At 43.8% G+C, this 57,671-nt stretch carries 57 protein-coding genes (2 of these 57 running past the window's edge); 40 read left to right on the plus strand and 17 right to left on the minus strand.

Going from position 1 to position 57,671, the window contains the following annotated elements:
- Positions 1–530: the 3' portion of a type IX secretion system protein PorG gene (gene porG / locus IRJ18_RS04195; protein ID WP_228072545.1), read on the plus strand. 256 nt of this gene lie to the left of the window's left edge; the window shows 530 of its 786 coding nt (coding positions 257–786); its start codon lies beyond the left edge, outside the window; its stop codon occupies positions 528–530.
- A 197-nt stretch (positions 531–727) separates the two neighbouring features.
- Here the strand turns inward: porG and IRJ18_RS04200 are convergent, their stop codons facing one another.
- A complete protein-coding gene (locus IRJ18_RS04200) occupies positions 728–1,597 on the minus strand; it encodes a DUF6528 family protein (RefSeq protein ID WP_194104950.1) in 870 nt (289 codons plus the stop codon).
- Positions 1,598–1,781: 184 nt separating this feature from the next.
- Here IRJ18_RS04200 and IRJ18_RS04205 point away from each other — a divergent pair, with 184 nt between their 5' ends.
- From IRJ18_RS04205 to IRJ18_RS04290, 18 genes are all read left to right on the plus strand, one after another.
- Positions 1,782–2,309, plus strand: coding sequence for a biopolymer transporter ExbD (locus IRJ18_RS04205; protein WP_194104951.1), 528 nt, complete (start codon positions 1,782–1,784; stop codon positions 2,307–2,309).
- Positions 2,310–2,488: 179 nt separating this feature from the next.
- Complete coding sequence (locus IRJ18_RS04210) at positions 2,489–3,742, plus strand: SH3 domain-containing C40 family peptidase (protein WP_194104952.1); 1,254 nt, start codon at positions 2,489–2,491, stop codon at positions 3,740–3,742.
- Between the two features lie 344 nt (positions 3,743–4,086).
- Positions 4,087–4,827: an isoprenyl transferase gene (locus tag IRJ18_RS04215; RefSeq protein ID WP_194104953.1), complete on the plus strand. Its 741-nt coding sequence runs from the start codon at positions 4,087–4,089 to the stop codon at positions 4,825–4,827.
- Between the two features lie 62 nt (positions 4,828–4,889).
- Positions 4,890–7,442 (plus strand): outer membrane protein assembly factor BamA, encoded by a 2,553-nt coding sequence (bamA, locus tag IRJ18_RS04220; RefSeq protein WP_194104954.1) that lies wholly within the window; start codon positions 4,890–4,892, stop codon positions 7,440–7,442.
- 16 nt (positions 7,443–7,458) lie between these two features.
- The gene (locus tag IRJ18_RS04225) at positions 7,459–7,989 is read left to right on the plus strand and encodes an OmpH family outer membrane protein (RefSeq protein ID WP_194104955.1); all 531 of its coding nucleotides are present in this window, start codon (positions 7,459–7,461) and stop codon (positions 7,987–7,989) included.
- A 54-nt stretch (positions 7,990–8,043) separates the two neighbouring features.
- The gene (locus IRJ18_RS04230; RefSeq protein ID WP_194104956.1) at positions 8,044–8,592 is read left to right on the plus strand and encodes an OmpH family outer membrane protein; all 549 of its coding nucleotides are present in this window, start codon (positions 8,044–8,046) and stop codon (positions 8,590–8,592) included.
- A gap of 66 nt (positions 8,593–8,658) precedes the next feature.
- Entirely contained in the window at positions 8,659–9,489 is an 831-nt protein-coding gene (gene murI / locus IRJ18_RS04235; RefSeq protein ID WP_194104957.1) for a glutamate racemase, read from the plus strand.
- 200 nt (positions 9,490–9,689) lie between these two features.
- Positions 9,690–10,760 (plus strand): NADH-quinone oxidoreductase subunit NuoH, encoded by a 1,071-nt coding sequence (gene nuoH, locus IRJ18_RS04240; protein WP_194104958.1) that lies wholly within the window; start codon positions 9,690–9,692, stop codon positions 10,758–10,760.
- Positions 10,761–10,842: 82 nt separating this feature from the next.
- Positions 10,843–11,460 carry a NuoI/complex I 23 kDa subunit family protein gene (locus tag IRJ18_RS04245; RefSeq protein WP_317174051.1) on the plus strand — a complete coding sequence of 206 codons (618 nt, stop codon included), beginning with the start codon at positions 10,843–10,845 and terminating at the stop codon, positions 11,458–11,460.
- Positions 11,457–12,005, plus strand: a complete 549-nt coding sequence (locus IRJ18_RS04250; protein WP_194104959.1) for an NADH-quinone oxidoreductase subunit J family protein — start codon at positions 11,457–11,459, stop codon at positions 12,003–12,005. The genes IRJ18_RS04245 and IRJ18_RS04250 overlap by 4 nt, the downstream gene beginning before the upstream one ends.
- Positions 12,002–12,307: an NADH-quinone oxidoreductase subunit NuoK gene (gene nuoK, locus IRJ18_RS04255; protein ID WP_228072547.1), complete on the plus strand. Its 306-nt coding sequence runs from the start codon at positions 12,002–12,004 to the stop codon at positions 12,305–12,307. The genes IRJ18_RS04250 and nuoK overlap by 4 nt, the downstream gene beginning before the upstream one ends.
- Positions 12,307–12,807, plus strand: a complete 501-nt coding sequence (locus IRJ18_RS04260) for a hypothetical protein (protein ID WP_194104960.1) — start codon at positions 12,307–12,309, stop codon at positions 12,805–12,807. The genes nuoK and IRJ18_RS04260 overlap by 1 nt, the downstream gene beginning before the upstream one ends.
- A gap of 8 nt (positions 12,808–12,815) precedes the next feature.
- Complete coding sequence (locus IRJ18_RS04265) at positions 12,816–14,882, plus strand: NADH-quinone oxidoreductase subunit 5 family protein (protein WP_194104961.1); 2,067 nt, start codon at positions 12,816–12,818, stop codon at positions 14,880–14,882.
- Between the two features lie 5 nt (positions 14,883–14,887).
- Entirely contained in the window at positions 14,888–16,486 is a 1,599-nt protein-coding gene (locus IRJ18_RS04270; protein ID WP_194104962.1) for a complex I subunit 4 family protein, read from the plus strand.
- A 112-nt stretch (positions 16,487–16,598) separates the two neighbouring features.
- Positions 16,599–18,200, plus strand: coding sequence for a DUF4139 domain-containing protein (locus IRJ18_RS04275; RefSeq protein ID WP_194104963.1), 1,602 nt, complete (start codon positions 16,599–16,601; stop codon positions 18,198–18,200).
- A 7-nt stretch (positions 18,201–18,207) separates the two neighbouring features.
- Positions 18,208–19,707, plus strand: coding sequence for an NADH-quinone oxidoreductase subunit N (locus IRJ18_RS04280; protein WP_194104964.1), 1,500 nt, complete (start codon positions 18,208–18,210; stop codon positions 19,705–19,707).
- 306 nt (positions 19,708–20,013) lie between these two features.
- The gene (locus tag IRJ18_RS04285; RefSeq protein WP_194104965.1) at positions 20,014–21,321 is read left to right on the plus strand and encodes an ammonium transporter; all 1,308 of its coding nucleotides are present in this window, start codon (positions 20,014–20,016) and stop codon (positions 21,319–21,321) included.
- A 232-nt stretch (positions 21,322–21,553) separates the two neighbouring features.
- Positions 21,554–23,461 carry an amidophosphoribosyltransferase gene (locus tag IRJ18_RS04290; RefSeq protein WP_194104966.1) on the plus strand — a complete coding sequence of 636 codons (1,908 nt, stop codon included), beginning with the start codon at positions 21,554–21,556 and terminating at the stop codon, positions 23,459–23,461.
- 172 nt (positions 23,462–23,633) lie between these two features.
- Here IRJ18_RS04290 and IRJ18_RS04295 read toward each other — a convergent pair whose 3' ends face one another.
- The 4 genes from IRJ18_RS04295 to IRJ18_RS04310 all read right to left on the minus strand — a co-directional run bounded on the left by IRJ18_RS04295 (position 23,634) and on the right by IRJ18_RS04310 (position 25,951).
- Positions 23,634–24,332 carry an ATP-dependent Clp protease proteolytic subunit gene (locus tag IRJ18_RS04295; RefSeq protein ID WP_194104967.1) on the minus strand — a complete coding sequence of 233 codons (699 nt, stop codon included), beginning with the start codon at positions 24,330–24,332 and terminating at the stop codon, positions 23,634–23,636.
- Positions 24,333–24,343: 11 nt separating this feature from the next.
- Positions 24,344–24,610, minus strand: a complete 267-nt coding sequence (locus IRJ18_RS04300; protein ID WP_194104968.1) for a hypothetical protein — start codon at positions 24,608–24,610, stop codon at positions 24,344–24,346.
- Positions 24,591–25,127, minus strand: coding sequence for an RNA polymerase sigma factor (locus tag IRJ18_RS04305; RefSeq protein WP_194104969.1), 537 nt, complete (start codon positions 25,125–25,127; stop codon positions 24,591–24,593). The genes IRJ18_RS04300 and IRJ18_RS04305 overlap by 20 nt, the downstream gene beginning before the upstream one ends.
- 173 nt (positions 25,128–25,300) lie before the next feature.
- The gene (locus IRJ18_RS04310; RefSeq protein WP_194104970.1) at positions 25,301–25,951 is read right to left on the minus strand and encodes a LysE family translocator; all 651 of its coding nucleotides are present in this window, start codon (positions 25,949–25,951) and stop codon (positions 25,301–25,303) included.
- Between the two features lie 160 nt (positions 25,952–26,111).
- On the opposite strand from IRJ18_RS04310, the gene IRJ18_RS04315 reads away from it, so the two are divergent.
- Entirely contained in the window at positions 26,112–27,581 is a 1,470-nt protein-coding gene (locus IRJ18_RS04315; RefSeq protein WP_194104971.1) for an MFS transporter, read from the plus strand.
- Positions 27,582–27,710: 129 nt separating this feature from the next.
- Positions 27,711–28,166 carry a deoxycytidylate deaminase gene (locus IRJ18_RS04320; RefSeq protein WP_194104972.1) on the plus strand — a complete coding sequence of 152 codons (456 nt, stop codon included), beginning with the start codon at positions 27,711–27,713 and terminating at the stop codon, positions 28,164–28,166.
- Positions 28,167–28,307: 141 nt separating this feature from the next.
- On the opposite strand, the gene cmk is transcribed toward IRJ18_RS04320, so the two are convergent.
- A complete protein-coding gene (gene cmk / locus IRJ18_RS04325; protein WP_194104973.1) occupies positions 28,308–28,982 on the minus strand; it encodes a (d)CMP kinase in 675 nt (224 codons plus the stop codon).
- Positions 28,983–29,105: 123 nt separating this feature from the next.
- Here cmk and arfB point away from each other — a divergent pair, with 123 nt between their 5' ends.
- Positions 29,106–29,516 (plus strand): alternative ribosome rescue aminoacyl-tRNA hydrolase ArfB, encoded by a 411-nt coding sequence (arfB, locus tag IRJ18_RS04330; RefSeq protein ID WP_194104974.1) that lies wholly within the window; start codon positions 29,106–29,108, stop codon positions 29,514–29,516.
- A 105-nt stretch (positions 29,517–29,621) separates the two neighbouring features.
- On the opposite strand, the gene IRJ18_RS04335 is transcribed toward arfB, so the two are convergent.
- The 3 genes from IRJ18_RS04335 to lon form a co-directional block, all read right to left on the minus strand.
- Positions 29,622–30,569 carry a lipid A deacylase LpxR family protein gene (locus IRJ18_RS04335; RefSeq protein ID WP_194104975.1) on the minus strand — a complete coding sequence of 316 codons (948 nt, stop codon included), beginning with the start codon at positions 30,567–30,569 and terminating at the stop codon, positions 29,622–29,624.
- A 72-nt stretch (positions 30,570–30,641) separates the two neighbouring features.
- Positions 30,642–31,172 (minus strand): hypothetical protein, encoded by a 531-nt coding sequence (locus IRJ18_RS04340; protein ID WP_194104976.1) that lies wholly within the window; start codon positions 31,170–31,172, stop codon positions 30,642–30,644.
- Between the two features lie 55 nt (positions 31,173–31,227).
- Entirely contained in the window at positions 31,228–33,699 is a 2,472-nt protein-coding gene (lon, locus tag IRJ18_RS04345; RefSeq protein WP_194104977.1) for an endopeptidase La, read from the minus strand.
- A 364-nt stretch (positions 33,700–34,063) separates the two neighbouring features.
- Here lon and IRJ18_RS04350 point away from each other — a divergent pair, with 364 nt between their 5' ends.
- The 3 genes from IRJ18_RS04350 (at position 34,064) to IRJ18_RS04360 (ending at position 37,657) form a co-directional block, all read left to right on the plus strand.
- Complete coding sequence (locus tag IRJ18_RS04350) at positions 34,064–34,681, plus strand: tetratricopeptide repeat protein (protein WP_194104978.1); 618 nt, start codon at positions 34,064–34,066, stop codon at positions 34,679–34,681.
- 88 nt (positions 34,682–34,769) lie between these two features.
- Positions 34,770–35,354: a TMEM175 family protein gene (locus IRJ18_RS04355; protein WP_194104979.1), complete on the plus strand. Its 585-nt coding sequence runs from the start codon at positions 34,770–34,772 to the stop codon at positions 35,352–35,354.
- A gap of 89 nt (positions 35,355–35,443) precedes the next feature.
- Positions 35,444–37,657, plus strand: a complete 2,214-nt coding sequence (locus tag IRJ18_RS04360; protein ID WP_194104980.1) for a gliding motility-associated C-terminal domain-containing protein — start codon at positions 35,444–35,446, stop codon at positions 37,655–37,657.
- 33 nt (positions 37,658–37,690) lie between these two features.
- Here IRJ18_RS04360 and IRJ18_RS04365 read toward each other — a convergent pair whose 3' ends face one another.
- Together IRJ18_RS04365 and holA are read right to left on the minus strand one after the other, a co-directional pair.
- Entirely contained in the window at positions 37,691–38,458 is a 768-nt protein-coding gene (locus IRJ18_RS04365) for a hypothetical protein (protein ID WP_194104981.1), read from the minus strand.
- A 154-nt stretch (positions 38,459–38,612) separates the two neighbouring features.
- The gene (holA, locus tag IRJ18_RS04370) at positions 38,613–39,629 is read right to left on the minus strand and encodes a DNA polymerase III subunit delta (RefSeq protein WP_194104982.1); all 1,017 of its coding nucleotides are present in this window, start codon (positions 39,627–39,629) and stop codon (positions 38,613–38,615) included.
- Between the two features lie 128 nt (positions 39,630–39,757).
- On the opposite strand from holA, the gene IRJ18_RS04375 reads away from it, so the two are divergent.
- A complete protein-coding gene (locus IRJ18_RS04375; protein WP_194104983.1) occupies positions 39,758–40,216 on the plus strand; it encodes a type I restriction enzyme HsdR N-terminal domain-containing protein in 459 nt (152 codons plus the stop codon).
- 89 nt (positions 40,217–40,305) lie between these two features.
- Positions 40,306–41,178, plus strand: a complete 873-nt coding sequence (locus IRJ18_RS04380) for a GLPGLI family protein (RefSeq protein WP_194104984.1) — start codon at positions 40,306–40,308, stop codon at positions 41,176–41,178.
- A gap of 178 nt (positions 41,179–41,356) precedes the next feature.
- Here IRJ18_RS04380 and IRJ18_RS04385 read toward each other — a convergent pair whose 3' ends face one another.
- The 3 genes from IRJ18_RS04385 to IRJ18_RS04395 form a co-directional block, all read right to left on the minus strand.
- Entirely contained in the window at positions 41,357–42,016 is a 660-nt protein-coding gene (locus IRJ18_RS04385) for a PH domain-containing protein (protein WP_194104985.1), read from the minus strand.
- Positions 42,017–42,054: 38 nt separating this feature from the next.
- Positions 42,055–43,173 (minus strand): tetratricopeptide repeat protein, encoded by a 1,119-nt coding sequence (locus tag IRJ18_RS21195; RefSeq protein WP_194104986.1) that lies wholly within the window; start codon positions 43,171–43,173, stop codon positions 42,055–42,057.
- 87 nt (positions 43,174–43,260) lie between these two features.
- Positions 43,261–44,241: a LuxE/PaaK family acyltransferase gene (locus tag IRJ18_RS04395; RefSeq protein WP_194104987.1), complete on the minus strand. Its 981-nt coding sequence runs from the start codon at positions 44,239–44,241 to the stop codon at positions 43,261–43,263.
- Positions 44,242–44,402: 161 nt separating this feature from the next.
- Between IRJ18_RS04395 and IRJ18_RS04400 the strand changes: the two genes are divergently transcribed.
- From IRJ18_RS04400 to IRJ18_RS04435, 8 genes are all read left to right on the plus strand, one after another.
- Complete coding sequence (locus IRJ18_RS04400; protein ID WP_194104988.1) at positions 44,403–45,074, plus strand: lipid-binding SYLF domain-containing protein; 672 nt, start codon at positions 44,403–44,405, stop codon at positions 45,072–45,074.
- Positions 45,075–45,224: 150 nt separating this feature from the next.
- Positions 45,225–45,689, plus strand: coding sequence for a DUF2147 domain-containing protein (locus tag IRJ18_RS04405; protein WP_194104989.1), 465 nt, complete (start codon positions 45,225–45,227; stop codon positions 45,687–45,689).
- Between the two features lie 374 nt (positions 45,690–46,063).
- The gene (locus IRJ18_RS04410; RefSeq protein WP_194104990.1) at positions 46,064–46,723 is read left to right on the plus strand and encodes a GNAT family N-acetyltransferase; all 660 of its coding nucleotides are present in this window, start codon (positions 46,064–46,066) and stop codon (positions 46,721–46,723) included.
- Positions 46,724–46,746: 23 nt separating this feature from the next.
- Complete coding sequence (gene argG, locus IRJ18_RS04415) at positions 46,747–47,937, plus strand: argininosuccinate synthase (protein ID WP_194104991.1); 1,191 nt, start codon at positions 46,747–46,749, stop codon at positions 47,935–47,937.
- A 4-nt stretch (positions 47,938–47,941) separates the two neighbouring features.
- Positions 47,942–48,301, plus strand: a complete 360-nt coding sequence (locus IRJ18_RS04420) for a cupin domain-containing protein (protein ID WP_194104992.1) — start codon at positions 47,942–47,944, stop codon at positions 48,299–48,301.
- The gene (argC, locus tag IRJ18_RS04425; RefSeq protein ID WP_194104993.1) at positions 48,273–49,307 is read left to right on the plus strand and encodes an N-acetyl-gamma-glutamyl-phosphate reductase; all 1,035 of its coding nucleotides are present in this window, start codon (positions 48,273–48,275) and stop codon (positions 49,305–49,307) included. The genes IRJ18_RS04420 and argC overlap by 29 nt, the downstream gene beginning before the upstream one ends.
- Positions 49,308–49,426: 119 nt before the next feature.
- A complete protein-coding gene (locus tag IRJ18_RS04430; protein ID WP_194104994.1) occupies positions 49,427–50,557 on the plus strand; it encodes an aspartate aminotransferase family protein in 1,131 nt (376 codons plus the stop codon).
- 131 nt (positions 50,558–50,688) lie between these two features.
- On the plus strand, positions 50,689–51,636 hold the full coding sequence (locus tag IRJ18_RS04435) for a Rossmann-fold NAD(P)-binding domain-containing protein (RefSeq protein WP_194104995.1): 948 nt from the start codon (positions 50,689–50,691) through the stop codon (positions 51,634–51,636).
- 227 nt (positions 51,637–51,863) lie between these two features.
- On the opposite strand, the gene IRJ18_RS04440 is transcribed toward IRJ18_RS04435, so the two are convergent.
- The gene (locus tag IRJ18_RS04440) at positions 51,864–53,567 is read right to left on the minus strand and encodes a chloride channel protein (RefSeq protein ID WP_194104996.1); all 1,704 of its coding nucleotides are present in this window, start codon (positions 53,565–53,567) and stop codon (positions 51,864–51,866) included.
- Between the two features lie 187 nt (positions 53,568–53,754).
- On the opposite strand from IRJ18_RS04440, the gene IRJ18_RS04445 reads away from it, so the two are divergent.
- The 3 genes from IRJ18_RS04445 to IRJ18_RS04455 all read left to right on the plus strand — a co-directional run bounded on the left by IRJ18_RS04445 (position 53,755) and on the right by IRJ18_RS04455 (position 55,747).
- Positions 53,755–54,447, plus strand: coding sequence for a Crp/Fnr family transcriptional regulator (locus tag IRJ18_RS04445; RefSeq protein WP_194104997.1), 693 nt, complete (start codon positions 53,755–53,757; stop codon positions 54,445–54,447).
- Between the two features lie 82 nt (positions 54,448–54,529).
- Complete coding sequence (locus IRJ18_RS04450; RefSeq protein WP_194104998.1) at positions 54,530–55,447, plus strand: DnaJ C-terminal domain-containing protein; 918 nt, start codon at positions 54,530–54,532, stop codon at positions 55,445–55,447.
- A 3-nt stretch (positions 55,448–55,450) separates the two neighbouring features.
- Positions 55,451–55,747 (plus strand): chaperone modulator CbpM, encoded by a 297-nt coding sequence (locus IRJ18_RS04455; RefSeq protein WP_194104999.1) that lies wholly within the window; start codon positions 55,451–55,453, stop codon positions 55,745–55,747.
- 39 nt (positions 55,748–55,786) lie between these two features.
- On the opposite strand, the gene IRJ18_RS04460 is transcribed toward IRJ18_RS04455, so the two are convergent.
- A complete protein-coding gene (locus IRJ18_RS04460) occupies positions 55,787–56,563 on the minus strand; it encodes an enoyl-CoA hydratase/isomerase family protein (protein WP_194105000.1) in 777 nt (258 codons plus the stop codon).
- A gap of 189 nt (positions 56,564–56,752) precedes the next feature.
- On the opposite strand from IRJ18_RS04460, the gene IRJ18_RS04465 reads away from it, so the two are divergent.
- Positions 56,753–57,109, plus strand: a complete 357-nt coding sequence (locus tag IRJ18_RS04465; RefSeq protein WP_194105001.1) for a response regulator — start codon at positions 56,753–56,755, stop codon at positions 57,107–57,109.
- A 4-nt stretch (positions 57,110–57,113) separates the two neighbouring features.
- Here the strand turns inward: IRJ18_RS04465 and IRJ18_RS04470 are convergent, their stop codons facing one another.
- Positions 57,114–57,359, minus strand: a complete 246-nt coding sequence (locus IRJ18_RS04470; protein WP_194105002.1) for a helix-turn-helix domain-containing protein — start codon at positions 57,357–57,359, stop codon at positions 57,114–57,116.
- Positions 57,360–57,660: 301 nt separating this feature from the next.
- Here IRJ18_RS04470 and IRJ18_RS04475 point away from each other — a divergent pair, with 301 nt between their 5' ends.
- Positions 57,661–57,671, plus strand: partial view of a response regulator transcription factor gene (locus IRJ18_RS04475; protein WP_194105003.1) — the 5' end (the start) only. 361 nt of this gene lie beyond the right edge of the window; 11 of the gene's 372 nt are visible here — the first part of the coding sequence; the start codon lies at positions 57,661–57,663; the stop codon falls past the right edge of the window.

Raw genomic sequence — 57,671 nt, forward strand, 5'->3', positions numbered from 1 at the left:
GCGACCGCAACCTCAGTTTCCATACCACGCTGAATGAACTGACCTTTATGGCCGAACTTAACTTTATGCGCTATACACCCGGTGCCGATAAAGACCATTTTACCCCTTTTATATTTTTAGGCGCAGGTGCGGTAAACTATATACCTCAGGCAACTTACCTGGGTGTTGATTATAACCTGCGCGAACTGCAAACCGAGCAGCAGGCGAAGGCTTATCCCTACAACGCCCTCACTATTCCTTATGGCGCGGGTGTTAAGTATAACTTTTCGGGTAACTGGAATATTATGGTAAGCGCGGGCTACCGTTATGTACGGTCTGATTACCTTGACGATGTAAGCGGCAGTTATCCCGACCGCACCAAATTTACCAATCCTTTAGCCGCGGCCTTGTCCGACCGCTCGGGCGAGCGCACCGGCGTATACATTGGCAACCCCGGTACCCAGCGCGGCGATTACCGCGGCCACGATACCTATCTTTTTGTAGGTTTCACCCTCTCATTCACCTTTGTTACCGCCAATTGCTACTATTAAAATCATGGTTTACATGGTTTACAAAATTCGGGTAGTTTTTGATATTAAATAATTGATATTCAAATATTTAATTAATTTTTATTCAAAAAAGTGTAAACCATAAAAATGGGCTTTTTGCAATCTATGCCCTAAACAATCAATACCACCTTCCTACGCTGGCGCACGCGTACCGCGTGTGCTCACTCATGTTTACAGTATCAATACCACCTGGCCTTATAAACATGCATTTTCCCAAAGGTAAACACGCGTGCGGGGTTGCTAAATTTTACGTGGTAGGTCCACCAGCTTTCTTCGGGCAGGGTGTAAATGAACTGGCCTTCCTGGTTTTGGCCTACGCTTTTAATGTTGGGGATATTGCCCCAGCCGCGTATATCTGTAAACTGATGGGTAACCAGGTTAAATTCGTGACTGCTGGTTTCGGTAGTTAAAAATAAGCGCTTGCCATCGGGCGCCATCTGCAGGTCATGGCCGCCTTTACCGGGTATCTTCCATTCGTTTATAAGGGCCATAATTCCATTTGCGCTATTTAGTTTGTATTCGCGCAGTGCATTGTAGTTTAAGGTATATAAGCTTTTACGCACCGCATCCCAAACCACCCCATGGCCCGAATACAGCGAATCGGTATAAACGGGTGTATTGCCTTTTTTAGGATCAAACACCATTAACTTGTTGCCTTTTACGTGTGTGCTGGCCGCCGCCGCTAACAGTCCGCCGGGTAAGCTTTCAACCGAATGCGCCATGGCTACATCTGCATAAAAAATAATCTTGTCGGTTTTTTTATTGATAACCGCTATGGCCCCGCCCGATGAGGATACCAGGATCAGGTCGCCGTAGTGCTTGCAATCGTCCAATGTCTTAAACTTTTTGCGCATGTCGTCGGGCAGGTCGTGGGCGGTTGCCGCATCCCAGCTCCAAATAATATTGGGTATACTATCTTTAGATGTGGTATAATTAACCAGCAGCACTTTAGTATCACCGCAAACTAAAAATAATTTTTCGGGGGCAGGTTGGCTATACAATTTGCTGGTTAAACCAACCAGTAAAAATAACAGGCAGATGTATTTCATAAGCATAAATAAACTATATCAAATAAAAACATCTTTTAATAAATACCGGCACGCAAGTCAAAAATAAAAGGTAAAATATCAAATTGCCCTATCAGGAGTAAATCTACTAAATATTTAGTTTGAAAGATAATAAGCTGACAGCCTGTAACGTTTTATGTTAAATTAACCTTTAAACTTTACGATCATGGCCGAGCTAACCCAATCTCCCGCAAACAGTGGCGGAGGCGCCCGCACCTCCAAAAAATTGTCAACCCGTGTCGATCTTACTGCAATGGTCGACCTGGCTTTTCTATTGGTTACCTTTTTTATGTTAACTACCACCTTAACCAAACCACGCGCTATGAACTTAACCATGCCCGATAAAACAGATAATGGTGGTTTGCCCGTCGCGGCATCGCGTACCATTACGTTATGCCTGGGTAAAAATGATCAACTGGTTTACTACCGTGGTACTATTGAAAAACCAATGGGCGAGCCACAGGTAATAGGTTACCAGCGAAGCTTGCGCGAGGCGTTGCTAACCTCGGCCAAAAAAATTAAAGATGAAACCGGCAAAAGTATGATCGTAGTAGTAAAGCCGAGTAGCCATTCGGTATATGCCAATGTGGTAAACGCTATCGACGAACTGAACATCACCCAATCGCAAACCTATGCGGTAACAGATATTTCCGCTAAGGATATTAATCTGCTAAAACAGAAAAGTATTTTTTAAAAATAGAGCAGCAGGCATTAAAGCACATGGCGATGGGTTTTTGAGCACCCGGGGTTTTAAACCCATCGTTATTTTGTTTTATAGAGAGTTTACTAATCCCTGAATACTGTTGCCCCTTACGCCGACGAACAATTGAGTTAATGCCTGTTAGTTTTAAAAAAAAGGGGTAACTTTATTTAATGGTTACCCGGTTCAAAAACATTATATCACTTATCCTCTTCTTCATTGTTCTGTCTGGTCCCTATACCCGGGCGCTTGCTTTTACGGATAGCCTTGTTGTAAAAAAAGCCTTGCAGGTTATTAATGCTGTTAAATTAAAGTCGGCACCGGATAAACGTACAGAAATTGCCGATGTGCAAATATTAAGTTCCGAGCCGTTAACATTGGGTATCGAAACTACAAAACCAGCCATAGCAGAAGAGATAAAGGCTGCATTGGACGCTTCGGCAATACCTGCTGCTATAACAGTAAATACGTTGCCGGCTAAAGATCTGGGCGATAAAATATACGCTGTTGCAGATATTTCCGTATGTAACAACCGCCTGGCCCCGGCCAATGGGGCTGAAATGGTTTCCCAGGCCATTTTAGGTACGCCGCTTTGTGTGCTGAAAAAGCAAAAGGGCTACTACCTGGTGAGCACCCCCGATAAATATATTTCATGGATAGACAGCAGTGTAATAACACTGATGGATAAAGCAGCGTTTATTGCCTGGCAAAGGGCGCCCAAAGTCATCTACACAGCACAATATGGCCATGCTTTAGTGCATCCGTCTGTTAATTCTTTACCTGTTTCCGATCTTGTAGCGGGGAACATATTACAGGTTATGCAGGAAAATAAGGGTTTTTATAAAATTAGGTTTCCTGACGGGCGTGTTGGTTATATTTCAAAAAAAGAAGCGGTGCCATTTCATAAATGGCTTCAAAACCCGGTACCTGATGCAATTAAGCTACTGGCAACAGCAAGGGCACTGCTGGGCGTTCCTTACCTGTGGGGCGGAACTTCCATTAAAGGGGTGGATTGCAGCGGCTTCATCAAAACCTCGTTTTTTCTTAATGGCATAATTATCCCGCGCGATGCTTCGCAGCAGGCCCTGGTAGGCAAGGGTATTGATATTTATGAAGGGGACAGCATTAATATTGCTAAATGCCTAAAAAACCTGCAACCGGGCGATCTGCTTTTCTTTTCGTTTGCAGCGCGGCAGGATAAGCAGGCCAAAATTACCCATACGGCTATTTATATGGGCGATGGCCAGTTTATTCAGGCAGCGGGCATGGTTAAAATAAATAGCTTAAAACCTGCTGATACCAATTATGACGGTTACAGGCGGCAAAGGTTGGTGAAAGCACAACGGTTACTGGGTTTTATCGGTAAGCCCGGAATAACCAAAGTAAGTGACGATCCATTTTATATTGAAAAACCGGAAGCGAGATAACACTATGGTTCATAGATCATAGGCCTTCATCATTCGCATGGAGTATCAATAGGCCCATGGACCATAGACTACCAGCCATAAGCCGCGCCAGCGCTGTAACCATTTTATACTCAATATCAACGGTTAAATAATGTTAATTTTCTTTTTCGGGATATAATAAAAAAATTGAAACTTAGTTTTACCTTTGTACCCTGAAATTTTAGGCCAATTTGGCTGAAAATGGAGGAAATACCCCCGGTTAATAAGGTTTGATTGATCCGGAATGATGTTAGTAAGCGTATTATTTAAGTAAATAGCCAGTCCAAAATTAAGGATCCCGGGTTTAAGGGGTTTGTTATCACAGCATGGGATATAAAGATCGGATAGATTTATCAAAGTTACCTCAGCATATTGCTATTATTATGGATGGCAACGGCCGATGGGCAAAAGGTAAAGGCAAACTGCGTGTTTTTGGTCACCACAATGGGGTGATATCTGTAAGTGATGTGGTAGAAGGCGCTGGCGAAATAGGTATTAAATATCTTACCTTGTATACCTTCAGCGCCGAAAACTGGAACCGCCCTAAACTGGAGGTTGCCGCCATTATGGAACTGCTGGTAAGCACCATCAACAAAGAAATAAAAAAGCTGATGGAAAACAATGTGCGCCTGAACGCCATTGGCGACCTGGAGATGCTGCCCAAAAAATGCTATAAAGAGCTGATGGGGGCTATTGAAAAAACATCAAAAAACACAGGCTTAACGCTTACCCTTGCTTTAAGTTATGGTTCGCGCCGCGAAATTATGCAGGCTGCCCAAAAAGTAGCCGCCAAAGTATTGGCCGGCGAAATTAAAGTAGAGGATATAAATGAAGAAGTATTTGAGGATAACCTGTATACGGCCAACATGCCCGATCCTGAGTTGTTGATACGCACCAGCGGCGAATACCGTATAAGCAATTATCTGCTTTGGCAAATAGCGTATGCCGAACTTTATTTTACAACAAAACTATGGCCCGATTTCCGCAGGGACGATCTGTATGAAGCCATATTAGATTACCAGCAGCGCGAACGCCGGTTTGGCAAAACAAGCGAGCAGGTAAACTAAATTTTTAACTTTAACACTTTTTAACAACTGTATAAACTATTTTTAGCCACCAAAATATTCGGATGAATAAATATATTTTCGCTATTCTTTTTTCAGTGCTAAGTGCCGCGGCAATGGCCCAGGTTCCCGGTCAGCAAAGGCAGACGCTTAGCAGACCTATTTCGGCAGATAGTTTAAGTTACCTTAACCCTAAAGAGTATATTATAGGTGGTGTTACTGTTGCAGGCACTAAATACCTTGATAAAGACATCTTACTGCAAATATCAAAATTAACTAAAGGCGAGCATATCACCCTTCCGGGCGATGCATCGGCCAAGGTGATAAAGGACCTTTGGGACCAGGGCCTGTTTGATGATGTGAAACTGAACATCACCAAAATAGACCTCGATACCATCTTTTTACAAATTGCCATTCAGGAACGCCCCCGATTATCAAGGTTGCACTTAACCGGCATCCGCAAAGGCGAAATTGAAGATATCCAAAAAAAGCTGAATGATAAAACCGGGAAGATAGTTAACGAAAACCTGCTTAATACTACTACAGCTATCATTAAAAAGCATTTTAACGAGAAAGGCTACCTTAATACTACAGTAACCATTAAACAACGCCCCGACCCGGGAGATGCCAATAGTGTGATACTGGATGTAGCCATAGATAAGAAACAGAAAGTTAAAATAGCCCACGTTTATTTTGAAGGCAATAAAGCTTTTAGCGCTGCTAAATTAAAAGGCTACCTGAAAGATACCCGCGAGAAGAAGTTTTACCACGTATTTGGCTCGAAGAAATTTAAACAGGATAAATACGAAGAAGATAAGCAGACCCTTGTTGATAAAATGCAAAACAACGGTTACCGCGATGCTGAAGTTATAGCCGACTCTGTTTGGAAAAATGATGAGCGTACGGTTAATGTAAAAATTAAAGTTTACGAAGGCCCTAAATACTATTTCGGTAATATTAAATGGTCTGGTAACGCCCGTTACCCGGCAGACATTTTAAACCGGATATTGCGTATTAAAAAAGGTGATGTATTTAGTGAAGAAGAGCTTAATAAGCGCCTGAGTGGTGGCGGCCCAAGCGGCGATGACCTAAGCTCGTTATACCTGAACGACGGTTACCTGACCTATAACTCAGACCCTGTTCAAACCCGTATTTATAACGATACCGTTGATTTAGACATCCGCATATACGAAGGCCCGCAATACACTATTAACCGTGTAATATTAAAAGGTAACGATGTTACCAATGATAAGGTTGTACTACGCGAGCTGACCACTAAACCAGGTCAGAAATTCTCGAAAGAGGCTATTGTGCGCAGTACCCGTGAAATTTCGCAATTGGGTAACTTTGATGAAACCAAAATAGATCCTAAGCCAACCAACATTAACCAGCAGGATGGTACCGTGGATATTGTTTACAACGTGGTTGAAAAACCATCAGACCAGGTTGAGCTTTCCGGCGGTTTTGGCGGCGGGCAACTGGTGGGTACACTGGGTTTAACGTTCAACAACTTCTCGTTACGTAATATATTTAACCTTAAAGCGTATAAGCCGCTGCCAAAAGGCGACGGCCAGAAATTAAGTATACGCGGCCAGGCTAACGGTAAAAACTACCAAAACTATTCATTTACCTTCTCTGAACCATGGTTGGGTGGTAAAAAACCAATTTACTTTGCGTTAAGCGCCTATACACAGTTAAGTTCAACCGGTCAGTATTATGCAAAAAGCGATTCGCGTTACAACTTCCTGCGTATTAATGGTATTGGTGTAACCCTGGGTAAACGCTTAAGGTTCCCCGATAATTACTTCCAGTTAAACTACTCGTTAAACTTCGACCACTATAAACTGGATAACTTTACCGGTTACCTGTTTAGTAATGGTACATCGTTCAACATTAAATTAACGCAGGAATTAAGCCGTAACTCGCTTGATGCGCCTATATTCCCAACACAGGGTTCAAATATTAAATTTACGGTGCAGGCAACACCGCCGTACTCGTTATTTAACAGTACCAATTATGCTATTGCAACGCCTGAAGAACGCTACCATTTTGTAGAATACCACAAATGGAAGTTCGATGCGCAATGGTTCACCAAACTGCCGGGCAAGCTGGTGTTAATGACCCAGACACGCTTTGGCTTCCTGGGTTACTATAATAAAGCAGTAGGCCAGTCACCGTTCGAGCGCTTTAAACTGGGTGGCGATGGTATGCAGAGCTACCAGTTTTTACAGGGTAGCGAGATCATCGGGTTACGTGGTTACCAAAACTTCTCTATCGTTCCGGTGGGGTCAAACTATAACGAAGATAACAACCCGGGCAGCCCTATATACAATAAGTATACAGTTGAATTGCGCCAGCCAATTACGGCCAGCCAATCGGCCACTATATTTGTATTGGCTTTTGCCGAGGGTGGTAACGTGTGGAACAATTTTAATCAGTTCAATCCGTTTAATGTTCGGCGCTCAGTTGGTGTGGGCGCACGCATATTTCTTCCTATATTTGGTTTGCTGGGGCTTGATTATGGTTATGGGTTTGATAAGATACCGGGCATACCGGGTGCAAACAAAGGCCAATTCCATTTTTCAATTTCCCAAAGTTTAACTGGTGGATTTAATTAACTTTGAAAAGAGATTTATGAAGAAGATAATTTTTACCCTTGCCTTTACGTTTATGGCATTTGCCGGCGCGTTTGCGCAACGGTTTGGCTATGTTGATTCGGAATATATTTTAAAACATGTACCTGATTACGCATCGGCACAAAAACAGCTGAGCGTACTCTCTGAACAATGGCAAAAAGAGGTTGACAGCAGGTTTGGCGAGATAGACCGGTTGTATAAGGCTTATCAGGCCGATCAGGTGCTGATGACCGCTGACATGAAAAAACGCCGCGAGGCAGAGATTGTGGACAAAGAAAAAGCCGCTAAGGATTTTCAGCGCCAAAAATTTGGCCCCGATGGCGAACTGGCCCAGCGCAGCACACAATTAGTTAAACCAATACAGGATAAAGTAGCAAAGGCCGTGCAGGCCGTTGCCGAAACTGAAAGCCTGGATATGATATTTGACAAGAACAGCGAAACCATTATGTTATACGCTAACCCGCGTTATGATAAAAGCGCCGCGGTTATTACCCGCCTTGGATTAAAGCCGGGTGTTTTTGCAAAGTGAAAAATTTTATATAAAATAGCATAAATTAAAAAACAAAGAACAAGAAAAGATCAAATGAAAAAATTATTCAAAAGTGCTTTAGTTGCAGCATGTGTATTAATGACGACTGGTTTTGCACAGGCACAGAAAATCGGGTATCTTAACTTCCAGAATATAGTAACTGGTACAAGACAATTTGCCGATATACAAAAACAAATGGAAGCCTACCAAAACCAGTTTTTGGAAACTATAAAAGCAGTACAAGCCGAAGGACAAACCAAAGCTGCCGATTATGACGCTAAAAAAGCAACCATGACCGATGCCGTTCGTACTAAAGCTGAAAGCGAATTGCAGGACCTGAACAAACGTTTACAGGATTTGAACACCTCTGCCCAAAACTCTGTTCAGCAAAAATACAACGAGTTAACCAAACCATTGGTTGATAAAGTTAAAGCCGCTGTTAACCAGGTAGCTAAAGAGAAAGGTTATACTTATGTATTAGATTCATCGACAACTGATTTAGTGGTTGCCCCTGAAACTGACGACCTTACTGCTGCTGTGAAAGCTAAATTAGGCCCAGATATGGCACCTGCTACTTCAGCACCTGCCGTAAAAAAACCGTAATTAATTAAAAAATTAATAATTGAAAAGCGCCCCGGTAATTCAGGGCGCTTTTTTTAGTTTTGTTAAATGCCAGCTAAACAACCCATAGGTGTATTCGATTCCGGTTACGGCGGATTAACCGTATTCCGCTCTATTTTAAACGAATTGTCGGGGTACGATTACATTTACTTTGGCGATAACGCCCGTGCGCCCTACGGCAACCGATCGTTCCAAAGTATACATCAGTATACCTGGGAATGCGTGCAGTGGTTGTTTAAGCAAGGTTGCCCGCTGGTAATACTGGCGTGTAATACGGCATCGGCCAAGGCGTTGCGCACTATCCAACAGCGCGACCTGGCTTCGGTTGATCCTGCAAAACGGGTACTTGGTGTCATCCGTCCAACAGCTGAGGTGATAGGCAACTATACCAAAACCGGCGAGATTGGCGTATTGGGCACCAAAGGCACCGTGCAATCAGAATCGTACCTGAAGGAGATCGAACATTTTTTCCCCGAGATAAAAGTTTACCAGCAAGCTTGTCCGTTGTGGGTGCCGCTGGTGGAGAACGGCGAACATAACAAACCCGGCGCCGATTACTTTGTACAGCTTTACCTTGACCAAATACTGGCCCAGTCGCCAAATATTGATACGTTGTTGCTGGCCTGTACCCATTACCCGCTGATGCAGGAGAAAATAAAAGCCCACCTTCCCCAAAATATAAATGTAGTTGGGCAGGGCGATATTATTGCCAAAAGCCTCGTTGATTATCTGCAGCGCCATCCCGAAATAGAACAAAAACTCACCAAAGGCAATACGCAGCAATTCTACACTACTACTGATGATACCGCCGATTTTGACCACCATGCTTCATCATTTTTTGGCGAAGCGGTGAAGTCGGCATATGTTTCGATGAAATGAGCATCGCTACGATGTCATTTCGAACAAGGAACGAGGAGAAATCTTGTATATTGATACTTGTTGAACGTATAAGATTTCTCCCTACGGTCGAAATGACACAGGGAAGAATTAATACTCTACCAATTTAGTCAACTTAATCAAACTTAATCAACTAAAATCCCTGTGCATTTAGTAAGTTTGCAGGGAAATTAAAAACGCAGTTGACCAGCTATCTCATATACTTTAGCATAGCCCTTGGGTTGTTTGTATTTGCAGCCCTGTTTACCTTGTTTGGCGTATATGCCGAACGCAAAGTATCTGCCTTTATACAAGACCGTTTGGGGCCAACCGAGGTAGGTAAATTCGGCTCGCTGCAAACCATTGCCGATTTTCTGAAAATGCTCCAAAAAGAGCTGATCATTCCCGCTGCTGCGGATAAATGGCTTTTTATGGCAGCCCCCGCTATTATTTTTGTAGCGGTTTATTTAGGCTTTGCGGCCTTGCCCTGGGGGCCGGGACTGGCGCCATCGCACTTAAATTTAGGATTATATTATCTGCTGGCTATCGTCTCGGTTGAAACGCTGGGCATATTAATGGCCGGTTGGGGATCGAACAATAAGTATTCTATACTGGGCGCCATGCGTTCGGCAGCGCAAATCATCTCGTACGAGATACCTGCCGGCTTCGCGCTGATATCAGCCGTAATGATAGCGCAAACGCTTGATCTTCAGGTGATGTCTTATCAGCAGGGGATACTATCTTCCGAACATAGCAAGTTCCTGGGTATCTGGGATGTATCGGCCAATGGGGGGATACTAAGCTGGAATATTTTCCGGGCACCGCATCTCATCATTGCATTTGTGGTATACTTTATTGCTTCGCTGGCCGAGAGTAACCGCGCGCCGTTTGATATCCCCGAGGCTGAATCTGAACTGGTTGCCGGTTTCCATACCGAGTTTACCGGACTGCGGTTCGCCTTTGTGTTCTTAGCCGAATACAGCATGATGTTTTTGGTGAGTATGGTTGCCGTAATTGTATTTTTGGGCGCCTGGAATACACCGCTGCCCAACATAGGCCCGGTACACCTGGCAAACTGGACAACCGGAGCAATTTGGGGCATTGCCTGGGTGAGTATCAAAACATTATTACTGGTTGGTGTGCAAATGTGGATCAGGTGGACACTGCCCCGTTTCAGGGTTGACCAATTGATGAACCTATGCTGGAAAGTACTGACCCCACTGGCTTTTGCCTGTATGATTATCTCGGGCATATGGCGGATTTGGATGATGTAATTAGAATGTGCAGATGTGGGAATATGCAGATATGCAAACGAAAATATAAAATAAGATAGTGTGTGAAGTAACGGATTAATCTGTGAAATCATTAAATAAGAAATCGGTGGAATCAGGGAATATTATAAACGGTATCAAAACTGCATGGAAGGGGTTAGCGCTTACCATCAGACACCTTTTTGCGCCCAATTCAAAACGCCAGGTGCAAACCGTGGCTGCCGATAATTATTTCAAAAAACTGGAGGAAGGCACCAACACCATTCAGTATCCAAAACAGCAACTGCCTGTACCCGAGGTAGGGCGCTACCAATTGGATGTGGAAATAGACGATTGCATTGTATGCGACCTATGCGCCAAGATTTGCCCGGTTGATTGTATCACCATCGATTCGATAAAGGCTACTGAACTTATTGGCAATACATCCGACGGCAGCCCCAAGCGGCTATACGCTGCTAAGTTTGATATTGATATGGCCAAATGCATGTACTGCGGCTTGTGCACCATAGTTTGCCCTACCGAGTGCATTGTAATGACCAACCAATACGATAAAACGGTATTTGAACTAAGCGACCTGACCTACGAATTTTCGGATATGACGCCTGAGGAGGCCGCCGAAAAGCGTGCGTTGCTGGAAAAACAGCAAGCCGAGCGTGCTGCCGCTAAACTGGCGGCCATACAAAACAAGGAGGGCAGCGTATGAATTTAACCGTCGTTCTTTTTTACGTAATGGCTTTTATTACCATAGGCTCGGCATTGTATGTGGCTTATAGTAAGAGTTTGGTACGCTCGATATTTATGTTTTTTATTACGCTGTTCGGGCTGGCCGGTTTATACGTATTCGCCATGGCCGATTTTGTGGCGATAACCCAGATAGTAATTTATGTAGGCGGCATTTTGGTGCTAATACTGTTTGCCTTTATGCTATCGGGCCGCGAAACGTTGGACAGATTGAAAGATGCCAACACCAAATTTATCGGGTTTAAAAACTGGCCCTCGCTGTTGCTGGCGGTACTGTTTTTTATAGTGATGGTTAACGTGATATTAAAAGGAATGGCCAACGGTCTGCAATGGGTAAATGATGCGGCCTTGATAAATAATATTGTAATGCCAACCGATACCACAACCAGTAACCTGGGGGTTAATTTAATGACCCGCTACCTGCTGCCGTTCGAGGCTATTTCTATTTTGTTGATGATGGTGCTGGTAGGCGCGGCCCACCTGTCGCGGAAGGAGGGTGTGGAATGATCACCTTAACACATTTCCTCATTATTAGCGCGGTGCTGTTTTGTATAGGCTTGTATATGGTCATCAGCAAAAGTAACGCCATACAAGTATTGATAGGTATTGAATTGATACTGAATGCCGCCATACTAAACCTGGTGGCCTTTGGCCGTTATGATAAGCTAAACAACAACGGCCAAACCTTTGCCATTTTTGCCATAGTGCTGGCCGCGGCCACAACCGCTGTAGCTTTGGCTATTATATTGAATGTTTACCGTCGCTACAAAACCATTGAACCCGATAGCATTAACCAACTAAAAGACTGATGTTAAAAAGATTATTAATTGTTTTATTACTGTGTTTCCCGGTTGTTTTAAAAGCTCAGGTTATCTTGCCCGCGGTAAATGCTAAGGACCTATTATATGTGGTCGATTCGGTTAAAACGACTAAAGAACAGTTTAATGCGGTAAATCCTAAAGATATATCATCTGCCGAAATATTAAAAGGCGAGGCCGTCACTGCAAAATATGGCACTGAAGGCGCCAATGGTGTAGCAATAATTACTACCAAAAAATTTGCTATAGCGGCGTATCAGCAGAAATTCAGCATGTTTTCTGATGATTTTGAAAGTTTTCTCACCAGTCATGGTAAAGATGACAGCCAGTTTATTTACGTGGTAGATGGCGTACAGGTAGAGAAAAACAATAGCGAGTCCTACAAGCTGAACAGCATACCCAAAGATAAAATTGAGAGCGTAACCTTTGTGCAGGATCAGCCGGAAGGAAGTAAGATAGCGGCTAAAATTGTCATCGTAACAAAAAAATAAACAAAATATTGGAAAGCCTTTTAGCACATCAGGATCTGCAATTAGCTGGCTACACCCTCACCGCGGTGCTGGCCCCGCTTGCTGCCTTTTTGCTGAATGCTTTAGTGCTGGATAAAGGCAGCAAGATCAGCGGTTGGGTATCTACCCTGGCCATGCTGCTAAGTACAGCTTGCGCCGTAGTTGTGTTTTCAAAAGTGTGGAACAGCGGCCTATATTATCACCAGCAATATTTGTGGTTCACCATTGGCAGCACACGCATATATGCCGGTTTATTGCTGAATAACCTATCGGTTTTGTTGCTGTTGCTGGTATCGGTAATTGCGCTGCCGGTGCATATTTACGGCACGGCTTATATGAAAGGCGACCCATATTTCGGGCGTTATTTTACCTACCTCAGTTTCTTTTGCTTTAGCATGCTGGCTTTGGTTGTGGCCGATAACCTGGTGTTGGTTTATGCTTTTTGGGAGTTGGTGGGTTTCTCATCCTACCTGCTCATTGGCTTCTGGAACACGCGCGATAGGGCTGTGCAGGCTAATAAAAAAGCTTTTATCATGAACAGGATAGGCGATATCGGCCTGCTGGCCGGTATCATGATCCTGTTCGCGCAATTCCACACGTTCGATCTTGATCAATTATTTGGCAATAATGGCATGGTAATGCAGGCCATTGTTAAAAATGGGGTATGGTTTAGTCCGTTTGGGAGTATGCCTGTGGTTTGGCAGTACATAGCTTGCGGCGGTATTATATTGGCAGTTGCGGCTAAATCGGCACAATTTCCATTGCATACCTGGCTGCCCGATGCAATGGAAGGCCCAACCTCGGTTTCGGCTTTGATACACGCGGCTACCATGGTGGCAGCAGGGGTATTCTTATTGGGACGGTTCTATCCATTTTTCAATAGTAATGAACTAACGGCACTGGCCGTTATCGGTTGTTTTACGGCATTTATGGCGGCAACCATCGCGCTAACGCAAAACGATCTGAAACGCATCCTGGCTTATTCAACCATATCGCAATTGGGCTTCATGGTTATGGCCATGGGTATCGGCGCGTATGGTTCGGGGTTGTTCCACCTGGTAACACACGCATTCTTTAAATGCCTGCTGTTCCTGTCGGCTGGTATCATTATTCACGAGATGCAGCACCTGAAAGACGAATATCAACTGGATATCGACCCACAGAACATCCTTTACATGGGCGGACTGCGTAAAAAGCTGCCGTTAACATTTGTGGTTTGTGTAATAGCCGCGCTGGCCTTGGTAGGTATACCTTTTACTACGGGTTATTTGTCTAAAGATGGCATACTTGTACAGGCCTTTGAGTGGGCAGGCGATAAAAGCTGGGTTTACAGTATAGTGCCCGTATTAGCTTTGCTAAGCGGTGTGCTGACGGCTTTTTATGTTGCACGTTTAATATTCCGGGTGTTTTTTGGCGAATTTGAACAGGAACGTATCAATGCGCAAGTTAAAGCGCATTTTACCGATGGCGGCTGGGCTTATAAATTTCCGCTGATATTCCTGGCGCTGTGCTGCCTGTTCCCGGTATTTTCATTCAACCCGTTTTTTTATGAACATGCCTGGGTATTGAAAGGCTTGGTGGTTACCGATCATTTAGGGCGTATCAATCCTTATCATACCATTATCCCGGTAGGGGTAACTTTAATTAGCATACTCACTATTTATTGGGCGTACAGCATTTATGTTACGCAAAAGCGGAAACTGTTCCCGCAGCATACATTCCTGTTCAAACTATCGTATCACGAGTGGTATATTGATAAATTTTACAATGGTGCTATTGTAAAAGGCGTATTAGCTTTGAGCGACAGGATGTTTTGGTTTGATAAGAACGTTATTGACGGTTTGATACATTTGCTCACTAAAATTACCTTAGCGCTATCGGCCACAGCCAAATGGCTGGATAAATATATTGTAGATGGTTTTTTGCACGGCATAGCGGCAGTTGTAGTGGGCATTAGTAATTTTGTGCGCGGCTTTCAAACCGGCAAGGTGCAGTACTATTTGTTTAGCATGCTCGCAGTAATATTGGCTTTATTTATATTTAAAATACTGATCTGAACCTGATGAATATATTAACTATATTAATATTTATACCTGTGCTGTTTGCCCTGCTGATATGGGTGATGCCATCGGCATGGCGGGGCAGTTTTAAGTTCCTTACGCTAACGGCAACGCTGATACAATTGGGTTTAGCAGTTTGGATATATTGTCATTTTAAAACCGGGGCCAATTTTGGCGGCATTAACCATGAGGGGCAATACCAACTGGTACAAAAGCTATCGTGGATAAACCTGAACCTCGGTCAGTCTAAACTACAGATAGATTATTTTGTGGGGATAGATGGCATTTCATTAGCCATGGTGGTAATGACATCGCTGGTGCTGGTTATAGCGGCGCTATCAGCCTGGGAGATAAAAAGTAACCTGAAAGGCTTTTTTATCCTGTTCCTGATATTGGATATGGCGGTTATCGGCGTTTTCTGCGCGTTGGATTTCTTCTTGTTCTACCTGTTTTATGAACTAATGCTGTTGCCACTCTACTTCCTGATAGGTATGTGGGGCGGGGTACGGCGCGAATATGCGGCTATCAAGTTCTTTCTGTATACGCTGTTCGGTTCGGTATTTATGCTGCTGGTAATGATAGGGTTATACCTCTCAGTACAGGACCCTGCCACGGGCAACCACACGTTTAACATGGTAACCATGATGAACCCGGCCAATTATATTTCCGGTTCTATTTTTGATACCATTAATCATTACACATTATTCGGCATGCACGCCCGTACGCTGGGCTTTATTATCCTGTTTATAGCCTTTGCCATTAAAGTACCCGTAGTGCCATTGCACACCTGGCTGCCCGATGCGCACGTGGAAGCGCCTACACCGGTGTCTATTATATTAGCGGGTATCCTGCTAAAAATTGGTGGTTACGGTATCATTAGGATCTGTACCGGGATATTCCCCGATGTGGCTACTACCGGTGCATTTTGGCTGGGCCTGCTGGGCATTATATCCATTATTTACGGCGCGTTGAATGCCCTGGCCCAACGCGATCTGAAACGTATGATCGCCTATTCATCCGTATCGCACATGGGCTTTGTGCTGCTGGGCATTGCCTCGCAAACGCCCGAGGGTATTGGCGGCGCTATGATGCAAATGGTAAGTCACGGCTTTTTATCGGCCATGCTGTTTTTCCTGGTAGGCGTAATTTACAACCGGGTGCACGATAGGGATATTTACAACTTCCGCGGCTTAAGCGGGTTGATGCCGCGCTATACAGTTTTTGTGATGATCGCCTTTTTCGCATCGTTAGGCTTGCCGGGCTTCTCGGCTTTCGTGGCCGAGGCTTTCTCGCTGGCGGGGGCGTTTAAATCTTTCACCTTTAACGGGCTGATGCCGCAATGGCTGGCCGTGTGCGGTGTGCTGGGGATATTACTAAGCGCCGCTTACTTTTTATGGACGCTGCAGCGGATGTTTTTTGGCAAGGAATTATTAAAAGGCGGCGAAACCTGGCATTTGGCCCTTACCGATTTGAACTGGCGCGAAACCATAACCCTTGTACCGCTGGCTGTGCTGGCCCTGGCTTTAGGTATTATGCCATCGCTGGTGTTTGATAAGATAAACGATTCGGTACTGGCTTTAGTAAGCTTTTTACACGGCTGATAAAAATTTTAATAATGTTTATGGAAAAATATAAGAGAATACATCTTGTAGTTAGAAAGCAGCAATTAGCTGGCTTTATTAACAAGATCGTTTCACTTTATATTCAACCATCATGCTTAACAAATTATTAATGGCCGGGATAATTTTATTCATATCAGCACAGGTAAAAGCTGACGATAGCCAAAAAGTGAGTTCAAAAATTCAGAAAGTAACTATTTTTTTAAACAGCGGGCAAGTAACCCGTACTGCAACAGCAAGCATTAAGCCTGGTACAACCACACTGGTATTTGACCATATTGCGCCGGATATAGATGCACAAAGTGTGCAGGTGCATGCCACAGGCGATTTTACCATCCTGTCGGTTACACCCGAAGTTAACGTAGCGAACGAGCAAACACGGCAAAAAACTATTGATGACCTGCTGGCCCAGCAAAAAGTTATTAAGGATAAAATAGCCGCTCAAACAGATTTAATGAGCATTTACCTTGATGAGGAAAAATTACTGAAAAACCAACTTACTAATAATACCACAAATGCCACAGTTGATATTGTTAAACTAAAACAAGCGCTTGATTTTCAGACAGCCCGCTTAACCGAATTGAAAAAAAATGAAATGCTGGTTACTCAACAAGTTGATGCGCTGAATACCGAGCTGCAAAAGATTAACGCCCTGATAACCACTACTGAAAATAGCGGCAGTAAAAAAAGCAGTAATATTTTGGTAACGGTATCGTCTGTCGGTAATACGGTAGGGCAGTTTACCTTAAGCTACCGCGTTTACCGCGCCAGCTGGACACCTGTTTATAATATCCGTGCTAAAGATGTAAAAAGTCCGGTAACTATTGTATATAAAGCTAAGGTTACCCAGCAAAGCGGTGAGGACTGGAAAGATGTGAAACTCACCTTATCGACAGGTAACCCTAACGTTAATGCCAACAGGCCCGATCTTTCCCCATATTACCTGGATATCCCAAAATATGAAATGGCCCAGGATAAAAGAAGCAATCAATTAAATGAAGTAGTTATAGTGAGGGGGATGGCCACACAAAGCCTTGGAAAGGTATATGGCATGGCATCGGTTCCGGGTGTTACCCAGCAGGAAAACCAAACCGCGACAGAGTTTAATATCAACACGCCTTTTTCGGTAAATGCCGATGGTAAACAAGCTACGGTTGAAATGAACCAGGTAGAACTGCCGGCTAAATACGAATACTACGCGGCGCCCAAAATAAACACCAACGTATTTTTAACCGCCCTGGTAACCGATTGGAACAAGTACAACTTTTTGCCCGGCGATATGAACCTGTTTTTTGAAGGTACTTATATTGGTAAATCATATTTAAATAGCCGTACCGCTAACGATACTTTAAAACTTTCTCTGGGCACTGATAAAAATATTGTAGTAACCCGTACCTTGCAAAAAAATTTAACAGGGAAACAGGGTATCGCATCTAACAGAAAAGAAACCCGCGATTGGCTGATAGAGGTAAAGAACAGGAAATCGCAACCTATAAATTTGTTATTGGAAGACCAGATACCCGTATCCGAAAACACAGATATTGTGGTAGATGCAAAGGAATTATCGGGCGGTAAACTGGATACTAAAACAGGTTTAATTGCCTGGAATTTTACTTTAGCCCCGCTGGATAATAAAAAGGCCGTTTTGAGTTACCAGGTGCGCCTTCCTAAAAATCAACTTATTGCAGTACAATAGATATTAAATGCACGACCTATTACCCTACATATCGTACCAGTTAAATACCGCCATCAGCAGTGTGCACTACTTTATGCCCGAGGTTTACCTGAGCGTGCTGTTTTTACTGGTGCTGATAACCGGCCTGGTTTATACCCGCAGCGCGGCAGCTATATGTCGTGTGGTCTCGGTAGTAGGGATGGTGTGTGTGATATTGCAGGACGGCATCCAATACCTACTGCCTGTAGATGAAATGCGGCCTATGTTTGGCGGAATGCTATTGTTGCACCATACCTCGGTAGTGTTTAAACTGATTATTGACTTTATAAGCCTGCTGCTGCTGCTTTATTTTGCCTGGGACAGGCAGTTGAAGGCCCATAAGAAGGGATTGTCCGATCTTTATGCCATTGTTATAGCCTCAATACTGGGCCTGCACCTAATGGTGATGTCCATCAACCTGCTATCCATCTACCTGGCTATCGAGTTTGTTTCGCTGGCCTCGTACCTGATGGTGGCTTATAAGGCGGAGCAGGGGATAAGCGCAGGGGCAGGCTTAAAGTACGTGCTGTTCGGCGCGGCTTCATCGGCGGTAATGCTGTATGGCATTTCGTTGCTGTATGCCTTCACGGGTTTTACCGATCTGTTTGCCGCGCAATTTGTGCATAATTTATCGGCAGTAAACCCTGTCAGCGTTTCATTTGCGCTGGTGTTAATTTTTGCGGGATTAGGCTTTAAGCTATCTTTTGTACCCATGCATTTTTGGGTACCCGATGTTTACCAGGGCGCCGCTACCCCGGTTACGGCTTACCTGTCTACTTTGCCTAAAATTGCAGCTTTTGCTATGCTGGTAAACTTTGTAAGGCCATTTATAATATCAGGCATATGGACAAGTTTTGATTTCAGGCTGTTCCTTTCAGTAGTAGGATTAATTACCATGGTAGCCGGCAATTTTGCCGCGGTAATGCAAAAGAATATCAAGCGCATGCTGGCGTATAGCAGTATCGGCCATACCGGTTTTGCATTAATGGCCGTAATATGTTTCAGTCCCGATGGTTTGAAGGCCTTATTGTTTTACCTTGCGGTATACAGTGTTGCCAACATAGGCGCGCTGATGCTGGCATCGTACTTCACTAATATTACCGGCGCCGAGAATGTGGACGATTATAAAGGGCTGGGCTTTAAACTGCCGACTGCTTCGGTGTGCTTCGTAATTATCCTTATTTCGTTAACGGGTTTGCCGGTAACCGCCGGTTTTATTGGGAAGGTGCTGGTATTCCAGTCGATATATTGTAGGTACCAGTTAGATCATCAGTTGCTTTACCTGCTGTTGATGGGTACCGGTGCGCTGACCACCGTGGTAGCATTATTCTATTACATTAAAATACCGCTTTATTTATTCCTGCGCAAAACAGATAATAACCACGAATACGTGGTGACCAGCCAAAGCTTGTTGTTTGCGGCGGTTGTTATTTCTTTTCTGCTGGTGTTTATCGGGATATTCCCCGATTATTTGGCTAAATATTTATAAAATACTCCAGGTTTAGCTCCATAAGGTTTTTTAATTCTGTTTGTTTGTCTATTTATTACGGGTGTAATATTACAGTCTGATTTTTTTGTGATTTTTTCAAAAAATATATGTTTTGAGATAGGTTTTAAACCAAATTTCTTGCGAAATAAAAAATTTAATGCCTTATTTTTATTTTAAATTATAAAATTGTTATATATTTTTAATTATCTATTGTGATTATTGTAAAAATTATATTTAATACCCGCGTATTTTAAAAATGTTACTATTTTGCAGCTTTGAAAATAACTCCGATTGAGCCTGTCAACCATGAAACGTTTTATCCCTATTAGTTTAGTACTAATTATCCTGCTATTGTCGTTCTTTTTCCCGGGCATTGATGTCCATAACACGGAAAAATCAACCATCAGCGCGGCCGATACTGCCTGGATGCTGACCGCCACCGCCCTGGTACTGATTATGACCCCAGGACTTGCCTTTTTTTACGGCGGTATGGTAAATAAGAAAAACGTAATATCAACCATGCTGCAAAGCATCATATGTATGGTTATTGTAACTGTAATGTGGGTGGTGTTTGGCTTTAGCCTGGCTTTTGGCGATAGCATTGGCGGGTTTATAGGTAACCCTAAAACCTTTTTCATGCTGAAAGGCATGCTGGGCAACCAAACCTGGCGTATGGCACCAACTATCCCTATTTTGCTGTTTGCCATGTACCAGTTAAAGTTTGCCATTATTACCCCAGCGCTGATCACGGGCGCCTTTGCCGAGCGGATCAACTTTAAATCGTACGTGATATTCCTTTGCCTGTTCTCCATATTTATTTTCTCGCCGCTGGCGCATTGCACCTGGCACCCGGATGGTTTTTTGGCCAAACTTGGCGTACTGGATTTTGCAGGCGGTACTGTTGTGCACATGTCGGCAGGCTGGGCGGCTTTAGCCTCGGCTTTATACTTGAAAAAACGTAACGAGAATACCCACTCGCCTGCACGTATCACTTATGTGATGATAGGTACAGGCTTGCTTTGGTTTGGCTGGTTTGGTTTTAATGCCGGGTCGGCATTTGGCGCTAATACTTTGGCGGTAACTGCGCTGGCCACCAGTATGGCAGCATCGGCAGCGGCAGGCGTTACCTGGATATTTTTTGATACGGTACGGGGCCGCAAGCCATCGGCTATGGGCACCTGTATTGGCGCGGTGGTTGGTTTAGTGGCTATTACCCCGGCCGCCGGGTTTGTATCGGTACCGCATTCGTTGGCTATTGGTATTATATCGGCCATTGTAAGTAACCTGGTGGTAGAATGGCGCACCCGCACCACTATTGACGATACACTTGATGTATTCCCTTGTCACGGTGTTGGTGGTATGGTGGGGATGCTTTTAACCGGCGTTTTTGCACATAAAAATATAAATGCTGCCAACGTAACAGGTAACGGACTGTTTTTTGGCGAAACACATTTGTTTTTGGTGCAATTAGCTGCTTTAATTGGCGTTTCTATTTTCGCGTTCTTCGGCTCATTATTGCTGTTGAAAATTACCGATATGATACAGCCGTTAAGGGTAACCAAGGAAGAGGAAACCTTAGGGCTTGATATTACCCAGCACGGAGAGAAGCTGTAACGGTCTGAACCGGGATTTAACAGATTAATAGGATTATAGGATTTATATCGTTGTCATCTTGCTAATCTGTTAAATCCCGGTTCAGACAATTCAACAAATCCAGCACAATCATAAGCGTTGCCAGCACGTATTGTATTTTTTACACACTAAGCGTTTATTTAATGCTTTTTAATGACAATTACAGGCTGATAATTAGCGCGATTATTTTAACTTTGCGTGCTCAAATCCAATCATGAGCGATCAGATTAAGCATGAATGCGGGGTGGCTTTTATCCGTCTACTAAAGCCACTATCTTATTACCAAAAAAAATATGGAACGGCACTGTACGGCATTAACAAGCTGTACCTGCTAATGGAAAAACAGCACAACCGCGGGCAAGATGGCGCGGGGGTAGCTACCATTAAGCTGGACATTGCACCGGGCAAGCGCTATATTAGCCGGCACCGAAGCATGGCGCCCAGCGCTGTGGCCGATATTTTTGAGTATATCCAAAAGAAGTTTGCCGATATTCAAAAGGAAACACCCGAAAAAATGCTGGACGCCGAATGGCTGAAAGAGAATGTTAGCTTTACCGGCGAGGTTTTACTGGGCCACCTGCGTTATGGTACTCATGGTAAGAATAGTATCGAAAGCTGTCACCCTTTCCTGCGCCAAAACAACTGGCAAACGCGTAACCTGGTTATTGCCGGTAACTTCAACATGACCAATGTTGATGAACTGCTGCAGCAACTGTACGACCTTGGCCAGCACCCTAAAGAAAAAGCTGATACTGTAACCGTACTGGAAAAAATAGGCCACTTTTTAGATACCGAGAACCAGGGCTTGTTTGACCAATACAAACGGGAGGGTGTGGACAATAATATGGAGATCAGTAACATGATAGCCAACGACCTGGACGTAGCTAAGATCCTGAAAAAATCAGCCAAAAGCTGGGACGGCGGGTATACCATCGCAGGTATTTTAGGTCATGGTGATGCTTTTGTAATGCGCGACCCGGTAGGTATCCGCCCGGCGTTTTATTATTATAACGATGAGATTGTAGTGGCCGCTTCCGAGCGCCCTGCTATACAAACTGCCTTTAACGTAGCTATCGAGGACATCCGCGAGATAAAACCCGGCCATGCCCTGATAGTTAAAAAGAATGGCAAAATAACTGAAGACCAGTTTAGTGAGCCCCAGGAAAAGAAATCGTGCTCGTTCGAGCGGATCTATTTTTCGCGCGGCAGCGATGCCTCGATCTACCGCGAGCGTAAACAATTGGGCCGTTTGTTGTGCCCGCAAATACTGGACGCGGTGGATCATGATATTAAAAACACCGTACTATCCTTTATACCAAATACCGCCGAAGTTGCCTACTATGGCATGGTAGAGGGTTTTCATAAATACATTAAAAAATACCAGCGCGATAAGCTGCTGAACCGCGCCGATAAAATTACCGACGAGGAACTGACCGAAGTATTGGCCATGGCCCCACGGGTGGAAAAGCTGGCGATAAAAGATGTAAAGCTGCGCACGTTCATCACTAACGATGCCGACCGCGGCGAGATGGTAGCACATGTATACGATACTACCTACGGTGTAATTAAAGCGGGAACCGATATGTTGGTAGCTTTGGATGATTCGATTGTACGCGGTACAACGCTGAAGCAAAGTATATTGAAGATACTGGACAGGCTGGGCCCTAAAAAGATAGTCATTGTATCATCGGCGCCGCAAATACGTTACCCGGATTGTTATGGTATTGATATGAGCCGTATGGGCGAGTTCGTTGCTTTTGAAGCGGCTGTAAGTTTGCTGAAAGAAACCGGTAAGGAAAACATACTGACCGAAGTTTACCAGAAATGTAAAGATAGCCTGGCCCTGCCGAAAGAGAAGGTACAAAACTACGTAAAAGCTATTTACGAACCGTTTACCGATCAGGAAATATCTGACCGTATAGCGAAGATCATTACACCTAAAGGTACTAATGCCGAAATAAAAGTATTATACCAAACGCTGGATAACCTGCATATTGCCTGTCCTGATCATCTGGGCGACTGGTACTTCAGCGGCGACTACCCAACCCCGGGCGGCAACAAGATTGTGAACCGCGCCTATGTGAACTGGATGGAAGGGAAGAACCAAAGGGCATATATGTAGGTCTTGAGTTCTAAGTCATAAGTTATAAGCAAACGCCCCGATTTATTGGGGCGTTTGCTGTTTTACAACCACGTCATTGCGAGGAACGAAGCAATCTCTAAGTTTACAGAGTAGCTGTGCATATTTAACTTTTGGGTGTAGAGATTGCTTCGTGCCTCGCAATGACGCAAGATTAAGCGTTGGCTTGGGGGACTAATATCTCATCAATTATCCCAAATTCCAATGCCTCTTGCGATGTCATCCAGTTATCGCGGTCGGAGGCGTGGTGGACTTCATCGTAGGTGCGGCCACTGTGTTCGGAGAGGATGGTGTAGAGTTCCTTTTGAATTTTAAGTACCTGCCGGGCGGTGATCTCAATATCCGATGCCGGGCCCTGTACGCCACCAGATGGTTGGTGCAGCATAATACGCGAATGTTTCAGCGCCGAGCGTTTACCTGCCGCGCCGCCGCACAGCAAATTAGCCGCCATGGATGCCGCCATGCCTGTGCAGATGGTAGCCACATCGTTGCTGATGATTTGCATGGTATCATAAATACCAAACCCGGCATACACCGAGCCGCCTGGTGAATTGATATACATCTGGATGTCTTTCTTACTATCTACCGATTGCAGGAACAGTAATTGCGCCTGTATCACATTGGCCATATGGTCTTCAACCTGGGTGCCAAGGAAGATAATGCGGTCTATCATCAGGCGCGAGAATACGTCCATCTGGGCCACGTTCAGCTGGCGCTCTTCGGTAATATAAGGCGTCATACTCATGGTAATGGCCGCTTGTTGGGTTTGTGCAATAAAGCGCTCAACCGCGAAAGTTTTGGCATGGCAATGCCCCACCGCATATTTGCGGAATTCGTTAGTGTCGATATTCATAAATGATGGTTTTACTTAAACAGCGCCAGCACTTTTTCCCTGAAACGCTGATGTTTGGTTTGGGTAAATAACTGCTGATGCACGGATTCTATCTCCGCTTTCAACTTTCGGCGGCCATATTGATTGATGATGGCGTACGCATCTTTTTGCAAGCTAACTTCCTGGTGCAGGTTTTCATCAAGCAATAGCTGGGCTTCAAACACCAGGTTGTCACCCGGATTATTGGTTTTTAAAATAAATCCTTCTATCTGCTGCAGCTTATTCAACAAAGTCTTCATAGGTTAAGGATTTACTTTTAACTGTTTCGCGTACTTTTTCCAGGCATTTAAACTTCTGCACCGTAGCCGACCGTTCGCCTGAGAAGCCAAATGTTTGGGCAATATCAGTCATGGGCAGCTTGTCGTAATAGAAGCTTTTCAGCAAATCCATACATTTTTCGCCGGTGCTTTCCAGGTAGTGTAGTATTTTATTGGTTATAGGCTGCTGCGCTTGGGGTATGGTTATGTCCAGGTTGTTAGCCTCATCCAGCGGTACATAGCGGCTATTGTTCTGATAGCTTTTTATCCAAAGATGCTTGGCAATGCCCATTAAATAAGCTTTTGCGTTGACAGGAGATTGGTTACCGCTGATGTGCTTCTCGTAATAAATTACCAGCGCGTCCTGAAAAACATCCTTCGCTTCATCGAACGATCCGCCCCGCCGGCTCACATAGCGCGCTACCGAGGGAAATGCCGATTGATACAGCTTTATAAAAAGCCGGGCATTGTTTGCTGTTTGTTGGGTATCATTTGCCATAATGAATGTGCATTTAATACTAAGTGCGGTAATTTAGGAAGATATCACCAAGGAAAAGGAAAAAATATTTCATTCATGTCATTGCGAGGAACGAAGCAATCTCTAAACTATGCAAGCCTCTTTGCTTATCAGGGATAGCCACGCTGCGCTCGCTATGACGTGGGGAGGCAAAATCAGCTCATCGGCGAGAACACATAGTGTGTCACCAGTTTATCAACCAAAATTAACGAGGCAATAATAAGGGCTATACCAGCAACCTGATTTAGGCGGTGTACCATTTTTTCGGATATGCGGTCGCGCAGCTTATTGGCGTAAAATGCTTTGGTAGTATCCATTCCAAATTGTACAATAAGTACGGTGAAGAACATGGTAGCCAGTTTTAGTCCGCGATGTGGGATGCCCTGGTGATAAATAGTACTGGCCGTACCAATAACGGTTATCCAATGAAAAAGGATAGTAGGGTTAAATATGCACATTACAAAGCCCTTTAAAAAAAAGCCTGCCTTGCGGATGCGTTTTGGGGCTACAGTTTTGTAATTAACATCGGCCTTTTTAAATATATAATAGATACCGATACCGAAAAGGATAGTAGTGCCTACAATACCCGCAATGGTTTTGGTTTGCGCAGATACATCAAAAAATTGCGAACCGAAAAGGATGGTGCCTACAAATACCACATCGCTGGTAACCACTCCCAGGGCTAAAGCAACACCTGCATGAAAGCCTTTTTCGATACTTGTTTTTATTAAAGCGAAGAAAACCGGGCCGGTTAAAAACGTGAGCACTAATCCAATCCCTATACCCGATATTACGGCTTCTATCATTTACTAATAGGCTTATATAACAGTTTAAAGTATGCGAATATGCAACTTTATCTATTAAACAAAGAAATTTAAGACCTGATTTAATTTTTAAAAATATTACGAATAATAAAAAATTAGCTTATGTTAGTGTCCTTTAAACACCAATTTAAATTTTAACCTTATGGAGCAAACTAACAGCAAGAACTATAGTTCGGCCTTGTTGACATTGATTACTGTTTTCTTTTTTTGGGGCTTTGTGGCCGCAAGCAACGATATCTTAATCCCTGTTTTCAAGGAGAAACTGAATCTCGAACAATGGCAATCGCAAATGATATCGTTCGCCTTTTATTTTGCTTATACAGTTGGTTCACTCATCTATTTCTTTATTTCAAAAGCCCGTGGCGGCGATATCCTGAACCATTTTGGTTATAAAAACGGTATTGCCGTGGGCCTTATAATTTCGGCATTGGGTACTTTATTATTTTACCCGGCAGCAGAAAGCGCTTCGTTCTATATTATGATCACCGGCTTATTTATTGTAGGGTTAGGTTTCTCGTTGCAGCAAATTGCGGCCAACGCGCTGACTGTTGCCATGGGCGACCCTAAAACAGGCGCGCAACGTTTAAGCCTTGCGGGTGGTGTAAATAACTTTGGTACTACTATTGGCCCCTTGCTGGTTAGTTTGGCCATTTTCGGTTCGGTATCTGCCAATTCGCAGGTGGCTGATATCAGCGCGGTAAAATTCCCTTATCTTATTTTAGGTGCGTTGTTTATAGTAGTGGCAGTTATCTTCAAATTCTCATCGGTACCCAACAAAATTGAAAACATAACCGAAGAGGTGGTAAGTTCGCCAACAGATGTGGCCGCCCCATTAGCCACTAACGATAGAAAAGGCGCGATCAACTACTTGCAATTATCGTTAGGTATGATAGCCATATTTGTTTACGTAGGTGTTGAAGTTTCTACCGCCAGTAACCTGCCGGCTTATATGAAAGAGAAATTAAATATACCTACCGCTAATATAGCCCCGTTCATTTCACTTTACTGGGCCAGCTTAATGATAGGCCGGTGGACAAACTCTATCGGTGCTTTCAGCCTATCGGGCGGGGTTAAGCAGGTATTGAAATTCTTAATGCCCTATATCGCATTCGCAGTGTTCCTGGCGGTGAACAGGATAGCCCAGCATGATATTACACCATTTTACATCTATGCCGCTGTAGTTGCCGTATTGATTATAGCCGATTTGCTAAGTCGCGGTAACCCGGCACGCCAATTATTAATTTTCTCAGGTTGTGCTATTGTTGCCCTGTTTATTGGGATGTTTACCACCGGTATGGTAAGTGTATTCGCTTTTGTTAGCGTGGGTTTATTTTGCTCAACCTTATGGCCATGTATTTATACCCTTGCGGTTACCGGCCTTGGCCGCCATACCAACGAGGGTTCCAGTTTCCTCATTATGATGATTATGGGCGGCGGATTTATCAGCTTGTTACAAGGTTTCTTAGCTGACCATTTCCTGGGCATCCAATTCTCGTACCTGGTGGGCGTAGCTTGTTTTGCTTATCTGGCGTTTTACGCAATTAAAGCAAAAAGTGAACTCAAAACGCAGGGTATTGATTTTGATGCTGTAGAGGTTAAAGGTGGGCATTGATTTTCCAGTGATTAGTTAATCAAAGAATAGAGATTGGTGTATTTATTTACTAATCTCTATTTTTTTGACTGTAAGTTTCTAATCTTTATTTTTAACCTTGATCTCTAATTAACTAATCTCTGATCACTGATGAACAAACCATCTTTCGAACATATCTTCATGAACCTTGCCGGCGATCTGGCTAAGCGGTCGCACTGTGTAAAAGCGCAGGTGGGGGCGGTGCTGGCTAAAGATACCCGTATTATTTCCATCGGTTACAACGGTCCGCCATCGGGCACGCACAATTGCGACGAAGAATGGCCGGGCGTTGGCTGCGCCCGCGATTCAAAAGGCAGCTGTTCGTTAGCACTTCACGCCGAGGAGAACGCCATATTGTATGCCGTAAAAAACGGTGCACGATTAGAAGGGGCAACTTTGTATACTACGTTATCACCTTGTTTAGCTTGCGCCAGGTTGATCTATTCGGCAGGGGTGAGGCAGGTTTACTACCGGTACTCGTACGCCGAATATAAAGGCTTAGTCAGCGATGAAGGGGTTGATTTCCTGAACAGGTTTGGGGTAAATACGGAGAAGTTTGTGGAGTAAGATCAACTTATAAAAGCTGTCATTTCGATAGAGCATAGGTAGATGTGTGCGAAGGGGCGAAAGAGAAATCTTCTACGATATACATGTCGCGTATAGAAGATTCCTCCTCGTACCTCGTTCGAAATGACATAGTAATAGGGGTTATTTCAAAAACGGCTCTATCTTATCCAGCGCAAATTGCAGCTGCTCGTCCGGTGTTAAATCGGTGTTGTCTAAAATAATAGCGTCTTCGGCGCGGGTGAGGGGGCTTTCCTCGCGGGTGGTGTCCTGATAATCGCGATGGGCCAGGTTTTCAAACACTTCCTCTAAAGTAATATCCGGATTTTTAGGCGCCAGTTCCTTAAAGCGGCGTTCAGCGCGGATCTTGGGGTCGGCGGTCATAAACAGTTTTACCTGGGCGTGCGGGAAAACTACGGTGCCGATGTCGCGGCCATCCATTACCACATTCTTTGATTGCCCCATGCGTTGCTGCTGCTTCACCATCTCTACACGTACTTCTTTAACGGCAGAAACAGCACTTACATTCTCGGACACCGGCATCAGGCGTATCTCATCTGATACTTCTTCGTCGTTTAGGGTAATATGTGTTTGGTAATCGCGCGAGTGGAAGTTAAGGTGGATATCCTTTAACGCCTCAGCAATTTGCTCGTGATTATGCAAATCGATATTGTTACGCAGAAAATACAAAGTCACCGCCCGGTACATAGCACCGCTGTCAACATAAATAAAATGGAGTTTTTTGGCCAGGGCTTTGGCTAAAGTGCTTTTTCCGCATGACGAGTAGCCATCGATAGCTACCACAATGTTATTGCTCATCGGGGTACGAAGATAGGGAATTTTAGTGAGTGGTTGAATAAGTGAGGAGTTGAATAAGTTATCTGCCAATAAATAAAACGGTTGACTCAATCAACCTAATCTACCATTCATTAAATTAGCACCATGAACTTAAATAAAGCCGACCTGCAAAAGGAAGTGAGCTATAAAACATCGCGCAGCGGGGGCAAAGGCGGCCAAAATGTAAACAAGGTTTCTACCAAAGTTGAACTGCTGTTCCCGATTGAAACATCGCTGTTATTTACAGATGAAGAGAAAGCTTTGCTGATCACCAAACTACATTCCCGTTTTAATAAAGATGGCTTGCTGCAAATTGTGTGCGACGAGGAACGTAGTCAGCTGTTGAATAAAGAGATAGCGCTTGGACGCCTGGTGCAAATATTGGGTAATGCTTTAATTGTACCCAAAGCGCGGAAAAAAGTAAAAATATCTAAAGCCAAAAAAGCGGCACGGTTAGATGCCAAAAAACTCCATTCAGCCAAAAAAGAATCGAGAAGGAAGGATTTTGGGGAGTAATACTTGTCGTCATCCTGAGCGATAGCGAAGGATCCCAAATAAGCAGAGTCGCTTAGCATATCGGAGATTCTTCGCTATCGCTCAGAATGACGTACTTTTTTAATATTAAAACCTATACAATACCGTTACCGATCCCCATTGGTGCAATTGCACCATCTGCTTTACATCTTTACTGTGAAATATCACCGATACATCAAACACCCAATGGTTGGCGGTGTAAGCGCCCCCTATCTGGTTGCTGAATATGAATGGTTCACGGTCTAAAGTTACTTCCTGCGGGTTATTGTGCGCGTTGAACAAGCTGCCTTGTATGGTAGCATCGTACGCTACGTAGTTTAATGCTGGTTTGTAGTAGGCAAAAAATTCGTGCTGGTGCAATGCACTTTTACTGTCTATATTACTGGCGGTACTTTGGGTACTTACCGAATTGAATAATTGATTAAAATTTCCCGCTCTCAGCATTAAGCCCGCGCCTGCGCCCGTAAAGCCATTGCCCAGGTTGCCATAGCTGTTAAAAGTCAGGTCGATGCCATTGCCCCGCGTAAGCAGTTTATTGTATTCGGCCGATAGGTTAAGCTCGGCGCCATCATGTACCTGGTGCTCCCAGCCGGTTGGGGGGTAAAAACCAAACCATTTGTGGATGTCTTCCTGTATCTCTTTTCCACCTGCACCCGGGCCAACTACGCCAATTTGCGCGCCAAATTTCAAATTACTTTCGTTACTATATAAAAAATTTAAAGTTGAACCGATATACAGATAGCCTGCAAACGGACGGTCTAAATAATCAACCGATGGGATACTGCCGCTTTGAGGGTTAAATATCTTCTGACCAGCCTCAAAACCCAACACCTTATTTTTTAGTTTGGTACCACCTTCACTCACTTTTAAGGCATGGCGATAATAGATAAATATACCGTTGGTATAATACCTGTCCGATCCCTGGCCCAGGAACGAATCGTTATCGGCCTGGATGCCTACCTCGTTTTTGCGCGATTGAGCGAAGCCGGTACAGGTTAGAATTAAAACAACAGTAATCAGAAATAATTTTCTCATGCGGGGTATGAATTAGCAAAGATCAAAAATAGAAAAAGCCCCGGGAATGGAGCTTTAATCTATCAGTAAATTTTACCGGAAAGTATAACCCAACCCGGCGCCTATATAAGGAAATACATTATGCAGGTTTTCTGTATCGAAAATACCATCGAAGCTTATTTTATAATAGATACCCCTGCCCAAAGCCTGGTGACGGAAAGCCGCCGTTAAAGTGGCAACCGCGCCGTTAACTGTTTTCCCATCATCACCGAAGGGTACATCCGTCTTATCGTCTACTGAACCTGCTGTAATGCCCGCGCCAAGTTCGAAGAAGTTTTTAGTTTTCCCGAAAAGATAATTGACCTGTATCGGCAACAAAACAATCGAGCCAGGCCTATCATGGAAATATCCTATACCAATGCGCCCGCCCCAGCCATTACGTTTTTTGCTGAACCGGGTATCGTAATTTGCCGAAAATACTACGCCTGCGCCACCCGCTTCCAGAAAAACGGTTTGGGCACGCTGATGCAGTAAAGAATCGGGACTGGTTTGGCCAAATGATTTGCCGGAAAAAAGAATAAACAGCAGGCAAATGGCCGACAAAAGTGGACAATTTTTAATCATGATATCGGTTTTGATACCACGAAGATAATTGTTCACATGAAATAGAAATGAAAACTTAAGCTTCCACTTTGGCGTCTTCTTTCACTGTCAAATCCAACGGATCGGCAACCAATTCATCCAGCAGGGCCAGGTCAATTACCTCGCGCATTTCTTTTACATAGTGGAAAGTAAGGTCTTTGATATAATCTTCCTTAATATCCAAAATATCCTTCTCGTTAGATTTGCACAGGATGATCTCTTTGATATTAGCGCGTTTGGCGGCCAGTATCTTTTCTTTAATGCCACCAACCGGCAACACACGGCCACGCAGGGTAATTTCACCCGTCATAGCTAAATGCGGTTTCAGTTTGCGCTGGGTGAAGGCTGATGTAAGCGCGGTAAGCATAGTTACCCCGGCCGAAGGGCCATCCTTAGGCGTAGCGCCGGCAGGCACGTGGATATGCACATCCCACTGGTCGAAAAGGCGCGGGTCGATATTAAAATAACTGGCATGGGCGCGCAGGTAAGCCAGCGCAATGGTGGCCGATTCCTTCATCACATCACCAAGGTTACCCGTAAGGGTTAAACGCCCTTTACCCGGACTTAAACTCGATTCAATAAATAAAATATCGCCGCCTACCGATGTCCACGCCAGGCCTGTTACTACGCCGGCAACATCATTGCCCTCATATAGGTCTTTATCAAAAATAGGTGCGCCCAGTATTCGCTCTACATCTTTTTTATTCAGCAGCGGGTTGTATTCTTCTTTCATGGCAATGTTTTTTGCCACGCCGCGTATAACCGAACCTATTTGTTTATCCAAACTACGCACGCCCGATTCGCGGGTATAATCTTCTATCACCTTTTCAATCACATCGTTTTTCAATGTAACATCTTTGGTTTTAATGCCGTGGGCCTCGCGCTGTTTGGGTACTAAATGTTGTTTAGCTATCTCAATTTTTTCTTCAATAGTATACCCGTTCACTTCAATAATTTCCATACGGTCTATTAAAGCGGGTTGTATAGTGCTTAGCGAGTTTGCTGTAGCGATGAACATTACGTTGCTCAGGTCAAAGTCCATCTCTACGTAATGATCGTAAAAAGTGCTGTTCTGTTCAGGGTCAAGCACTTCTAACAGCGCCGATGACGGATCGCCGCGGAAATCGTTACCTACTTTATCAATCTCATCCAAAATAAACACCGGGTTAGCGGCGCCTGCTTTTTTTATCGATTGGATAATGCGGCCCGGCATAGCGCCAATATAAGTTTTGCGATGCCCGCGTATCTCGGCTTCGTCGCGGATACCGCCCAGCGCCATACGCACATATTTACGGTTTAACGCCTTGGCGATAGATTTACCCAGCGATGTTTTACCCACCCCCGGAGGGCCTACAAGGCACAGGATAGGGGCCTTCATGTTGTGCTTCAGTTTCAGCACGGCCAGGTATTCAATAATACGCTGTTTAACTTTGTCTAAACCGAAGTGGTCTTTATCCAGTATCTTTTGTGCCCGTTTCAGGTCGAAGTTATCTTTAGTAAACTCGTTCCAGGGCAAATCAAGCAATAGTTCAAGGTAGTTTATCTGTACCGAGTAATCGGCAGCCGCGGGGTTCATGCGGGCCAGTTTTTCCAGCTCCTTATCAAAATGGTCCTTTACCTCTTTGGCCCATTTCTTTTTTACGGCGCGCTCGCGCAGGTTTTCAATCTCCAGGTCGGGACTGTTACCGCCTAATTCTTCCTGTATGGTTTTTAGTTGCTGGTTCAGAAAATAATCGCGCTGTTGCTTATCCAGGTCGGTACGTACGCGGCTTTGTATCTGATTTTTCAGTTCCAGCATCTGTATCTCGGTGGTCAGGTGCTCTAAAACCATTTTGGCCCGCTCGCGCAGGTCGGCAGTTTCCAGCATCTTCTGCTTGGCCGACATCTCGGCATTCATGTTAGACGAGATGAAGTTGATCAAAAACGAAGTACTTTCAATATTACGTATGGCAATACCAGCTTCGCTTGGGATATTTGGCGATAACTGGATAATGCTCATCGCCATATCTTTTATGGAAGATACCAGCGCTTTAAACTCTTTGTTTTCAGTTGGTTTTATCTCCTTAAAAGGTTCGATAGTGGCTTTTATATAGGGCTCGCTTTGTACTTCTTCCTGTAATATGAAACGTTTTTTTCCCTGCAGTATCACGGTAGTGTTACCATCGGGCATTTTTAACATTTTTATGATGAGTGCGGTGGTGCCGATGCGGTTAAGCTGGTTAAAAACAGGGTCTTCAATATTCACATCCTGTTGGGCCACCACCCCAATCATGCGGTCTTTTTTATTTGCCTCACGTATCAGCCGGATAGATTTATCGCGTCCTACAGTAATGGGCATTACTACGCCCGGGAACAAAACGGTATTGCGTAATGGTAGTATCGGCAAAATAGAGGGCATCTCCTCGTTATTCATTTCTTCTTCGTCTTCCGACGACATGAGCGGAAAGAATTCAGAATCCTCGTTTATGATTGGTAAAGCAGATTTAAAGTCGAATGGATCAAAGCTCATTAAGTACCTCTTTGTTATAATAAAACGTCAAAATGTCAGCCTGTAATATAACAAACTGACTAAAAACACAGCCTGTGTAGTATGGCTGTATATATATGCGTATGTTTCAATCCTTATGCCAACTTATAATTTATACTTAATTTATTACGATAAAAAATGTAAACGGCTGACTGGTTGTTGCTTATAATAATTAAACTTGCCAATTAGATAAAATAGCGGTATAATGCGGACGTGTTAAAAAGTCATGGATGATTTTCCCCATATTGGTGAAAAAATATTTTCAATGAAAACAATATCGCCATATAATAAATTGACACAATATAAGTTATTGTTATAATATTTTGTTAGAACGAGTTATCAGTTAATGAGATTATCGGTCATACTTTCATATATTGTCCTTACAACGGCCAGTCCGGTACTGGCACAAAACGCATATGTCAATTTGGGCCGGCAGGCTTTAATGGACGGCGATTTTAAAACGGCTACAAAGCACCTGGAAAAAGCATGCGTGGTTGATTCCACCAACTCGAACGCTTTGTGGATGCTGGGCTATTCCTATTTCCATAACGAAAGCTATAAAAAAGCCATTGCTACCTATAGCAAAGTAATTAGCCTGAAACCAGCCGATTGCATGGCTTACTACTACCGGGCGCTTGCACAATGCCGCATGGCTAAGGATGCGCAAACCGGCAATGCCGATAAAGAAAAATGGCTGCTGGGATCGATAGTAGACTATACCAAGGCTATTGATATTGAAGCATCAGATAAAATATACCAGAACAGGGCTATAGCCTACCGCGAATACGGTGTTTTTAAATTGCAGAGCAACAAAGCCAACGACAGGAACCGCGGTATCAATTCATTAAAAGCATCAATTGCCGACCTGGAAAAAGTGTTAAATAATGATGCTTCACGTGCTGATATCCAATCCCTGCTGGATATTTCAAAAGAAAAACTGGCCGGCGCTTTAGGCCATCGCTAATTACCCTCTTTTTATTAAGCCTAATCGGAATCCTGTATGATGCGACCTTAACTTTTAGGTTTCAGCTTTTCCCCATATATTTAACGGTATGAAAAAAGACCGCCTGGAAGCCTTTAGCGATGGAGTGATAGCCATTATCATTACCATTATGGTACTTGAGCTTAAACTGCCACAGGGACACGATATTCATGCTTTGTTACCTTTACTGCCCGTGTTTCTGAGCTATGTGCTCAGTTTTATTTATATAGGCATTTACTGGAATAACCACCACCACATGATATATGCCGTTAACACCATTAACGGCAGGGTACTTTGGGCCAATCTTAATTTATTGTTTTGGCTGTCGCTGGTGCCCTTTGTTACCGGATGGATGGGCGAAAGCCATTTTAGCATGTGGCCTATTTTCGCTTACGGCTGTGTGCTGATCATGAACGCGATAGCTTACACCGTACTGGCCCGCCTGCTGGTAAAGCAGGCTGGCCACGATTCGTCGCTGGCATTGGCCATGGGTAAGGATTGGAAAGGTAAATTATCTATTGTTATTTATGCTACAGCTATCATCGTATCAGTATATTGCCCATGGATAAGTTTGGGCTTGTATTGGGTAGTGGCCGTTATATGGTTTATCCCCGACCCAAGGATAGAGAAAAAGGTGGCAGACAAAGCACATTAATTTCATGCATGAAATTTTGTAATGCGCTAACACCTACGCTGATAATTAATTACATTTGATATCACGAACATTAGTGTGGATTGATACCAATGTGTTTTAAACGATCTGTTATTTTTTTTGTATTACTATTGGTTGCCTGCTGTGCATTTGCGCAGTGCCCTGAAAATATTGGCTTTGAATTAGGGACGCTAAAAAACTGGGTATGTTATACAGGTATCATTCCCGACCAAACGGGCAGCACACCAATAGAATGGTCGGCGCCTGTTCCTCCCGTACCCGGAAGGCATCAAATTATTAAAAACTCTTCGCCTCAGATATTAGACCCATACGGAGGTTTCCCTATCAATGCACCCAATAGCAGCCAATATTCCGTCCAGTTAGGAAATGTAGATCATAGTTCAAGTCATGGCGATAAACAGGCATATGCCGAAAAAATGACCTATGATTTTAGGGTGCCCAGTGATGATTATACGCTGATATATTATTACGCGGTGGTATTTCAAAACCCACCGGATCACGATCAATATCAGCAGCCTCAATTTATTGCTAACGTGCATAACCTGGATAACCCGGGAGATGATGGTGGACAATGCGGGTCATTCTCATTTACAGCATCAGCGGGATTACAGGGTTTTAAAAACTCCACTACCGATAAAACAGTCTATTACAAGCCCTGGTCGCCTATTACCATTAAAATCTCCGGCAAAAAAAACAAGCGATTTCAATTAGAGTTTATCACGCGCGATTGCTCTAAAGGAGGCCATTTCGGGTATGCTTATATCGATTTTAACGAATCGAACTGCGAATCGCCTATTACAGGTAACCAATATTGCGCGGGGCAAAATACGGTTACCTTAACAGCGCCGGCAGGTTTTGAAACCTATACATGGACGGATGCATCCGGTGCCACTGTTAGCCAGACACCAACCTTAAAACTATCGCAGCCGCTGCCGCCCGACGGCACCCAGTATAATTTGCATATTATACCCTATACCGGTTTGGGTTGCGAAAATGCGTTTACTACTACTATACAAAAAAATAACGAAAGTTTTAATTTACAGGTGGTTCAAAACATGGCAGGTTGCAAAGCCGATGGAATAGACCTTACCCAGGCTTCGGTAACTGCAGGCAGTACACCGGGGATGAAGTACGAATACTACACCGATCCTGATGGGCAAAATTTTATTTCAGATCCTAAAAGGATTGTAGAAACCGGCGATTATTATATCCGTGGTACAAACACCTTTGGCTGTACCGATATTGCTAAAATACATTTAGACCTGTACGATGGGGCAACGGTAACAGTTACGCCACCGCAACCTGTTTGTGAGCCGGCCACAATAGATTTAACCAAGCTGGTAACTACCAATGAAGCTGGCGTTAGTTACAGTTATTACAGCGATGCTTTGTTGCAAAAACAACTAACCACCGCGCAGGCCGCGGCTATTAATAAAACCGGTACTTATTACGTTAAAGTGGTAGGTTTCAAGGTGCCTTGTGTTACTATCAAATCGGTCGATCTGGTAATTAGTAAGTTGCCGGTGCTTTCTAATACACCCATAGCCTATAAAAGTTGCCCCCCGCTTAATTTGAATAAAGCTATAGCTACCCTCGGCGATAATGGCAGTGTTACTTATAAATTTTATATGGATGCCGCAGGCACCGTTCCGGTAACCAACCCGGCTAATATTATAGTAAGCGGTAATTACTATTACAAGGCCATTAACGAATATGGCTGCGAAAGTATCAACAAACCGCTCATAAAAGCAACGGTTGTAGACCCACCTGTATTTACCGTTACCGACCCCGCTGCCGTAGTGTTCCCGCAAACTATTGATCTGACAGATACACACCCTACGCTTGCCGATGCGGCGTTTACTTATTGGAAAGATGCCGCTGCCACCAAGCCGCTGGATAATTACCAGGCTGTGGGCCAAAGCGGCACTTATTATATTAAAGCCATCAATTCAACGGGGTGTGTAGTAATTAATCCGGTACATGTGCTGATAAATGCTCCACCAGAGGCAAACCTGGTTGCAGCCAATACTTTCACGCCTAATGGCGATGGTGTGAACGACGAATTCCGGCCCACTACGGAAGGGGTGATCACCCTGAACTATATTAAGATATTTAACCGCTACGGTAAGGAGATATTTGAGACGAAACAGCTATACAACCGGTGGAACGGAACCATTGACGGTAAACCCGAACCTGCAGGGACATATTATTGGGTTTTCAGCGCTTATGATATCTATCGCAAAAAGGTAGTAACTAAATCGGGCAGTGTGACGATCATCAGGTAGATAATAGACCATAGCAGAAGTTACTTCCATGGACTATCTGCCATGGGCTATCGGCTTCCCAGCAAACTCGCTGTAACATCTTTTAATATAGGTCACTAATTCATAATCCGTCATTTTACGTAACTGCGCCATGCCGGGGCGATAACGGCTCATGAAACGTTGCAGCGAGTCGCCTTTTAGACCGGTGACTGCCTGTACCTTTTCCGTAGAGAAAATGCTCAACATATAATTCTCACTTTCCTGTTTAAGTAAGGTTTGTTGCAGTTTATTTGTCCGGTCTTTCTTTTTATTAAAAAAGCTAACCAGCTTCAATACATCAAGCCCAACTAATGACACGGTACTATTACGGGCGTTAATATAGTCGTAGGGGATATCTAAATAAGGGTTTATACGATTAACCGCATCGGTGACCTTGGGGGCTTTGTAGGCGTATACACTGGCAAAATCCTTCCGCATGCGTAATGATTCAGCTTTAAAGTCGCGATTGGCTTTAATCTTCACTTCTGCCAGGTTATAGGCTACAGGTTTAAGATAAATGATTATAGTGTCGCGGTTATTTATTTTAGCCGGTTTGAAAGCATAATAAGTGTAACCGGCACAACTGATGCGGACACTATCAGCCGTTTTAGCATTGATAGTGAAAATGCCGTAGGCATTGCTAAGCGTTGTTGTACCACCAGTAGCGATAGTAGCATGGGCAAGGGGCAGTCGGGTAACCTCACCCAACAATATACCTGTTAAGCGTTGCGCAAAAGCATTGCTGCTAAATAGTATAAAAGCAAATGCAACGGTCAGTTTCATAGTTATACTAAGATAACCCAAAACCGATTCCCGGAAAGAAATTTAACAATGATTAACGTTCGGATATGCAGATATGTAAATGTGCAGATAAAAGAATTAGCTAAATATCATTTACACATCTGCATACCTTCATATTGCACATCAAGCCACAGGCTCAATGCAGTATCCTGAACATCAGCTCCTTCATTAACTCGCCGTGGGGCGCGGTGGAATCTACCCCTTTGCTTTTCAGGTCATACTCGCGCAGGGCGCTGATGATATCCATAGTTTTGGCGTAGTTAAAGGTGCGCGCGGCTTGTTCGTAATCCTTAATAAAATAAGGGTTCACACCTAATTCGCGCGCGGCCTGCGATTTATCTTTTAAATAATGGTAGGTAAGCACCTTGGTGAAGTAGCTGCTCAGGTTACCCAGCACCAGCACTATAGGGTTCGATTTTGGGTTAGCCTCAAAATAGTTGATGATCTGGTTCACTTTAAAAGCATCGCGCCGGGCCAAAGCGGTTTGCAGTTCGAACACGTTGTACTCTTTACTGATGCCGATATTATCCTGGATACTTTTTAGGGTGATTTCTTCGCCTTTATTAATATTCAGCATCAGCTTATCCAGCTCATTAGCAATTTTAGATAAGTCGTTACCCAAATACTCAGCCAGCATAGCCGATGCTTGTCCGCTTAGTTTATATTGCTTTTCGGCTACGTAGCCTTCTATCCAGGCAGGTATCTTACTATCATATAAACTGGCCGATTCAAAAACCAGCCCGTTTTTTTCTATTGCTTTGTATGTTTTTTTACGCTTATCAAACTTGCCGTATTTGTAGCAAAAAACCAATATGGTGGTAGGCAGGGGATTCTCCAGGTAACTCAGTACCGGGTTGATAGACTTCTTGTCGTCATCCTCGCGACCCCATTTCATATCCTGTGCTTCTTTTACCAATACCACCTGGTAATCAGCCATCATAGGATAGCGTTTGGCGGCGTTCAGCACGGTCATAATATCGGCATCCTTACCGTAAAACACAGTTTGGTTGAACCCCTTTTCGGCTTCGGGCAGTAATTCGTGCTCAATATAATTGCTTACCTGGTCAATAAAATAAGGTTCGTCGCCATGTAGCAGGTACAAGGGCTTGTATTTGCGGCTTTTCAGGTCTTTTAAAATCTCGGGCGCGGTCATATATTCGGTGTGCAAATTACGAAAAAAATGGCCCCACCCAACCCTCCCCGGGAGGGAGGGCTTTAAAAAGTCCCCGCTCCCGGGGGAGATTTAGAAGGGGCTAGTTTATTTTATTTATTTTTACCGTCATGTCATTGCTGCAGCCGCTTAACTTACCACCATATCCCTTCAAAATTACCGAGCACGAGGGCCAATACAGCCTGTTCGACGAATTGCGCAAGCGCACTATTATTATTACACCTGAAGAATGGGTACGCCAGCATTTTGTACAATATCTTATCAGGCAAAAAAACTATCCTAAAACACTAATAGGTTTGGAAGGGGGCATGAAATTGCATGGCACAGCCCGCCGCACCGATATATTAGTGCGCAATAACCAGGGCCAAAAGGTGTTGCTTGTTGAATGTAAAGCGCCATCGGTTGCCATAACCCAGGGCGTGTTCGACCAGGTAGCACGTTATAATATGGTGCATAAAGTGCCTTTGCTGGCCGTAACCAATGGTTTGCAACATTATTATTGCCGCATAGATTTTGTGAATACCCGGTACGACTTTTTAGAAGAATTACCCGAGTATGCCACGGTATAATCATATCATCTGTAACATTTTCATAGAAATATTGATAGGGGAGTACGTTCTACGAAAAATTCGTAGTTTTGTTAAATAACCTATCAATTATGAAGAATTTATTAGCTATTATTATTACTGTGTGCTGTTTCCAAACCTTTGCACAAAAACCTGATGTTGCCCTAGGCAAGGCGGTTTATGATTTTACCCACGTGCGCGACACGCTTAAACGTAATTACCCGTACAAGGAAAGATTAACTTTATTAGTAGGCCGTAATGCAAGCGTTTATAAAAGCCTGGATAAGCAACTGGCGCAGGAACAAATGATTGCCGATGTGAAAAATCAGGTTAAAAATGCCAGTAACCCCAATGCGCTTAGCTTAACTTTAAAGGGAGCGCCGCCAACCCAAAACGAGGAATACTACCAATACATCAACGAAAAAAAGTTGTATACCGAAGAAAACCTGGTGAACTATTACCTGATTGAAGAACCGCTGCCCGAAATAAAATGGACTATACGGAAAGATACCTTAAGCTTTAGTGGTTTGCACTGCCAAATGGCTACCGCGCATTTTAAAGGCCGCGATTATACGGCCTGGTTTTGCCCGGATCTGCCTTTTCATTGTGGTCCGTGGAAATTGAACGGTTTGCCTGGTTTGATATTGGAAGCCAGCGACAGCAAAAAGGAAGTGGTATTTAAATTTAGCGGATTTGAAGATATAAGCGCCAGTAATATAACTATTGCGCCGCCTGCTGATGATATAAAAACCACTCCCACGGCTATGGAACGCCTGCGCGAAGCCAGAAAAGCTGACCCTGCTGGTTTTGCCAAAGCATCGCATGGATCGGGCCAGGCCAAACGCGGCAGCAACGGTTTGGATATGGTTGACCCAAGCAAGATAGCTTCCATAAACGTGAAAGGGTATGATGGGCCTTTAACCAAAGTGATAAATAACCCTATTGAGTTGCCGGAGAAGAAGTAGTGTTTACAGCCGAAAATTATGATTTACACGATTTTTAATTAAATAATTGATTGCCAAATGTTTAATTGAAAAACACCCCCGATTTTGTAAACCATGTAAACCATGATTTTGGGTTGGCGAGCCAGATCCTTTCAGGCGTTCCTAAAACAAAAAACCCGCACGTGGCGGGTTTTTTGTTTTAAAGGTCGCTTAATAATTCAAGCTTCTTCTGGTTGTATTCCTCTTGCGATATCAGCCCGTTATCAAACAGGGTACGCAGCTTCTTTAGCTTTTCGGTTAGGACATCCGGCTGTGCTTCAATGTGGGCCGGTGCTGATGGTGGCGTAACAATCGGTTCCTGCTCTTTCGGCGCTGCCGGTGTTACCGGTTGAAATGCGACGTTATGCGGGTGATCTATAGTTACCGAACCCGATTCGGCTCGTTTCTCTTCCAGTTCGCGCAGGCGGCGGGCTTCACGCTCGGCCTCTTTACGTTCCTGGGCATATTGATATAGCTTGCGCGCCTGTACTTTAGGCAGGTAATCAACGCCCATCTCAGCACCATTGGTAGTTTTGGCACTGAAGATAGCCCCGATAATTTCCTCTTTGGTGAAAACATCCACAATATCCTTCCAAACAAAATCCACAAACTTAATGGACAGGCCCAGATTGGCTGGGGTGAAGAACAGGATACGTTTATTGGTCAGCGCGATAGAATCGGGCAGGATATTTACCAGTGGTTTTTTCTGTGTTGCTATGTATAAAATTTCCTCGCCGGTGGTTAACAAGTCAACCAGGCGAGTATATACTTTCTCGACGGCCTTGGGGTCTTGCTCGTCTTTTAAAAATTTGTCTATCATATAATTGCTTTCTGATTTTAGGGCAAAAGTAATATTTTTTATAACAAAGATTTTGCCTCTGATTCGTAAAGTAAAGCCAATTCAGTTTGGTAAGGTTCTAAATCCACGTCTTTATCCAATTCCTTAGCTTTATTAAAGTTTAGTGTAGCCGCTTCTTTGTTTTGTGACTTTAGGTAATAAACACCTAAATGCTTGTACATATAAGCATTATTCGGGTCCAGTTCAATTCCTTTTTCAATTAGCGACCGACCAGTTTCCAAATCACCGTTTAATAATTTTAGAAAACCTAAATTACTATATGGGTGTGCAAAGTTAGGGTCAATACTTATGGCTTTTTCAAGCAATTTTTGTGCATCGGCAAAGTCCTCTTTCATGATATACTCGTACCCCAAATTATTTAATCCTACTAAATTATTTGCATCAATTGCTAATGCTTTCAGATAATTGTCGACCGCCTCTTCTGACCTTTTTGTTACAGATTGTATGTACCCATAATTTAAATAATCTATGATAGTGAATTCTGTAGTTTCTTTTAATCTAATTAAATATATTTCAGCTTCAGCATTATTTTTTAGCATTAATAACGATGAGATAAACGCTCTGATTACAGCTGTTTCGTATGGGACAACCTCCATTACTTTCAAAAAATTAATTTTTGCAGATTGAAAATCTTTGTTTGTAAAATCATTTGCGCCATTAATATATTCCCGATAAACACTCCTGGCTTTATAGGTAAATTGTAACTGCTTGCCATCGCTACAGTTTCCTGTAACCTTATTTACATATGGTCTTAAATTATTGCAAAAACTCATGAAGGAAGCAAGCATTAACGCGAAAAAATATAGTTTAATAGCTCCATGCAGATCGCTTGACATTACGATATAACCAAGTAGGCATGATAATAGAAATGAAAATAACGGCCCCGCGATAAGAATGATAATAAATTTCCTATAATCGCTTTCGATTTTACTGGACTGGCATTGTCCCCCTCTTAAAGGCAAGAAAGATGGCTTTATATAAAAGTGAAGTTTATTTATTCTAAATTTTATTTTGGTAGTTTTATTTCCATAAGAACCTATAAATACATCGATTCTATCAGGCCTTGTTAAAAATAAATAAGCTACAGCGTGTCCCAGTTCGTGAAAAGTTATTATCACGGGGTTAGTAATATAGAAAACTATTAATACTCCAATAATTATGGCTATCAACAAAACGGGATATTTATTAGTGCAAATTAAGAAATTTTACCCCACCAGCAAATTACACCCCCTGATATCCGAATGATCGAACCGGCCTAGTACCTCAAACGAACCATCGGCGGCTACGCGACCTAAATCCTGCGTGGCTATAAAACTACAGGAATTTATATTGGCCAAATCAATCACATTAATACCTCCCGTGCGGTTAACGCCGGTAATGCTAAGCGGATCGTTAGTATCCCGGGTAATAATGCGCATCCAGGGCGGGCATTCAAAAACACCATCGCCTTTGGAATAGGCTTGCGATAATAACTCCGTCATGCCGTATTCCGAATGGATTTTAGCTACGCCAAAACCCGCGCACAGGTCGCGGTGTAATTCCTCGCGTATCATTTCCTTACGGCGGCCTTTCATGCCGCCGGTTTCCATCACAATCAACTGGGGGAAGTTAATAGCATATTGTTCAATAAAATCAAGCAGGGCAAAAGTTACGCCTATCAGTAACGTGGGCTTTCCAATTTGCCGCTGGCGTATCAGTTGCTGATGAAGCTCGGTGTGATTGTACAAATAAAAGCCGCTATCGGGATTGTCCGATTGCGTGATCATATCCTGTGCCATATAGATCAGCGACGAACCCTCGCGTTCTAAATACGAGGGTAGGAGGGCCAGCACGCAATAATCAGAAATGTCTCCATAAAACAGTTGAAATGCCCGGCGAAAGCTTTCGCGGTACCAGGTAACATTAGTAACATAGTGGCTGCTGGTCACCATCCCTGTGGTGCCCGAACTGGTAAAAGTTACCTCAACTGGTTCGGTATTACTTAATACTTTGTGCGATTTAAAAAAGGGGATAGGCAGAAAAGGAATACTTTCGATGCTATCCACACTATCCACATCTACCCTCAACCCTTCAATAAACCGGCGGTATACCTCGCAATGCCGCGCCTGGTGGCGGAAGATTTGCAGGGCAGCCTCGGTAAAATGCTGTTCGGTACTGATAGAAAATACTTGTTGCGGGGTAAGCATAAGGCAAAGATAGTAAACCCCCAGCCACCTAAAGGGGGAACGTTAAAATTGCAAATCGGTGAAATCAACGTCTAATTGGTGAATCAGACACCACTTGGTGTAATCCTTTCAAAACTAATCAGTGCAATCAATGTTCTACTTTATACAATAAATCTCATGCCATGAAAACTATAAAAATTTTAATATTACCGATGTTACTTAGCTGCTTTTTAGTGTTAAGCTCGGCCACAGATGCAGGTAAGGAAACCGAACGGATCCAAAAATCGGCCGCTGTATTGCGCGATTTTGCAAAGATGAAGGAAAATATCCCAACCCAGTTGATACAACAGGCGCAGGGGATCATTGTTATTCCGCATATGATAAATGCCGGACTGGCCGTTGGCGCCAAGCGCGGCAAAGGCGTAGCCATTGTTAAACTGGCCGATGGCAAGTGGAGCAACCCGGTGTTTGTGACTTTTACCGGCGGCAGCCTGGGCTTGCAGATAGGTGTACAATCGGTAGACCTGGTGCTGGTATTTAAACATAAAGCTGTGCTAACTAAAATGGAGAACGGTGATTTTACCATAGGCGGCGATGTATCGGTAGCGGCCGGCCCGGTTGGGCGCAGCAGCACCGCCAGTACCGATTATAAACTGGAGGCCGAAGTATATTCTTATTCACGCAGCAAAGGCTTGTTTGCCGGGCTAAGTATTAACGGATCGAACATCTCGGTTGATAAAAGTGCCAATGCTAATTTCTACGGTTCGTCGGCTACATCGCATACCATATTTGCCGATGGTACCAGTAAATCGGCCGAAGTTGGTGAACTTAAAGCGTCGGTAGCAGCGCTGTAAAGCTATCTTAAATAAAAATGTCATTTCGAACGAGGTACGAGGAGAAATCTTATACGTGTCGCTTGTATAAGATTTCTCCCTACGGTCGAAATGACATTGTTTTGTTGTTATCATGGTATTTATAATATATTAGCGCACCATTAATTAAATATGCCCCGTAAGTTCTTCCCGCGAATATTATTTCTGCTTGCAATTATCACCATTGGTTTGGCGGCCAAGGCGCAATCGCTATCACCTACCGAGCAGATTTTGGGCAGGTGGATGGTTCAGGAAAAAAACCTGCTGGTTGAAGTATACAGAGATGGTAACGATTATAAAGCTAAAATCATTTGGTTTAAAACCGACGACCAAAGCAAACGCATGGACGAGTGGACAGACAAACACAACCCCGACCCTGCCCAGCGCGACCGGAAAATATTAGGTATGAACGTAGTGAAGGACCTGGAATACGATCCCAAAACACACTCGTGGGAACACGGCAAGGTTTACGATGCTAAAAATGGTAAATATTGGGATGCATCGGCCTACCTTACCAGGGATGGTTTGCTGAAGGTTACCGGCTACTGGCATTTCAAATTTATTGGCCGCACCATGACCTTCAAAAAAGTAAGCTGAGGGTGCTGTTAGTCAACAGATTGACATAATACCTGCGCCCTGTGTTTATTATCTTATTTTTTTCTTGCATAAGTTAAAATTAATGCGGTTTTTTGCACGAAATTCAAATAACACAAACACGTTATTAAAAATGAAGAAGCCAAGCACATTTAAGCCTGTACCTAAAGCAATTTATGCCTGGGTTGCTGCTGCTTTGGTTACTAATTTTTTTGAATTCCTTCCTTCCCGACGAAGGCCGTTTATCTCCCGGGTTTGAGAACTGCATCAGCAGCCTGATCAAACATTAAAGGTTTGTTAAACCTTTTCCCACAAAAACCATTCAATTAATAGGGGCCGTAAGGTCAGATAATTTAACGGTAGTTTCTATTTCACTAATGACAATACAAGATTTTGATATAAAGGTAGCCTCGGCACAAGATGTTGATTACGCCGCACAGATATGCGACGAAATGGCCGAATCGGCAAAAGCACGGGGTACCGGGATTGCGCAACGCTCGCCCGAATATGTGGCTAACAAAATGCTGGAAGGGAAGGCTGTTATAGCCCTGCATAAAAACGGTACCTGGGCCGGCTTTTGCTATATTGAAACCTGGAGCCACGGCGATTTTGTGGCCAATTCAGGCTTAATTGTAAACCCCGAATTCAGGAAAGTAGGCTTAGCCAAAGCCATCAAGCAAAAGATATTCGAACTATCACGTAAAAAATACCCTGATGCCAAAATCTTCGGTTTAACTACCGGTTTGGCTGTAATGAAAATAAATTCAGAGTTAGGCTACGAACCTGTTACCTACAGCGAACTTACCCAGGATGAAGCCTTTTGGCAAGGTTGCAAAAGCTGCGTTAACTATGATATCCTTACTGCCAAGGGGCGCAAGAACTGCATGTGTACCGCTATGCTTTTCGACCCGGCTGAGAAAGCAAAGGAACAAGAGAATAAAATGAAGCAAATTACGCACAAGGCCACCTTGTTGGAGCGTATAGAGAATGCTTTGAAAAGGTCAACTAAATTGATTGTTGCTCATAACCGTTTTTAATATCCTTATATCTATCAATACAAATGAAAAAAAAGAAAGTAGTATTAGCCTATAGTGGCGGATTAGATACCTCGTTTTGCTGTATTTATTTAACCCGCGATTTGGGTATGGAAGTACATTCGGTAATTGTAAATACCGGTGGTTTTAGCGATGAGGAATTAAAAAAGGTGGAACAACGCGCTTACGAAATGGGCGTAACCAGTCACCACGTGGTTGATGAGACCGAAAACTTTTACAACACTTGCGTGCGTTTCCTTATTTATGGTAATGTCCTCAAAAATAATACCTATCCGCTTTCGGTAAGTGCCGAGCGTGTTAGCCAGGCTACCGCTATTGCCAACTACGCTAAAGAGATTGGTGCCGAAGCCGTTGCCCACGGAAGCACCGGCGCCGGTAACGACCAGGTTAGGTTTGATATGATCTTCAACATCCTGGTGCCCGAGGTTAAAATAATTACCCCTATACGAGATTTGAAACTAAGCCGCGAAGAAGAAATTGAATACTTGAAAAAGCACGGGGTTGAAATGAACTTCGAAAAAGCTAAATACTCTATCAATAAAGGCATTTGGGGTACATCAGTTGGCGGTAAGGAAACCCTGACATCAAACTTAGGTTTACCTGAGGATGCCTGGCCTACGCCAATGACCGAAACCGGCAGCCGCGATATTGAACTTACCTTTGAAAAAGGTGAATTGGTAGCTATTGATGGTACGAAGTACGATCATCCTACTAAAGCTATACAAGCCTTGCAAGCTATTGCTCAGCCTTATGGCATAGGCCGGGACATCCACGTAGGCGATACCATCATTGGCATTAAAGGCCGTGTGGGTTTTGAAGCTGCCGCACCAATGGTAATTATCAAAGCGCATCATACTTTAGAGAAGCATGTGTTAACCAAATGGCAGTTAAGCTGGAAAGATCAATTGGCATCTTTCTACGGCAACTGGCTGCACGAAGGTCAATTCCACGACCCGATTATGCGCAATATAGAAGCGTTCCTTACTGATACCCAGGATAAAGTGAGCGGCAAAGTGTTTGTGCAATTGAACCCCTACAGGTTCCAGGTGGTGGGCATTGAATCAGACCATGATTTGATGAGCAACAAATTTGGCAGCTACGGCGAAATGAACAATGCCTGGAGCGGCGAAGATGTAAAAGGCTTCTCAAAAATATTTGGTAACCAGGTAATGATCTACCATAAAGTAAATAGTTAAAACCATGGCTGCACCGGTATATTCAAAAGATGATTGCATACAACATTACGAATGGGGCAATGGCTGCCATGGCTGGACGTTTGTGGATACCGATGAACTGTCTGTTAAGCAGGAGCTAATGCCACCCAGCGCGTCGGAAGAATTGCATTACCACGCTAAGGCTACGCAGTTTTTCTTTATACTGAAAGGCAGTGCCATTTTTTATATAGACGGCCAGATTAAAATATTAACCGAACATCAGGGTATCGAAATTCAACCGGGTCAACAGCATCGTATCAGCAATCACAGCGAAGCCGACCTTGAATTTATGTTATACTCGCATCCATCAACCAAGCATGACAGGATCAACATCGAACAAAATTAAGGCAGGCATTATTGGCGGGGCTGGTTACACCGGCGGTGAAATGCTGCGGATATTGGTGAACCACCCTAATGTGGATATTACTTTTGTAAACAGCAGCAGCAATGCTGGTAATTACATTTACGATGTACATACCGACCTGCTTGGTGATACCGACCTGAAATTCACCGGCGAACTATCAACCGATATTGATGTGTTGTTTTTATGCGTTGGTCACGGCGATGCGAAGAAATTCCTGGAGGCCAATGCTATCCCAGACACGGTAAAAATTATCGACCTGAGCCAGGATTTCAGGTTGAAATCTAAAGCCCAAAGCCTAAAGTCTGAAGCCACCGCGACTTTCGATTTAGGGCTTTCGACTAAAAACTTCACCTACGGTTTGCCGGAATTAAACCGGGATGCTATTAAATCGGCACAGAACATAGCTAACCCAGGCTGTTTTGCCACATGTTTGGAATTAGGCTTATTGCCTTTGGCCAGCCAGCAACTGCTAAACAGCGAAGTACATATTACGGCTACCACAGGTTCAACAGGTGCTGGGCAAAAAGCTACAGCCACCACCCATTTTACCTGGAGGAATGATAACCTATCGGTTTATAAGGTGTTCGATCACCAGCATTTGAACGAGATAGGCGAATCGCTTAGCCAGCTTCAACCTAACCCTGCACCTATCAACTTTGTTCCGTACCGCGGTGATTATACCCGAGGCATCATTGCCTCGATATACACAGAAAGCGAGCTGACGGAGCAGGAGGCGCTGCAGCTTTACCAGGACTATTATGCAGGGCACCCGTTCACACATGTCACCAACCGTGATATTGATTTGAAACAGGTAGTAAATACCAATAAATGCTTTATCCAGGTGAAAAAGCACGGTAATAAAATATTTATTGTAAGCATAATAGATAACCTGCTGAAAGGCGCATCGGGCCAGGCGGTGCAGAACATGAATTTGATGTTTGGCTTTGAGGAAACAGCCGGCCTTAAACTAAAAGCTAACGCATTTTAACACCCAGCACGTCATTGCGAGGAGCGATAGCGACGTGGCAATCCCAAGCAGGCAGAGCCGCTCTGCTTATCGGGGATCGCCACACTTCGTTCGCGATGACGGGTTAATTGAAATAAAAAATGAAATTATTCGACGTATATCCTATAAACAATATAAATATCACCAAAGGCGTAGGCAGCCTGGTTTTTGATGATAAAGGGCAGGAATATCTTGACCTGTACGGTGGCCATGCCGTTATTTCCATCGGTCACACTAACCCGCACTATGTAAAACGGTTGGAAGACCAGTTGCACCAGATAGGTTTTTACTCAAACTCTATTGAGATACCCTTGCAAAAGCAATTGGCTGAAAAATTGGGCCAGGTAAGCGGTAAGCAAGATTATCAATTGTTCCTGGTAAACTCTGGTGCCGAGGCGAACGAGAACGCGCTGAAGCTGGCATCGTTTTACAACGGCAAAAAAAAAATTATAGCCTTTAAAGGCGCTTTCCATGGGCGTACATCATTGGCAGTTGCGGCTACCGATAACCCTAAAATTGTAGCGCCGGTTAATGAAACCGATAATGTGACATTTTTGCCCTGGGCGGATGAAGCTGCTTTAGAACAGGCTTTTAAAGATCACGCGAACGAAATATCATCGGTTATAATCGAAGGCATACAGGGGGTAGGCGGCATACAGGTAGCGCCGGTGAGCTTCCTTCAAAAGATCAGAACGCTTTGCGACGCGCACAACGCTGTATTTATTGCCGATTCGGTGCAGTGCGGTTACGGCCGTACAGGCAAATTCTACTCGCACGATTTTGCCGGTATCGATGCCGATATTTATAGCATGGCTAAAGGTATGGGCAATGGTTTCCCTATCGGGGCCATCAGTATATCGCCGAAGATCCAACCGGCTTATGGTATGTTAGGTACAACCTTTGGCGGCAACCATTTGGCTTGCGCCGCGGCATTAGCTGTGTTGGAGGTAATGGATCGGGATAACCTGATGCAAAACGTTGCCGAAGTTGGTGCATACCTGATTGATGAACTGAAAAAGTTTAAGCAGGTGAAAGAAGTACGCGGACGCGGCCTGATGATCGGTATCGATTTGCCGGCTGAGCTATCGGACGTGAAAAAGAACCTGTTGTTCAAGCACCATATATTTACCGGCGAGGCTAAGCCAAACGTTATCCGTTTGCTGCCAGCGCTAAATTTAACCAAAGCACATGCTGATCGTTTCCTTGAAGCGTTTAGCAAAGAAGTAAATTAAAGGCAATAATAAACGTGTCATTTCGACCAACGGGAGAAATCTTCTACGTGCGATTGGTAGGGTTTAGAAGATTTCTCCTCGTACCTCGTTCGAAATGACATAGTTTATTAATATCACAATAAAGGGCTCATATGAAACTATTTTCTTCTGTTAACGATGTTACCGACATCAACGCACTGGCTGTTGAAGCTTTAAAACTAAAAGCTGATCCATATGCTTTTCAGCATCTGGGTAAAAACAAAACTTTGGTATTGGTTTTCCTTAATCCAAGTTTGCGTACCCGTTTAAGTACTCAAAAAGCTGCCATGAATTTAGGTATGGATGTGATGGTGTTGAACATCGACAAAGAAGGCTGGGCGTTAGAGCTGCGCGATAACGTAGTGATGAACGGTACCACGGTCGAACATATCCGCGAAGCGGCAGGCGTAATGGGGCAATATGCCGATATTATAGGTCTGCGTTCGTTTCCCGGCTTGAAAGACCGCGACGAAGATTATAGCGAAATGGTATTTAACAAGTTTGTGCAGTTTTGCGGGAAACCCGTGGTTAGTCTTGAATCGGCTACTCGCCACCCGCTGCAAAGCCTGGCAGATCTGGTAACTATTACCGAACTAAAAACCCGCCCGCGCCCTAAAGTGGTGTTAACCTGGGCGCCGCATGTCAAGGCCTTGCCCCAAGCTGTACCAAATTCCTTTGCCGAATGGATGTGCAAAGCCGATGTTGATTTTACCATTGCGCACCCCAAAGGTTACGAACTTTCAGGAGAATTTACACAGGGAGCCACCATTACCCATAACCAGCAGGCAGCCTTGGCCGATGCGGATTTTGTATATGTAAAGAACTGGTCGGCATACGAACCTTATGGACAAATGCCTGCTGTTACTGAAAACTGGTTACTAACTAACGACAGCTTGAAAAATACCAACAATGCTAAAGTAATGCACTGCTTGCCTGTGCGCCGTAACCTGGAATTAAGTGACGAGATATTGGACGGGCCACACTCGGTAGTAGTACACGAAGCGGGCAACCGCGTTTGGGCTGCGCAGGCCGTGTTGAAACAGATGCTGGAGAGTTTATAAGAAATAAATACTACTGCCAGTTCAAGCGTCTACGCTTGAACTATAAAAAATGTAAGCGTCCACGCTTACATTTTTTGTTTTCGGGAGCGAGGAAGCTCCTATAAGTATTTCAGTCAAGCATTATGTTTATGAAGAGCCTCTTCGTTATGCCGAACTTGTTGCGGTGTCCCATAATGCAAACTGGAAATGCAAATGAGACCCGAAACCAGTCCGGCGTAACGTTGTATTTACTTATCTGACTTATTTAATAGCTGCTTACTCAATATCATCATTTTAAGCCGGCGGCGTTTTAACGATAGGTTGGTATAAGCATATTCGTTTTCTTCTGTCAGGGTTTTATAGCTTTTCAGGATGTCTTTATAGGTTAACGTACCGGTTAGTTGCCGGGTTTTAGCATCCACAACCTGCAATATTTCCGAATCGGTTTTGGCCATTAGCTCAACAGCTTTACGTAGGGTATCGGTGGTTTTTACCTGGTGCTTTAAGTTAGTGCCGCCCAAAATAGCATTGGTTTCCATTACTTCGGCTACTTTTATTTTTTGTAATGGGTCTGCCTCGTAAGTATCGGGCGTATAAACCCCGCGACGGGCAATTTTTTCTGTCATAATGGTATTTTCCATCAGGAAGAAAGAAACCAGGTATGATCCTGTACAAGCGCCCAGCAGCGGCAATAAAGCATGCGATTGCATAGTAGCTTCCAGGGCGAAGGTAATGCTTGTCAGATAAGCCCGTGACGCACCGGCAAACATAGCCGACATACCTATTAGTGCCGACATAGGAATACTTAACCCGCAATCAGGGAAGAAACCTAATATAACAGTACCAATAACCGCCCCGGATGCCCCGCCGATAGTAAGCAATGGCGCCAGTGTACCGCCCGATGTGCCGCTGCCCAGAGCTATAGCCCACGATAGGAATTTAAAAAAGCATAAGGTAAGTATCAGCGTAAGCGGCCATTTGCCTGAAAGTACGCCGGTAATATTATCATAGCCTACCCCCAGCGTATGTGGCGCAAAGTACCCGATAATCCCTACCGCTAAACCGCCTATTGCCGGCCACCACATCCAATGGATAGGCAGGTGTTCAAACATATCTTCTATCCAGTACACTATTTTAGTTAATCCCATGGCTAAAAAGCCGGTAACAATGCCAATACAGCTATAAATAGCCAGCGCCTGGTTGGATGGTATAGCTACATTGGGCATCGGGAACACGGCACCGGTATCGAACAATAAATGGTGTCCCGCAGCGCCTGTAATACAGGCCAGCGCTACAGGAAGTATAGACCAGGGTGAAAACTCGAACAACAGCAGTTCTATCGCTAAAAATACCGCGGCTATGGGCGTGCCAAATATAGCCGACATACCTGCAGTTGCTCCCGCAGCCAGTATTACCTTACGCTCGTTCGCGGTAATTTTAAATAGTTGCCCAATGGTCGACCCTAACGCGCCACCGGTGGCTATAATAGGTCCCTCAGCGCCAAACGGGCCGCCGGTACCAATTGCAATAGCCGATGATATGGGTTTAAGAAAAGTAATAGCAGGTTTGATGGTGCTTTTATTAGTGAGTATCTGCTCCATAGCCTCGGGAATGCCATGGCCACGGATGGCTTTAGAACCATACAAGGCCATTAACCCCACCAGCACACCGCCAATTGCCGGAATAATGATAACCCAATACCCCAAATGGTTATTTGCCGGGCTGTGAAATGCCAGATTAAAGCTACCGAAAAAAGAAATATTGGTAACCAGGTTTATTAAACTGACAAGCACTTTAGCAATGAAACTAATAGCAATAGCAACAGCTACAGATATTATGGACACGCGCAATAATCTTTTGCGTTGTATATAGCGGCGGTCGGAGTCATCGGGCATTTGAGAAGCTAATATTGGAGAAACAGGTATGGTGTTCTGGGGTTTTGATGTTTTCATTAAAAATGTGGATGGATAATGTCGCAAATTTATAAAAATTATCTAAAAACATGATATAAATCATATTTTTATAGTTTTTATAATGTATTTTATTAAATAAACATGATTAATATAATATAAAGAAAATCGCCAATTATTAATAATTAATTTTGGATGCGAATATTTATATTGCAATTTACACCCCTATATGGATATCAAAACGCAGGGATGCGATCTGCAAAGTTGTTTTTTGTGCCGCCTTTGTTTAAAAGACTGGTTACCGGCTATTGCTGCTAATAAAACCACCATTAAAGTGAAGCGGGGTCAGCAGTTATTTAAAGAAGGTGATGCGGCCACAGGCATATACTTTGTAAACTCGGGCATAGTAAAAGTACATAAACGCTGGGATGCAGATAAAGAATTGATCATCCGCTTTGCCAAGCAAGGCGGTATGCTGGGTATTATGAGTTTAGGCGAAAACCTGACCTACCCGGTAAGCGCCACTGTGCTGGAAAGCGGCGCAGTGTGTTTTATTAGCCTGGAGTTTTTTGAATCGACACTAAAGGTTAACAGCGACATTACCTACCAGTTACTGCTGTTTTTTGCTGCCGAATTGCGCGAATCGGAAAAAAGGATGCGCAACCTGGCCCATATGCCGGTGAAGGGCCGTATAGCCCAGGCGCTTATCAATCTGCAAAAGCAATTTGGCCTAAACCAGGATGGATATATTGAAATTGACCTGACCCGCCAGGACCTGGCATCGTTTGCGGGGGCTACCTACGAAACGGTTTTCCGTATGCTGAATGAGATGGTAAAAGATGGGTTACTGAGCACTAACGGAAAGTATATTAAAATTGTTAATACAGCGGGCGTAATGGCTTTGGTAGAAGAGCAGGAATAAATATAATCGCCGTCATATTTTCTCAATTTATAAAAACTTACTTTGCAGAGTTTTCGTTTACTATTTATTACAACCTAAAGGCATGGCTTTTATTGATTATTATAAAATTTTAGGGGTCGAAAAAAACGCTGACGAGAAAAGTATTAAAGCCGCTTATCGTAAACTGGCACGCAAACTGCACCCCGACCTTAACCCTAACGACCCAAACGCAAGCAAGAAATTCCAGGAGCTGAACGAAGCTAATGAAGTACTGAGCGACCCGGTAAAACGCAAAAAATACGACCAATACGGCGAAAACTGGCAGCATGCCGATCAGTACGAGCAGGCACGCCAGCAACAACGGTCGGCCTATGGTAACCAGGGTGGCAACGCTTACCAGACAGGCGGCTTTGAAGGCTTTGGCGGCGATGCCGATTTCTCGGAGTTTTTCAATTCCATGTTTGGCGGCGCGGCCAATGGAGGCGGCGGTCGCAGGCAGGCGGCTTATCGCGGGCAGGACTTTAATGCCGAATTGCAACTGAGCTTGCGTGATATTGCTGAAACGCACAAGCGTACGCTAACTGTAAACGGTAAACAGATCCGTATGACCATCCCGGCAGGGGTGGAGAACGGGCAGACCATAAAAATTGCAGGCCATGGCGGCCCGGGCAGAAACAACGGCCCGGCGGGCGATCTCTACATCACCTTTGTAATCCCTAACGATCCCGATTTTAAACGCAGCGGGTTCGATTTGTACCGTACCATAAAGGTTGATCTGTACACTGCTGTGCTTGGCGGCGAGATAACCGCCGATACACTGAACGGTAAGGTTAAGCTGAAACTGAAGCCCGAAACCCAGCAGGGCACTAAAGTGAAATTAAAGGGCAAAGGGTTACCGGTATATAAAAAAGCCGATCAGTTTGGCGATTTGTACCTTACCTATGATATCCAGGTACCGCAGAACCTGACCGATAAACAACGCGAATTATTTGAAGAACTGGCTAAAACCACTAAACACTAAGCCATGGCAACAAAAAATATGATACCCGCCGATGAAGTGTTAACCCATCACCAGGTAGAACAAACTTTTATACATGAGTTAAAGGATGAGGGCCTGATCCATATTAACATTGTGAATAAAAAAACATTTATCCCGGCTGAAGATTTGCCTATGCTGGAAAAGATGATCAACCTGCACCGCGATCTGGATATTAACGTAGCCGGACTTGCCTCTATAACCCACCTGTTGCAGCGTGTAGATGAACTGCATAACGAGTTGTGGCGGTTGCGTAACAGGTTACGTATGTACGAGGAGGAGTAAATTAGGATATCGGACCTCGTTCGAAAATGACATTTTTTATTAACGCTTCCCGCCTAAAAAGCCCCCGAGTGCTTTCTGGGTAAAATCAGACAATACCAATTCGCCGCTAATAGCTGCACGTTTGGCCAGCAGGTCGTCCCAATCTTCGGTACCTTCCCACATAATTTGTTTCAGGCCTTCCAGCGCGCCCGGGTGGTAGGAAGCCAGCTTTTGTACCAAGGCATCAATAGCTTCATCTAAAGCGCTTATATCAGGGTAAACCTCATTATATAAACCTTTCTGCTGTGCCCATAGCGCTGATTGAAAATCAGTAGCCCGGATAGTTAATTGTGAGAATGCGGGCAACCCGACCTTACGGATAACCACCGGCGAGATTACAAAGGGGCCTATGCCAATAGCTAATTCGCTTAATTTTATGGCTGCGGCTTCCGTAGCCAGACAATAATCGGCTGCGGCGGCTAACCCAACCCCCCCGCCTACAGCTTTGCCCTGCACACGGGCAATAATTATCTTGCCCGATTTTCGGCAGGCGTTTATTACGTTGGCAAAACCGCTAAAAAATTCAGCGCCGCTTTGTTTATCTTTTAATTGCAGTAGTTCATCAAAGCTAGCACCGGCGCAAAATGTGCGGTCGCCCGCGCTTTTTAGCAAAATAACGCGGGTAGCGTTATCATCGCCTGCTGTTTGTATTGCGTTGGTTAATTGGCGCAGCAAATTGGCCGGTAACGAGTTTTGCGCAGGATGAAAAAATATAATAGTAGTAACACCCTGGCTATCTGTCGACGATTGAACATAACCATTTGCTGTATCGCTCATAAAAACAGTATTTACAATTGCGGTACTAATATCTGCAGATTATAATGCAAGTGCAACATTATGCACGGTATTTTCGTACAAGGTAATTTTAGAAGATCTAATTTAATATTAAGAAAATTTCGTATTCTAATTTAAACAGTTATCTTTGATAACATCACATCTATTAACTAATAATAAATATTTACCTGAGTGAAAATCGTTGTAATTGAGGATAATCCAGATATTATGGATGTGGTGGATTATGTATTAACCAGCGATGGACACGAGCTGATCCCTTGTAAAGACGGGAGTATTGAATCTGAACTTGGCGACATAAAGCCCGACCTGGTATTTATTGATGAGTATTTACCGGTAAAAAGAGGCAGTGATATTTGCAAACACATTAAAACCAGCCCACACTTACGGCATTTACCGGTGGTATTAATTTCTACTGTGCCCAATATTGGCAAAATAGCCAAACAAAGCGGTGCCGATGCCTATCTTGAAAAGCCTTTTGAACTAAGCGATCTAATTGCGCTTACCCATAAATTTATACCAACAGCGTAGCCCGTTAATCGTGAGGTAGGTTTGGTATCTTAAGTAATTCATTGGGGTCAATATCCAGGGCTTTACCCAAGGCTGCAATAGTTGTTAGTTTGGCATTTACCCGACCATTCTCAATACGGTATATTTGCGAAAGTTCCATATCGGCCATACGGGCTAATTTATCCATCGATAATTTTCGTTGCAGGCGTAGTTTTTTAAGATTACGGCCAAATACTTTGGTTACTTCTTCTTCCGGCAGTTGGAAAAACATAAGGTATATTTAAATAGGTGATTGAGGCTTGGCAAATATACATTTACCGTTAAAATTTAACTATCAAACGTTTTTTTATACTATAAATTTTATGCAGAATAAAAATTTATTGCCCTAAAAAACGGGATGCATTGAAAATTAATATGATGTGGTAAAAATGCTGCATAATATGTGTTTATAATAATGCAATATATTTTATAACAATAGGTTGTAGTAATAAATAGGCCATTTTATAGGTACACCCCTGCTATCGCGTAAAAATGCTATTATTTGGCATGCCTATTGCAAGCAGTTCAGTATCATGGAAAAGGA

The organism is Mucilaginibacter boryungensis (assembly GCF_015221995.1).
GTDB classification, from domain to species: Bacteria; Bacteroidota; Bacteroidia; order Sphingobacteriales; family Sphingobacteriaceae; genus Mucilaginibacter; species Mucilaginibacter boryungensis.

Coding starts and splice junctions, on each gene's coding strand:
- IRJ18_RS04295 (WP_194104967.1), bottom strand. CDS start 24,332: ATGAATATCGACACTAACGAATTCCGCAAATATGCGGTGGGGCATTGC.
- IRJ18_RS04205 (WP_194104951.1), top strand. CDS start 1,782: ATGGCCGAGCTAACCCAATCTCCCGCAAACAGTGGCGGAGGCGCCCGC.
- IRJ18_RS04200 (WP_194104950.1), bottom strand. CDS start 1,597: ATGAAATACATCTGCCTGTTATTTTTACTGGTTGGTTTAACCAGCAAA.
- IRJ18_RS04405 (WP_194104989.1), top strand. CDS start 45,225: ATGCCCCGTAAGTTCTTCCCGCGAATATTATTTCTGCTTGCAATTATC.
- IRJ18_RS04445 (WP_194104997.1), top strand. CDS start 53,755: ATGGATATCAAAACGCAGGGATGCGATCTGCAAAGTTGTTTTTTGTGC.
- IRJ18_RS04400 (WP_194104988.1), top strand. CDS start 44,403: ATGAAAACTATAAAAATTTTAATATTACCGATGTTACTTAGCTGCTTT.
- IRJ18_RS04320 (WP_194104972.1), top strand. CDS start 27,711: ATGAACAAACCATCTTTCGAACATATCTTCATGAACCTTGCCGGCGAT.
- IRJ18_RS04335 (WP_194104975.1), bottom strand. CDS start 30,569: ATGAGAAAATTATTTCTGATTACTGTTGTTTTAATTCTAACCTGTACC.
- IRJ18_RS04250 (WP_194104959.1), top strand. CDS start 11,457: ATGAATTTAACCGTCGTTCTTTTTTACGTAATGGCTTTTATTACCATA.
- IRJ18_RS04365 (WP_194104981.1), bottom strand. CDS start 38,458: ATGAAACTGACCGTTGCATTTGCTTTTATACTATTTAGCAGCAATGCT.
- IRJ18_RS04430 (WP_194104994.1), top strand. CDS start 49,427: ATGAAATTATTCGACGTATATCCTATAAACAATATAAATATCACCAAA.
- IRJ18_RS04350 (WP_194104978.1), top strand. CDS start 34,064: ATGAGATTATCGGTCATACTTTCATATATTGTCCTTACAACGGCCAGT.
- IRJ18_RS04360 (WP_194104980.1), top strand. CDS start 35,444: ATGTGTTTTAAACGATCTGTTATTTTTTTTGTATTACTATTGGTTGCC.
- IRJ18_RS04290 (WP_194104966.1), top strand. CDS start 21,554: ATGAGCGATCAGATTAAGCATGAATGCGGGGTGGCTTTTATCCGTCTA.
- IRJ18_RS04340 (WP_194104976.1), bottom strand. CDS start 31,172: ATGATTAAAAATTGTCCACTTTTGTCGGCCATTTGCCTGCTGTTTATT.
- IRJ18_RS04440 (WP_194104996.1), bottom strand. CDS start 53,567: ATGAAAACATCAAAACCCCAGAACACCATACCTGTTTCTCCAATATTA.
- arfB (WP_194104974.1), top strand. CDS start 29,106: ATGAACTTAAATAAAGCCGACCTGCAAAAGGAAGTGAGCTATAAAACA.
- IRJ18_RS04450 (WP_194104998.1), top strand. CDS start 54,530: ATGGCTTTTATTGATTATTATAAAATTTTAGGGGTCGAAAAAAACGCT.
- IRJ18_RS04385 (WP_194104985.1), bottom strand. CDS start 42,016: ATGATAGACAAATTTTTAAAAGACGAGCAAGACCCCAAGGCCGTCGAG.
- IRJ18_RS04410 (WP_194104990.1), top strand. CDS start 46,064: ATGACAATACAAGATTTTGATATAAAGGTAGCCTCGGCACAAGATGTT.
- IRJ18_RS04225 (WP_194104955.1), top strand. CDS start 7,459: ATGAAGAAGATAATTTTTACCCTTGCCTTTACGTTTATGGCATTTGCC.
- IRJ18_RS04215 (WP_194104953.1), top strand. CDS start 4,087: ATGGGATATAAAGATCGGATAGATTTATCAAAGTTACCTCAGCATATT.
- argG (WP_194104991.1), top strand. CDS start 46,747: ATGAAAAAAAAGAAAGTAGTATTAGCCTATAGTGGCGGATTAGATACC.
- IRJ18_RS04285 (WP_194104965.1), top strand. CDS start 20,014: ATGAAACGTTTTATCCCTATTAGTTTAGTACTAATTATCCTGCTATTG.
- murI (WP_194104957.1), top strand. CDS start 8,659: ATGCCAGCTAAACAACCCATAGGTGTATTCGATTCCGGTTACGGCGGA.
- cmk (WP_194104973.1), bottom strand. CDS start 28,982: ATGAGCAATAACATTGTGGTAGCTATCGATGGCTACTCGTCATGCGGA.
- nuoK (WP_228072547.1), top strand. CDS start 12,002: ATGATCACCTTAACACATTTCCTCATTATTAGCGCGGTGCTGTTTTGT.
- IRJ18_RS04260 (WP_194104960.1), top strand. CDS start 12,307: ATGTTAAAAAGATTATTAATTGTTTTATTACTGTGTTTCCCGGTTGTT.
- IRJ18_RS04305 (WP_194104969.1), bottom strand. CDS start 25,127: ATGGCAAATGATACCCAACAAACAGCAAACAATGCCCGGCTTTTTATA.
- IRJ18_RS04380 (WP_194104984.1), top strand. CDS start 40,306: ATGAAGAATTTATTAGCTATTATTATTACTGTGTGCTGTTTCCAAACC.
- IRJ18_RS04435 (WP_194104995.1), top strand. CDS start 50,689: ATGAAACTATTTTCTTCTGTTAACGATGTTACCGACATCAACGCACTG.
- IRJ18_RS04230 (WP_194104956.1), top strand. CDS start 8,044: ATGAAAAAATTATTCAAAAGTGCTTTAGTTGCAGCATGTGTATTAATG.
- bamA (WP_194104954.1), top strand. CDS start 4,890: ATGAATAAATATATTTTCGCTATTCTTTTTTCAGTGCTAAGTGCCGCG.
- holA (WP_194104982.1), bottom strand. CDS start 39,629: ATGACCGCGCCCGAGATTTTAAAAGACCTGAAAAGCCGCAAATACAAG.
- IRJ18_RS04270 (WP_194104962.1), top strand. CDS start 14,888: ATGAATATATTAACTATATTAATATTTATACCTGTGCTGTTTGCCCTG.
- IRJ18_RS04395 (WP_194104987.1), bottom strand. CDS start 44,241: ATGCTTACCCCGCAACAAGTATTTTCTATCAGTACCGAACAGCATTTT.
- lon (WP_194104977.1), bottom strand. CDS start 33,699: ATGAGCTTTGATCCATTCGACTTTAAATCTGCTTTACCAATCATAAAC.
- IRJ18_RS04310 (WP_194104970.1), bottom strand. CDS start 25,951: ATGATAGAAGCCGTAATATCGGGTATAGGGATTGGATTAGTGCTCACG.
- IRJ18_RS04300 (WP_194104968.1), bottom strand. CDS start 24,610: ATGAAGACTTTGTTGAATAAGCTGCAGCAGATAGAAGGATTTATTTTA.
- IRJ18_RS04275 (WP_194104963.1), top strand. CDS start 16,599: ATGCTTAACAAATTATTAATGGCCGGGATAATTTTATTCATATCAGCA.
- IRJ18_RS04355 (WP_194104979.1), top strand. CDS start 34,770: ATGAAAAAAGACCGCCTGGAAGCCTTTAGCGATGGAGTGATAGCCATT.
- IRJ18_RS04210 (WP_194104952.1), top strand. CDS start 2,489: ATGGTTACCCGGTTCAAAAACATTATATCACTTATCCTCTTCTTCATT.
- IRJ18_RS04470 (WP_194105002.1), bottom strand. CDS start 57,359: ATGTTTTTCCAACTGCCGGAAGAAGAAGTAACCAAAGTATTTGGCCGT.
- IRJ18_RS04315 (WP_194104971.1), top strand. CDS start 26,112: ATGGAGCAAACTAACAGCAAGAACTATAGTTCGGCCTTGTTGACATTG.
- IRJ18_RS04455 (WP_194104999.1), top strand. CDS start 55,451: ATGGCAACAAAAAATATGATACCCGCCGATGAAGTGTTAACCCATCAC.
- IRJ18_RS04420 (WP_194104992.1), top strand. CDS start 47,942: ATGGCTGCACCGGTATATTCAAAAGATGATTGCATACAACATTACGAA.
- argC (WP_194104993.1), top strand. CDS start 48,273: ATGACAGGATCAACATCGAACAAAATTAAGGCAGGCATTATTGGCGGG.
- IRJ18_RS04280 (WP_194104964.1), top strand. CDS start 18,208: ATGCACGACCTATTACCCTACATATCGTACCAGTTAAATACCGCCATC.
- IRJ18_RS04375 (WP_194104983.1), top strand. CDS start 39,758: ATGTCATTGCTGCAGCCGCTTAACTTACCACCATATCCCTTCAAAATT.
- IRJ18_RS04460 (WP_194105000.1), bottom strand. CDS start 56,563: ATGAGCGATACAGCAAATGGTTATGTTCAATCGTCGACAGATAGCCAG.